The following is a 57,671-nucleotide window of genomic DNA, read 5'->3' as shown; positions in this document are numbered from 1 at the left end:
GCAGGCGAACTCATTTGGCGAAGCGCCCGTGTGCTTCCTACCACGGGGCCGGACTGGCGATCGGCCGGTCATCGAAGGAGCCTTGCGGGATGCGCCGTTCTGTCACGAAGTTATTGGCCGTGGGGCTGTGGGCGCTGGCGGCGCTGCCGGCTGCGTCCGCGCATTCCCCGCTCGATCCGCCCGAGGTGCAGGGCCATGTCGATGCCGCGACGCGCCTTGCCGCCCGCGACCTTGCCCAGTCGCTGTTCTTCTGCGAGGCCGATCCCCGCGCCGTGGTGTTCCGCCAGCTCAAGCGCATCGACGAATGGTTCGCGCCGACGCGGATCTTCGACGACCTGTCGTTCATCGGCAACCAGTTCGTCGGCGTCTATGTGCTGCAGACCAGCGACGGGCTGATCCTGTTCGATTCGGGCACCTCGATGGAAGAGGCCGAACACCACATCGCGCCGGGACTGCGCGCGTTGGGGCTGAATGCGAAGGACATCCGCACCATCGTCGTCACCCACGGGCACTGGGATCATTTCGGCGGGGCGCTGTGGTTCCAGCAGACCTATGGCACGCCGGTGGGGCTGAGCGCCAACGACTGGAAGCTGATCGAGGCGCAAGCGGGCACGCCGGTGCTCAATGGCCGGCCGATCCCCCGGCACGATCGCGACATCACCGACGGGCAGGTGCTGACGATCGGCAAGACCCGCGTGTCGCTCTACATCACGCCCGGGCACACCCCGGGCACGGTCTCTGCAATCTTCCCGGTGCGGCAGGGGGGCAGGCGCCACGTCGTCTCGCTGCTCGGCAGCACGGCGCTGCCCGATGCGGTGGAGCCGACCGCGATCACCGGCGGGCTCGAACGCTATCGCGATTCGGTGGACCGGTTCGCACGGCTGAGCCGCGCCGCCGGCGCCGACATCCTGCTCAATACCCACCTGTTCGCCTTCGGCGGGGCCGAACGGCTTGCAGCGGCGCAGCGCGCGCCAAGCGCCGCCGTTCGCGGCAGCCGCTTCGTGATCGGACCCCGGCGCGTGGCGGCGTTTTATGGCCTGATGGACCAGTGCATGCAGGCCGCCGAAGCGCGCATCCGCCTGCGCCCGCCCGCTCCGCGCTGAACCCCTGCGCCTCCTCCCCGCATCGAAGCGGGGGCCGCCTTCGGCCTTGCGCGCCGCTATAGCCGGGTCTTGACCCCGATGCGCAGCGTGCGCGGTTCGACCACCCGGCTCAGCCGCCCTTCGACGGGCGCCGCATCGAATGCGGGCACGTAGGATTCGTAGTAGTAGGCGATATCCTTATCGCGGCTGTCGAACAGGTTGAGCAGGTCGGCATAGAGCTCGACCCCGCCGAACTTGCGCGCCGCGCGCAAGTTGAACACGGTGCTGCCCCTGTCGCGCACCGAGTTGTCCTCGACCAGTGGCGACGGGCCGAGGTGGCGCACGCGCAGCGCCGCTTCCCACGGGCCCCGGATCAGCGAGAACCCGGCCGAGCCCGCATTTTCGAAGGCGTTGGGGATCCGATCGTCGTTATCGTAGCGCGAATGGCTGAGCGTGAAGTTCGCATCGATCGCCAGCCATGCCGCCGGGCGCCAGAAGCCGACCAGCTCGATCCCGTGGCGGCGGCTGGCGCCCGATGGTTCGACCGCGTTTGAATCGCCGACGAAGCGCAGTTCGCTGGCGACATCGAGCGCCCACCAGGTGGCGGTGAAGCTGGCCGTGCCGCGCTGCAGGCGAAGACCCAGTTCGCGCCCCCGCCCGCGCACCAGCAAGGGCACCCGCGCCGCAGCGCTGACCGCACCGCGCACGTCGTTGGAATGGAAGCCTTCGCCCCAGTTGGCATAGAGTTCGGCCCAGGGCGCGGGGCTCCAGGCAAGCGAGAGCTTGGGGCTGGCGATGGCATCGGCCACGCTGCCCTGCCCCAGCGCCACAGCACTCGCATCGCGGGCATGGACGCTGGCATGGTACCAATCGCCGCGCAGCCCCGCGGTCAGGCGCAGTCCGGCAAGCGGCCGCAGCGTCGCCGCCCCCCACACCGCCGCCGACGCCTCGCCCAGCCGGTAGAAGCCGAGCGAGCGGACGAAGCGGCCGGCATCGGCCTGCGCCACGCCGACATTGCCGACCGCGTCATATCGGTTCTCGGTGCCGAGCGCGAAGTCGAGCGCGGGCGAGACTGTCCACGTCCGCTCTCCCTTCAAGCCGTAGACCTGGCGGCGGTCGAATTGCCAGATCTGCGCGCTGGCGCCGCTTGCATCGGCATAGGTCGGGTTCGACAGCATCGACCAGTCGTAGTGCTGGGCATAGGCGTTGATCCGCCAGCCCGGCGCGGTCAGCGCGGCATTGACCACCAGCCGCGTCGTCTGGCCGCGCGCGGTGGGATCGGGCGAGCAGAACACATCGGCGCAGACCGGGGAGCCGACGATCCGTTCGGGGATCTGTTCGGTCGGCCGCCACGTGGCGCGATAGGCATGCGCCGTGACCGCAAGCTGCGCTGCGCCCACCGGCGCGGTCCACTTGGCGAAGCCCGCGTAGTGGCGCAGGTGTTCGCTCTGCTGCCACGGCCCGTCATAGGCCTTGGCCTGGGCGACGATCGTCAGCCGCCCGGGGCCGGCCGCGAACGAGCCCCCGCTCGCCAGCCGGCGCCAGCCATAGGAGCCGGCCTCGACGCTGGCCCAGGGCGCATCGAACCCGGCGATGGTCTGGAAATAGGCCGCGCCCGCCAACGCGAAGTCGCCGCCATCGGCGCGATAGGGCCCCTTGCGGAAGGTTTCGCGCTCGATCACCTCGGGGATCAGCCCGTTGAGATCGAGATAGCCCTGGCCGTGCCCGTGCGAGCGCAGATTCATCTGCACGTCGTCGACGTAGGTGGTGAAATCGGTGCCGTGATCCAGGTTGAAGCCGCGCAGGAAATATTGGTTGGCCTTGCCGCTGCCCGAATGCTGCGCCGCGACCATGCCGGGGATCGCCTCGAGCAGTTCGGACACCTTGACCAGCGGCCGCACCAGCAGGTCCGCCCCGGCAACGCTGCCCTCGCTCGCCGCCGCCGCGCTGCCGATCCGCGCCTCGCCCCGGCCGAACACCACGATCTGCGACTGCGGCACGGGGGCCGGCGCCTCTTCGGCCCTTGCCGTGGCGGGCAGGGAAATCGCGCCCAGCATGGCGGGGGCGGCAAGGCGGAAAGGGCAGGCGCGGCGCTGGGTCATCACTTCGTCCCGTGCCGGAACCCGCCCGCCGCCACCATCGAGATCGCCCGGGGTGGCGGTTAAGCATTGCTCATAGCACCGCCGCCGAAATGGCCGCCGAACTCGTTTGCCGGCCACCGGGCGGGTCCGATAGCGCTGCTGTGGGAAGGTTCGCCAAGGGAAAGAAGCACGCCGGCATGCGCATTCGTGACGCGATAGACGAACCGGCGGCCTCGCGCGCAGGCGGGCATGGCGCTGCCCCTGCCAGCCAGTTCCTGTGGTACATCCCCAACCAGATCGACGGGGGCCACCGGGGCGATACGCCGTCACCCGATCTCGCCACGTTCGACCTGCTGACCGCGCACGCCCGCGCGGTCGAGGACGGCGGCTGGCAGGGCGCGCTGATCGGCACGAGCTGGGGCCGCTTCGATGCCTGGACGCTCGCCAGCGCGCTGACCGCCGCGACGCGCCGGTTCGAGCCGCTGGTGGCGATCCGCCCGGGCTACTGGCAGGCGGCGCAGTTCGCCGCCGCCGCCGCGACGCTCGACCACCTGAGCGGCGGGCGGCTGCGGGTCAACATCGTGTCGGGGCGCGACGAACTGGGCGCCTATGGCGATGGCGAGGATGCCTCGGCCCGGCGCTATGACCGCACGCGCGAATTCATGGTGCTGGTCCGCCGCCTCTGGTCGGGCGAGACGGTGAACTTTGCCGGCGCGTTCTATCAGGTGGCGGACGCCCGGCTGGCGCCCCCGGTGGCGCGCAGGCCCGGGCGGGCGCATCCGCCGCTCTATTTCGGCGGCGCATCGCCCGCGGCCGAGGCGGTCGCCGCCGGCCATGCCGACGTGCAGCTGTTCTGGGGCGAGCCGCTGGACGGCATCGCCGAACGGATCTCACGGCTGCGCGCGCTGAGCCGCACGCTCGACCGCGACCTGCCGCCGCTCGAATTCGGGCTCAGGATCACGACCGTGGTGCGCGAAACGAGCGAGGCGGCCTGGGCCGCCGCCCACGCCAAGCTCGCCGCGATGGCGCAGGGCTGGAGCGAGGCGTCATGGGTGCACCAGAGCGCCGCCGCGTTCGGGCAGGCGCGGCTCAACGCGCTGCATGCGAGCGGCGACGTGCTCGACGACAACCTGTTCACCGCGCCCGCCCGGCTGGGCGCGGGCGGCGCGGCGAGCACCTGGCTAGTCGGCTCGGCCGCCGAAGTCGCCGCCGCGCTGGCGCGTTACCGCGCGCTCGGCATCAGCCATTTCGTGCTGTCGGACACGCCTTATCGCGAAGAGGCCGACCGCCAGGGACGGCTGCTGCTGCCGCTGCTGCGCGAGGCGGCGCTCAGCGCAGGGCAAACCCCAGCGCGCGCAACGCGGCCTTGAGCCGGTCGCGCCCGTTGAGCGAGGCCGCCGAACGCCCACGGGCGAGCAGCAACGCGCGCCAGCCGACCACGTCCTGCCCCTGCGACTGCTGGAAGGCGCGCGCGACATCATCGTAGCGGGCGATCGCGTCGCGCTGCGCTTCGAGCGCATAGGTTTCGTGGTGGAGCACCGCGGCTTGCGGCAGCCGGGGCTTGATCGCCGCCGGGTGCGCGGGATCGGGCAAGCCGACGACGAGGCCGAAGGCGACCGCGGCGCGTTCCGGCAGGCCGGCGATTGCGGCGACCTCTTCCGGCCGATTGCGCAGCGCGCCGATGTATACGGTGCCAAGGCCCAGCGATTCGGCGGCGATGACCGCGTTCTGCGCGGCAAGCGCGGCGTCGATTGCGGCGACGGTGAAGCTTTCGAGGTATTCGAACCCTTCGGCCGGCTGCTGCGCATCGTCGGCGACCAGCTTGGCGCGGGCAAGGTCGGCAATCCACAACAGGATCAGCGGCGCCTGCTCGATATGCTTCTGCCCTCCGGCCAGCGCGGCAAGCTGCCGGCGCTTGTCCGGATCGGCGATCGCCACCACGCTCCACAGCTGCAGGTTCGAGGAGCTGGCCGCAGACTGCGCCGCCGCCACCAGCGTTTCGACCGTGCCCGGCGGCAGCGCATCGGGCCGGTAGGCGCGCACCGAGCGGTGCGCCAGCAAGGCGGCGATGGTATCGTTCCAGAGCAACGCAGGCGCGCTGTCATCGCCATAGCGCGCATGAAGCGCACGGCCCTGCGCGGACTGGACGGGATCTTCGAGTGCCACGGCGGTATCTCCTTGCGAACGGCATTGCCTTGCCCCGCTTGTAGCCCGGCCCCGCCGCGACGGCGCAATCAATCCTGCAAAAGACTGCGTGAGAATTGCTGCAGGTTCGAAGAGGGCCGCGCGCGATTGGCAAGCGCGTCTCCCGCACCCACGCCCCCATATCCGGCGGCGAGCCCGGACGATAACGCCGTTTGGAAAGCGGTACGGACCTGCGCGACCGGCGCGGGCGCCATGCGTGGCGCTTGCGCGTGGAGGGCAAGAGGAACGCTGTGGCGAGTGGCCGGCGGGGCGTTGGCTATCCCGGATCGGCTCAGCCTTTATTCGGACGGGGGCTCGAAACCCGGGCGGCGGCTCGCAAGGCGGCCCGGTCCGTAGCGATAAGTCCCACGAGGATAAGTTCCGGGATTAGTCGCGGCCGCATGAAGGGGCCGGACCGGACTGGAACCGGACTCGCAAGGGAGCGCTGCCACGCGGTTGAACCACCGCACCACATCCGCCCGTCCGTTGCAGTGGCGTTGGGTGTGCCCTGAGGGACTTGGGGCTTAACGCCCTCGCTGACCGCTTCCGAGGAAGCGGCCTCCCGCAGCGCCGACCCGCGCCGGTCGCGTCGGGCCTTTCCCAGCGTGGAGATTGGCCCGAAGGAGCGAAGAGCAAGCCGGCCATGCCGCTCCCGGTCCGTGGTGGGGCGTATAACCTATATGGTACGTTTTGTCAAGGTTGAGTTAGAACAAGGATGGATGCGAGGGGGTGACCCCCTCGCGCTCCCAGGACGTCTTCCGGCGCTGGCCAAGCGCTGTAGCGTGGGTGTTGCGTGCTGTCTGGCGGTTGCGCCTGGGAGAACAAGGGCAGCCCTTCGACAGGCTCAGGGCAGGCGGTTTGGGGGGCGTGGGGTGTTCGTTCCTCAGACGTCATGCCAGCGTAGGCTGGCATCGCTCACGGTTTGCGGAACGGTTGGCGCGCTTGGCGGCGAGCGATCCCGGCCTTCGCTGGGATGACGTTGGGGGGCATCCTCACCCCGTCCATCCCGAGCTTGTCGAAGGACTGTTCTTGCCTTCTGCCCCCGCTCCATCGCGGGGTTGAGGTATGGGGTCCAAGCCGAAGTCGCCCGGCCCGAGGTGCAACACGCCCAGCGAACGCACCGTGCTCGCTGTTCTCCATACGGCCGGCGGCTTCAGTCCCGGGCCGGAAGCACCATCGTCACCTCGAAGCCGTGCGGTTCGCGATTGCGGCCGGCCACCGTGCCGCCATGCGCCGCGATCGCGCGCGATGCGATGGCAAGGCCAAGGCCCAGCCCCCCACCCACGCCGTGGACGAACGGTTCGAAGATCGTGTCGATCGCATCATCCGCCACGCCGGGGCCGCTGTCGCGCACCACGATCGTGAAGGCGCCGTTGCGGCTGCTCCAGCGCGCTTCGACCTCGATCACGTCGCCCCCGGCCGAAAAGCGCAGTGCATTGCGCAGGATGTTCTCGACCGCGCGGCGCACAAGTTCCGAGCTGCCCCGGATCGGCGGCAGATCCTCGTCCGCGCCGTTCGATACGCGCAGGGCCACGGTCACATCGGTGGGCGCGGCTTCGTAGCGCACATCCTCCACGACGCTTTCGAGGATGCCGAACAGGTCGAAGTATTCATCGACGCCGACGGTCCCGCCCTCGGCACGCGACAGGGTGAGCAGTTCGCCGATCAGTTCGTTCATCCGTTCGACTTCGCGCTCCATGCGATCCATCGAGGCCTGCTGCCGCTCGCCGCCCTGCCGTGCGAGGGCGAGCGCCACCTGCAGCCGCGCGAGCGGCGAGCGCAATTCGTGCGAAACGTCGTGGAGCAGCTGCGTGCGCCGGCTGACCAGCTGCTTGAGCCGGGCCGCCATCTGGTCGAAATCGAGGGCAAGGTCGGCGATCTCGTCGCGCCGCCGCCCCATGGCGGACCCGACGCGCACGTCCAGTTCCCCGCGCGCCAGCCGGGCAAACCCGTTGCGCAGGTGGCCGATCGGCCGCAGCAGGTATGTCGCCAGAAGTGCGCTGAACACCATCCCCGCGACAAACCCGATCACCAGCAGTTCGGGCGGAATGTTGAGCCGCCAGCCTTTATCCAGGCTGCGGTCGAAGTGCACGTTGTAGGCCTTGCCGCCCGGTGCCTTCACCGGCCGCACCAGCTGGGTCTGAGTCGACACCGGCGGCACGGGCCCTTCCTGCGAGGCCGGCACCAGCCGCAGGCGATGGCGCTGTTCGGGCGAGAGGTTCTTTTCCAGCGCCGCGAAACCCGCCACCCCGTTCGTTTCGACCGCGCGGCCGGCCATGTTGACCAGCGTCGGTCCGATCATCACGGCCACCGCCGATTCCGGCGGCGACTTGCGGTCGCGCAGCGAGAACAGCGCCCAGACACCCTGGGTGATAAGCAGGAACGTGCACAGGAACCCCAGCAGGATCTTGGCGAACAGCCGCCGCCCGGTCATGCCGGCAGCAGCCTGTACCCGACCCCGCGCACCGTCTCGATCGAAAGCCGCCGGGCCGACGCGGCCTCCAGCTTGATCCGCAGGTTGCTGATGTGGACATCGACGCTGCGATCGTAGCTCTGGCGCGCGCGGCCGAGCCCGCGCAGCGAGAGGTCCTCCTTGGTCGAGACCGTTTCGCCCGCCCGCGCGAGGATGGCGAGGAAGTTGAACTCGGTTGCGGTCAGTTCGAGCGCGCTGCCGTTCCAGGAGGCGCGGCGCGGCCCCGGCTCGACGACGAGATCGCCGAGCGCGACCGCGTTGTGGCGGGCCGGTCGCTCCTGCGGGCCGGTGCGGCGGCGCAAGTGGGCGCGCAGCCGGGCGACCAGTTCGCGCGGGTAGCAGGGCTTGGCGACGTAGTCGTCGGCGCCCAGTTCCAGCCCGACGACCTTGTCGATTTCGTCCCCGCGCGCCGACAGCATGATCACCAGCACGTCGCTCGTTTCGCGCAGCTGGCGCAGGACCTCGAGCCCGCTGAACCCCGGCAGCATCAGATCGAGCACCACCGCATCGTGATCGCCCGACAGCGCGCGGGCGAGACCATCCTGCCCGGTTTCCGCCACCTCCACCTCGAAGCCATCGCCTTCAAGATATTCGGCCAGCATCACGGCGAGTTCGCGATCGTCGTCCACCAGGAGGATGCGCTTGAGCTCCATCTGCACGCGACGGTGATGGCGCAACGGCGACGCCATGTCAGCAGCCGCACGGCGGTCTTGGCGGAATCTTTACGCTGCACTTGCGAAGACTTGACCGCCGTACCGCGCGAGCAGGGCGCATAACGGCGGACATGTTCACCTCTCGTCGACTCGTGATCGCCGGTGTCGTTGCCGGCATCGTTCTTGCCATCCTTGCCGCCTGGCTCACCTTCGGGCGCGGCGAGTCGCAGGCGCAGTACGTCACGGCCAAGGTGACCCGCGGATCGGTGGAAAAGACCGTCGAGGCGAGCGGCACGCTCGAACCGCGCGAGCTGGTGGGCGTGGGCGCGCAGGTATCGGGCCGGGTCGAGACGCTGCACGTCGCCATCGGCGATACCGTGCGCAAGGGCGACCTGATCGCGCAGATCGATTCGCAGACGCAGAACAACAGTCTCGATACGGCGCGCGCGCAGCTCGCCAATGTCCAGGCTCAGCTGGCCGGCGCCGAAGCGAGCCTGATCAAGGCGCGGCTCGCCTTCCAGCGCCAGCAGGCCCTGGGTTCGGGCCAGGCGACCTCGCGCGCGGACTACGAAGCGGCGCAGGCCGAGCTGCGCTCGGCGCAGGCTTCGCGCGATGCGATCGTCGCCCAGATCCGCTCGGCGCAAGTCAGCGTCAACAGCGCGCAGGTCCAGCTGGGCTTCACCCGCATCACCGCGCCGATGGACGGCGTCGTCGTCGCGATCGTGACCAAGCAGGGCCAGACCGTTAACGCGAACCAGTCCGCGCCCACGATCGTGGTTCTCGCCAAGCTCGACGAGATGACGATCAAGGCCGAGGTATCGGAAGCCGACGTGATCAACGTGCGCGCCGGGATGCCCGCGCACTTCACCATCCTGGGAGACCCGGACAAGCGCTACAGCGCCACGTTGCGCCTGGTCGAGCCCGCACCCGAATCGATCGTCAACGAAGTGAATTCGTCGACCAGTTCGTCGAGCACATCGAGCACGTCGAGCAGCGCGATCTACTACAACGCGCTGTTCGAGGTGCCGAACGCCGACGGGCGGCTGCGCGCGTTGATGACCGCCAAGGTCACCATCGACCTCGACCGCAGGAGCAACGTGCTGACGATCCCGGCCACCGCGCTCGGCACGCGCGCCGCCGATGGCAGCTATGCCGTCCGCGTGGTCGACGAGGACGACAAGGTTTCCACCCGCCGGGTCAGGATCGGACTCAACAACAACGTCATCGTCGAGGTCGTGTCCGGCCTCAAGCAAGGCGAAAGCGTCATCGTCGGAACGGCCTCTGCGAAAAGCGAAAGCAAATCGCGGATGGGCCCGCCGATGATGTGAGCGCAGACATGACCAGCACCCCCCTGCTCAAGCTGTCCGCCGTCCGCCGCGAATATTCCGCCGGCGACACCGTGTTCGCCGCGCTGAAGAGCATCGACCTGACCATCGAGGCCGGCGAGATGGTCGCCATCGTCGGGCAATCGGGTTCGGGCAAATCGACCCTGATGAACATCCTGGGCTGCCTGGACCAGGCGACGTCGGGATCGTACCAGATCAACGGCCGCGACGTGAAGGATCTCGCCCCCGACGATCTTGCCGCGCTGCGCCGCGAACACTTCGGCTTCATCTTCCAGCGCTACCACCTGCTGGGCGATCTTTCCGCGCTCGGCAATGTCGAGGTGCCGGCCGTCTATGCCGGGGCGACCCGGGCCGAGCGCGATGCGCGGGCCCGCAGCCTGCTCGAACGGCTGGGCCTTGGCGATCGCACGCGCAACCGCGCCGGCCAGCTTTCGGGCGGCCAGCAGCAGCGCGTCTCGATCGCGCGGGCGCTGATGAACGGGGGCGAGGTGATCTTCGCCGACGAACCGACCGGCGCGCTCGATTCGGCGAGCGGCAAGGAAGTCATGGCGATCCTGGGCGAACTCCACGCCGAAGGCCACACCGTCATCCTCGTCACCCACGATCATGCCGTGGCCGAGCACGCTGACCGCGTCATCGAGATCCGCGACGGCGAGATCGTCTCCGACCGCCGGGTGCGCGAATACAACGCAAGGCCCATGGCCGATCGCCCGGCGCGCACGCAGAGCAGGTTCGCGGCCGTGGTCGATCGCGCGCGCGAGGCGTTCCGCATGGCGGTGCTGGCCATGGCCGCGCACAAGCTGCGCACGTTCCTGACGATGCTGGGCATCATCATCGGCATCGCCTCGGTGGTGTCGGTCGTGGCGCTGGGCAAGGGTTCGCAGCAGAAGATCCTGTCCGACATTTCCAGCCTTGGCACCAACACGCTGACCGTGTTTCCGGGCAAGAGCTTCGGCGACATGCGCTCGGCCAAGATCGAGACGCTCAAGGCCTCCGATGCCGAGGCGCTGGCCCAGCTACCCTATGTCGACAGCGCCACGCCCAGCGTTTCGACCAGCAACACCGCGCGGTACCGCAACGTTTCCGCCACGGCGCAGGTCAGCGGCGTTGGCGGCAGCTATTTCCGCGTGCGCGGGCTGGAGGTGACGTCGGGCGGGGTGTTCGGCGAAACCGAGGTCCGCGACATCGAACAGGTCGCCGTGATCGACGAGAACACGGCCAAGACGCTGTTCGTCAACGGCGAGGATCCGATCGGGCAGGTGGTGGTGGTCGGCAAGGTGCCGCTGCGGATCATCGGCGTGGTTGGCACGCAGCAGCAAGGTTTCGGCGGCAGCGATTCGCTGACCGTCTATGCGCCCTACACCACGGTGATGAGCCGCATGCTGGGGCAGGCGTTCGTCAGCAACATCTCGGTGCGGATCAGCGACGGGGTGCCCACCGATGCGGCCCAGTCCGCCGTTTCCGACCTCCTCGCGCGGCGCCACGGGACGACCGACTTCTTCATCAACAACTCCGACGACTTCCTCAAGACGATCACCAGCGCGACCCGGACGATGACGCTGCTCGTCGCCGCGATCGCGGTGATCTCGCTGATCGTCGGCGGCATCGGGGTGATGAACATCATGCTGGTGTCGGTGACCGAGCGGACCAGCGAGATCGGCGTGCGCATGGCGGTGGGGGCGCGGCAATCGGACATCCTGCAGCAGTTCCTGATCGAAGCGGTGCTCGTCTGCCTGATCGGCGGCGTGCTGGGCATCGCGCTGTCGTTCTCGGTCGGGCTGCTGATCTCGCTGCTCGGGTCGACCTTCTCGATGGTCTATTCCACCACCTCGATCGGCGCGGCCTTCGGCTGTTCCACCCTGATCGGCATCGCCTTCGGCTTCCTTCCGGCGCGCCGCGCCGCCGCGCTGGCGCCGGTTGACGCCCTGTCGAGAGATTGACGATGAACCTTCCCACCACGCTCCGCCGCAAGGCGACCGTCGCCGGAATGCTGGCCCTGCTGCTAGCCACCACCGGCTGCGCTGCAGTCACCCGCAGCACCTACAAGGCGCCGGCAACGCCGGTGGGCCAGGCTTTCGACCTGACGTTGTCGGGCAGCGCCGCCACCGGCACGGCGCCGTGGTGGAACAACTTCGACGACCGGCAGCTTTCGGCCGTGGTCGACGAAGTCCTCGCCGCCAACCCGAACCTCGCCGCCGCCGGGCTCACGCTGCGGCAGGCGCGGCTGTCGAGCCGGCTGTCGCGGCAGAACCTGTTCCCCAGCGGGTCGGCCAGCGCATCGGCCGGTGCCAGCAAGCCGCTCGACGGCAATGGCGCCGGGTGGAACAGGTCGTCTTCGGCCGCGCTCGATGCCTCGTGGGAGATCGACCTGTTCGGCCGGCTAGACGCCGCGGCCGATGCCGCGCGCTGGGAAGCCGAGGCGACGCAGAGCGACCTTGCCTCGACCCGCCTTTCGCTGATCGGCACCACGGTGACGACGTGGTGGCAGCTGGCCTATGCCAACCAGACCATCGCGCTGGGCGAAATTGGCATCGAGCGGTCGCGCAAATCGCTGCAGCTGGTGCGGCGCTCGTACGATGCCGGCGCGGTTTCGGCGCTTTCCCCGCGGGAGGCGGAGCAGGATCTCGCCTCGCTCGAAGCGCAGCAGACCCAGCTTGTCCAGGCCCGCGTCCAGGCGCTCAAGACGCTCGCCGCGCTGATGGGCCGGCAGGGCTACGACGGGCCGCAGCCCACCGCGCTGCCCGATGGCGAACTGCCGACGATCCCGGCCGGCGTGCCCGCGCAGCTGCTTGCCCGCCGGCCCGACCTTGCCGCCGCCGAACAGCGCCTGCGCGGCGCGCTGGCGACCAGCGATGCGAACGTCGCCAGCTACTATCCGCGGTTCAGCCTGACCGGCTCGCTGGGAGGCAGCAGCACGTCGCTGACCGGGTTCCTGTCCAACCCGATCGCCTCGATCGGCGCGCTGTTCTCGCTGCCCGAGCTGAACCCAGAAAAGATCCGCCTGGGCACGGCTGTCGCCCGCACCACGTACCGCATCGCCGCCGAGCAGTTCCGCACGACGTTCTACAACGCGCTGCGCGATACCCAGATCGCGCTGTCCGCGCGCGAACAATACGTGCAGCAGGCAGGCGCGCTGCAGGCGGCGCTCGTTGCCGCCAAAGCGGCAGAGCAGCTCTACCAGCGGCAGTACGATGTCGGGCTGATCCCGCTGCGCACGCTGATCGATGCGCGCGAGCGCACCCGCACCGCGCGCACCAGCGTGATCCAGAACCGCTTCAACGCCATCGACGCGCAGATCCAGGTCTACCAGGCGCTGGGCGGGGATGCGCTCGCCGGCTGAGGCCGCCCCATCCCGTTGCATCGATAGGCGGCGCTCTGACCGACCCATCTGCGAAATGGATAGTGTGGGTCCGGAAACTTGCGTTTCCGGACCCAACGCCGGTTGGGCATGACAGCGCCCTGATCAGATCCTGGGAGTTGTCATGCCTCTTTCGTCTTCCACCGCGGTTCTTGGCGTCGAAAGCGTCGTGTTCGGCGTTGCCGACCTTGCCGAACACACGCGTTTCTGGACCGATTTCGGCCTTCCGCTGGAAAGCACGACGGAAACCGAAAGCGTCTTTCGCCTGCAGTCGGGCAGCCGGGTGATCATCCTGGCCCATGGCGATGCCCGCCTGCCTTCGCCCGATCCGTTCGACGGCGATGGGCTGAAGGAAACCGTGTGGGGCATCGACACGGCCGAAAACCTCGAACGGATCACCGCCAGCCTGGCCAGCGAAGTCGCCGTCACGCGCGATGCCGATGGCACCGTCCATTGCGTCTGCCCCGATGGCCAGCCGATCGCCCTGCGCGTCTGGAACAAGCGCCAGGTCATCTCGCACACCAGCCCGGTCAACACCCCGGCGCACTGGCCGCGCTTCAACGAGCACCGCATCTGGCGCAAGCGCGCCATTCCCAAGACGATCAACCACGTGGTGTTCTTCAGCCCCGACTATGTCGGCAGCTTCGAATTCTACGAGCGCCACCTTGGCTTCCGCTATATCGATCACTCGAAGGGCACCGGCATCTTCGCGCGGGCCGGCGGCACGTTCGAACACCATTCGATCTTCTGGGTGAACTGCGACCTGCCGATCGCGCCCGATCACTTCAAGTTCATGCACATCGCCTTTGGCTGCGACGACATCGACGAAGTCATGCTCGGCGCCAACATCATGGATAACAAGGGGTGGAAGAACACCACGATGAACACGAGTGGCGGCATCTCGCGCCACCGCATCTCGTCGGCGATCTACTACTATTGCGAGATCCCCGGCCACGCCGGTGAGGCCGAATACCACGCCGATACCGACTACCTCGACGATGGCTGGGTGCCGCGCGCCTGGGACTTCAAGTTCGGCTCGCTGCTGTGGTCGCACAACGCACCCGCGATTTTCCGCGGCGATGACATCCCATGGGACATGGCGTTCGATTCGGACCGCAAGAGCTTCGATCCCTACCGCCGTGCCAAGCCCGGCAAGCAGGCCATCTCGGGCGACCTCGCGAACCTGACCGCAGACGACGAACACGCGATCTGAACGAGCCCGCAAAGCGGGCCGCAGGAACAAAAAAGTGCCTTCTTCCCCGGCATCCACCGCCGGTTCAAGGGTCCGGGGAAGAGGATGACAGGGAGAGGTATCGCATGAGCGCAGACGCGATCAGGCTTGATGGCAAGGTGGCGATCGTCACCGGCGGGGCTGGCGGCATCGGAGCCGCGACGGCCCGTCTGATGACGGCGCGCGGCGCGCATGTCGCCATTGCCGACATCAATGGCGAAGCTGCCAACGCACTGGCCGGCGAACTTCCCGGCGCCATCGCCATCGAAATGAACCTGGAGGACGAGAGCGCGGTTGTCGACATGATCGCGCGCACCGTCAGCCATTATGGGCGGCTCGACGTGCTGCACAACAATGCCGCGCTGCTGGGGCCCGACGTGGCGCGCGCCGATGGCGATGTCGAAACCATGGACACCGCGCTGTGGGACCGCACCTATGCCGTCAACGTGCGCGGCACGATGATCGCCTGCCGCGCCGCCCTGCCGCACCTTCGCGCCACGCGTGGCAATATCGTCAACACCGTCAGCAACCTGGCGTTGCAGGGGCACATCATCCAGGCCGCCTATTCCTCGTCGAAGGCGGCGGTCATCCAGCTTACCCGGGCCATCGCGGCAAGCCACGGCAAGGCCGGCGTGCGCTGCAACGCCGTCGCCCCGGGCATGACGCTGACCCCGGCGCTCAAGGAAGCGTTCCCGCCGCTGCTGTGCCAGACCGTGGAAGGCGAAACGCTGCGCGACCAGCTGGGCGAACCCGACGACATCGCCCAGGCGGTCGCCTTCCTGGCGTCGGATGCCGCGCGCAACGTGACCGGCCACGTGCTGGTCGCCGACGGCGGTGGTGCCAGCCACGTGCCCGGCCTTCCCGGATTCCGCGCATTCCTTTCGGGAGACCACGCATGAGCCAGCATGACATCGTCGTGATGGGCGCCGGCCACAACGGGCTGGTCGCCGCCGCCTACATGGCCAAGGCCGGCAAGAAGGTGCTCGTGCTCGAACGCAAGCCCCACTACGGCGGCGGCGTTTCCACGCGCGAGCTGCTCAAGCCCGGGTTCTGGCATGACGAGCACTCGAACGTGCACATCATGATCCAGGGCAACCCGATGCTGCGCGAGGACGAGCTCGGCCTGCTCTCCAAGTTCGGCCTCGAATACATCTATCCCGACCTGATCCACGTCTCGATCTGGGAAGACGGCACGGTCATCCGGTCTTACAAGGATCTGGACCGCACCTGCGAGGAGCTCACCCGCGTCGCCGGCGCGCGCGATGCCGAAGCCTATCGCAAGTTTGTGAAGATGAGCCAGACGGCGCTGCCCATGCTGATGAGCGGCATGTATGCGCCGCCCTTCCCGCTCGGCGCCTTCGTGGCGATGATGGACCAGTCGGACGAAGGCCGCTTCCTGCTCGACCTGATGCAGCGCAGCGCGCTCGACATCGTCGATGCCTATTTCGAAAGCGACCTGCTCAAGCTGCACATCGTGCGCATGGTCACCGAAAACCTGCAGATGCCCGACGAGCTGGGCACCGGCATGGGCGCCTTCGTCATGCCCGGGATCGTCCACACCTTCGGCTGCTCGATGCCCAAGGGCGGATCGGGCCAGCTGAGCCACGCCTTGGTCCGCGCCATCGAACATTTCGGGGGCGAGGTGCGCTGCAATGCCGAAGTGAAGCGGGTGATCGTCTCGGGCGGCCGCGCCACCGGGCTCGAACTGGTCGATGGCGAAACCTTCATGGCGCGCGACGGCGTGATCGGCGCCATCCATCCGCACGTGCTGCGCAAGTTCGTCGCCGAAACGCCCGAGCCGGTGCTCGAGCGCGCCGAGCGCGTCTCGCAGTCGACCTTCTCGATCAACCTTACCCACCTGACGCTGAAGGAGCGTCTGCGGCTCAAGGTCGGCAACGACTGCAACGCCATGATGACCGAGCTGATGGACTTCTACACCGTGCGCGACATGTGCATCGAGTATGACAAGCTCAAGCACGGCGAGGTCAGCCCCCGCCTGATCGCGGGCGGCGACAACACCATCTTCGATCCATCGCGCGCGCCCGCAGGGGCCGGCGTGTTCTATGGCGTGAACTTCGCGCCCTACAACCTCTACCCGCATGGCCCGGGTTCGTGGGACGAGCGCAAGGAGGAAGTCGCGGACAACGCGCTCGCCCAGTACCGCAAGTTCTACGAAAACCTGGGCGACGACAACATCACCGGCCGCCTGGTCCGCTCGCCGATCGATCACGAACGCGACAGCCCGGCGAGCTTCGTGCGCGGCGACATCCACGGCTGCGGTCCGTTCTTCTACCAGTCGGCAGGGCACCGCCCGACGCCGGATCTCGGCTCGCTGCGGGTGCCGGGGGTGGAAAACCTCTACCTCGTCGGCCCCTTCATGCACCCGGGCGGCGGCGTGTTCGGCGCGGGCCGCGCCACCGCGATCCAGATGATGGACGACATGGGGCTGGATTACGACAAGGTCTGCGGAGGGCCGGTGTGATGACCAATGAACGCAAGATTGTCCCCGTCGCCAAGATCCTTGACGCGAACGACAAGGAACTGATGGCGATCCGCAAGCTGGAGCGGGACGGCAGCACGCTGGTGATCCGCGGCAAGATCTTCGGCGCCATGCCGATGGTCGCGAAGCTGACCCCCAGCCAGGCCCGCGCCGCGCTCAAGCTGCTCGACTTCAAGACCATCGTGTTCCTGCTGACAATTCTCTTCCGCAAGGACTGAGCCCTTCGCGGGTCGCACCATCACGCCAAAGAGCGTGCAACGTTGAACGATCAGTCTGCGTCCGCCTCGGCCAGGTCGAAGCGGACACGGGCCTTGCGTATTTCCTGCTGGTGGGCATTGACCCAGCCGATCAGCCCCGTCGCATGGTCGCGCAGTTCGGCGCCAAGGTCGGTCAGCGCATAGCTCACCCTTGGCGGCACCGTCGGCACCACGTGGCGCACGACATAGCCGTCGCGCTCCATCGCCCGCAGCTTGAGCGTCAGCACGCGCTGCGAGATCTTTTCCTCGGCCCCCAGCCGCCCCAGCACGCGGCGCAGCTCTGCATGGCGCCACGTGCCGAAGCCCAGCACCAGCAGGATCAGCGTGGACCACCGGTCTCCCAGCATGGCGAACGTCGTGCGCACCGGCTCGTCGCGGCGCACGCCATGCGCGCTCATGTCGCGCGCGAGCAGGTCGACCTGCTGGTGAAAGGCAGGATCGATGCCCGACAGGTCGATAGCGCCTTTCATCCCGGTCTCCATCTTCCCGGAGGCCGATTCTAGATCAATGCCCCCCGCGATCAAGTGACCGAGCGGGACACGGGCGGTGTCAGAACGGCGCGTTCAGGCAATCCAGCGCGGATTCGAGCACCTTGGTCACTTCTTCGGTCGCAGCGTGATCGAGCTGCAGCTGCCCCATCCGCACGCTGCTTTCGATCACGTAGCGGCAGCGCTCGAAGCGGCGATCCTGGTAGCCCCGGAGCCCTGCGGTCACGTCGTCCGCCCTGGCCAGTTCCTCGGCCAGCACGATGCCGCTTTCCACCGCCATCCCTGCGCCCGAGGCCAGGTGCGGGGTCGTGGCGTGGACGGCATCGCCCAGCAGCACGATCCGGCCGTTGAACCACGGCCCGGGCTGCATCGCGGCCACCAGTGGGCGATAGTTGATCCAGTCATCGCGCGTCATGTTGTCGCGGATCCAGCCGGGGCTGCCGCCGAAATCCTTGAGCAGGTCCTTCAGGGTGACGAACAGTTCCTCCTCGTCCATGAAGGTTTCGCGCTCTTCGTGCCGCGTCAGCATCCACATGTAGATGCTGTCGGGCGAACAGGCGGTAATCCCGGCGGGGTTGTCGTGGCCGAAATAGAATTCGCCGCCCTTCAGCTCGGGCGGCTTGCGCATCGATATGCGCCAGCAGCCCTGCCCGGTCGGCTGCGCGGGCGCCATGTGCGGGAAGGCGATCTCGCGCACGCGTGAAAACACGCTGTCCGCGCCGACCACCAGATCGTAGCGACCGGTCGTGCCGTCGGAGAAAACCACGTCGACCCCGCCGTCGCGGTTGTCCAGCGCCGTCACGGTCACCCCCAGGCGCACCGGGATGTCGAGCGAGCGCACCTTGCCCTGCATGATCCGGTGCAGCACCGGGCGCATGATCCCGCCGGTGGCGGGCAGACCTTCCTCGATGATCGGCTCTTCCAGATCGTGGACGAGCGTGCCGTCATAGCGGAACACCCGGCTGCAGTTGGTGATCGCCCCTTCCGCCTTGATCTGGTCGAGCAGGCCGAGCCGGCGATATGCGCGCAGCGTCGGCCCGGTGATCGTGATCCCCGCCCCATAGACGCGCCATTGCGGGTCGAGATCGATGAGCTCGACGCTCACGCCCCGTTCGGCGAGGCTTGCCGCCGCCGCCATTCCGCCAATGCCCCCGCCGACGACAAGCGCCGTTTCGATGCTCGTGATCCTGTCCATGCCCATGGCCTTCTTCCTGCTGGCGCAGCGCGTCCAAGACAAACCCGAAGCATGGATGACCAGCTATCGATCGGGTGAAGGTGAGGCCCGGAAAAGTGCGGTTTTCAGGCCTGCGGAGGGCACAAAAAAGTACCTTCTTGGAGCCGGTCGGCTATAGGCCTAGCGGGATCGGATTTACGCGCGCACGCACGATCGTGGCGCGCTCAAGACAGTGGGAGAACGGGATGAAGATCGTGGTCACCGGTGCAGCCGGCTTTGTCGGCCGTGCGATCGTCGAGCGCCTGGTGGCGCAGGGCGACAGCGTCACCGCGATCGACATTGCCACCCACGGCCTGCCCGATGGCGTGCGCACGCTGGCCGGCGATCTTGGCGATGCGGACGTGCGGGCAGACGCCCTGGCCGAAGGCTGCGATGCGGTCATCCACCTCGCCACCGTTCCCGGCGGTGCCGCCGAGCAGGACCCGGTCGCCTCGCGCCGGATCAACATCGATGCAGGCTATGACCTGATCCTCGAAGCTGCCGCCGGCGGCCGGCGCCCGCGCTTCATCTACGCAAGCTCGATCGCGGTGTTCGGCGATCCGCTGCCCGAAAGCGTCGACGATGCCACGCCGCTTTCGCCCAAGCTGATCTACGGCGGGCACAAGGCCATGCTGGAACATGCCGTGGCGATGTTCTCCAACCGCGGCACGATCGATGGCGTCACCGTCCGCCTGCCGGGCATCCTGGCCCGGCCCAAGGGTCCGTCGGGCATGAAGTCCGCATTCATGAGCGACCTGTTCCACGCGCTGAAAGCGGGCGAGGCATTCACGTGCCCGGTTTCCGCCGATGGCATGATCTGGGCGCAATCGGTCGCCCGCTGCGCGGACAACTTCCTCCACGCGCTTTCGCTCGACACCGCGCTGCTGCCGCCGACGCGCGCGGTGACGCTGCCGGCGCTGCGCATCCGCATGGGCGACCTCGCCGCAGAGATCGCGCGCCAGTGCGGCGTTTCGGACAGCCTCGTCACCTATCAGCCCGATGCCGCGCTGGAACAGGCCTTTGCCGCGCAGCCGCCGCTGGCGACGCCGGCCGCGGAACGCGCCGGGTTCCGCCACGATGGCGATCTTGGCGAACTTGTCAGATCGGCGCTGACGCTGATCTGAAAAAACCAAAAAATCGGGAGAGAAGACGATGCGGTTCGGAAAGCTGGATCTCAACCTGCTCGTGGCGCTCGATGCGCTGCTGACCGAAAAGAGCGTGAGCCTTGCGGCCTACCGGCTGTGCCTGTCGCAATCGGCCACGTCGTCCGCGCTCGGCCGATTGCGCGAATACTTCGGCGACGACCTGCTGGTGGTGAAGGGTCGGCAGATGACCCTCACCACGCGCGCCGAGGAACTGATCGAACCGGTCCGCAGCGTGCTCGAACAGATCCGCACCACGGTTGCGGTGGCGCCGCCGTTCGAGCCGGCCACCGCCGACCGCCAGATCCGGATCATGGCTTCGGACTATTCCACCGAGGTGCTGCTTACCCGCGCCATCGCCGCGATCGCGCTGGAAGCCCCGAACATCCGCTTCGAGATCCAGCCGATGCACGACGCCCCGATCGAGGCGCTGGAACGCGGCTACATCGACCTGCTGCTGACGATCCACTTCGCCACTTCGACCGACCATCCCAGCCGGGACATCTTCGAGGACACCTACGTGGTGGTCGGCTGGGACGGCAATCCGGCGATGGCGCAGCCGATGACGCGCGATGCCTACTTCGCGCTCGGCCACGTCACCGCGCGCTTCGGCAAGCTGCGCGTGCCCGCGTTCGAGGACTGGTTCATGCGCCGCCAGAAGCAGCAGCGCCGCGTCGAGGTGGTCGCGCCATCGTTCCTTTCGCTGCCGGGCCTGCTAATCAACACCAACCGCATCGCCACCATGCACCGGCGCATGGCGGAGATCGTCACGCAGAACGGCCCGCTGGTCATGCATGACCTGCCGTTCGACATCCCGCCGATCCGCGAAACGCTGCAGTGGCACATTTCCAACAACAACGATGCGCTGTTGCGCTGGGTGGTGGAAAAGCTCGCGCAGGCGGCCGACAGCAAGGGCGCCGGCCCGGCCGACGGGCGCGGCGAAGCGATCGACCCGCTCGAAATCGAATACCGGATGAACCGGCCCCGATCAGCCTGAGCCGGCGGGGCGGCCGCAACCGCTGCCGACCGGTCAGACCACCGTTTCGACGTGGACCACCGACGGCGGCGCCACGAAGAACGGGCCGGCCAGCCCGCGCCAGTGCTGGAAGCCTTCGGATTCGCGGAAGTCGACCATGTGCGCCTCGACCGTTTCCCAGCCGACGAGCAGGCGGTAGGCGCCCGGTTCCTCGATCACGCGCTGCAGCGCGAACGAGACGAAGCCGCGCGCGGCCTCGAAATGTGGCTTGGCCTGCGCCACGGCCGCTTCGAATTCCGCCGCGCGCGCAGGATCGATGACAAGGCTGGCAACTTCGAAGATCACGACACCGGCTCCTCGACGAATTCGATCAGGTTTCCCGCACAGTCGCGCAGGAAGCAACCCCGGCCGAACTTTTCGCGCACGACGAACGCCACGTCCGCCCCCTTCTCTTCCATCTCGGTGAGGAAATCGTCGAGGCTGTCGACGCGGAACGCCACGTGCTTGTTGCCATGCGTCTTCACGTCGGTGGGCGGCATGCGCCGTTCCTCGGGCAACGGCGCCGCACCCTCCACCTCGAAGATCTCGAAGCGCAGCGGCCCTTTGCGGACCATCGCGGTGTGGCTGCGCGCGGCTTCGATGTAGAAGCGCTTTTCCAGCTCGAAGCCGAGCACGCGCCCGTACCAGTCGATCGCCTCGTCAAGGCTGGGGACCGAAACGCCGCCGTGGTGAAAGGTGAACTCGGCCATCGTTCAACCCAGCTCGGCGAAGGTCTGCGCACACCAGTCGGCGATGTAGTCGCGCATGCCGGTGCCGTTGTCCGCGCCGCAATGTTCCACCTCGAAGTCCTTCCTGGTGAAGATGCGCAGCGCGCGCTTGGGGCTGTTGACCGCCTGATCATAGCTCATCTGTGCGTTGTACGCCGGGATCTGGCGGTCGTTTTCGCCGTGGGTGATCAGGAACGGTACGCGGATCTTTTCGACCTGGCCGTCCAGCGTGATCTGGTCGGCATAGGTCAGGAAATCTTCGCGGTTGTCGATGCCGAAGACCCACATCACGTGGTCCCAGTAATGCGGCACCGGGTTTTCGCCTTCGTTGGCGACGCGTTCGCGCTGGCGCTGGCCCCAGACGTGGTTGGCGCCCATCACCGCGCAAAGCGCATAGCGCGGATCGTTCGCGGCGATGCGCGGGGCGTGATAGCCGCCGAACGAAAGGCCGAAGATGCCGATCTTCGAATGGAGCACGTCCGATCGCGTCAGCAGATAGTCAAACGCCGGGCTGCCCCAGCGCTCGGCGTCGTAGACCGCAGGCAGGTTGCGCTTGCGGATCGCCTCGCCCGTGCCGGGCTGGTCAAGGAACAGGGTGTTCATGCCCCGCGCCAGGTTGACCGAGCCGTGGCCCGCCATGTTGACCTGTTCCTTCATCGAATCCAGGCCGTTGACGGAAACCAGCGTCGGCCGCGGCGTGCCGCTGCCATCGTGGACGAAGATCGCGGGATAGCTCGACCCTTCGTAGGGGATCTCGACCTTGTCGACGTGGAGGCCGCTCAGCGCGCTGCCCTTGTGGTAAAGCTCCAGCCCCTTGTCATAGGCAATCCAGCGCGGGGCGTAGTCGCGGCTCTGCAGGCGCTCGGCCCCCAGGTAGTAGCCCGAAGCGCGCAGGTACTTCGCGCCGGCGGACAGCAGGAAGCCCTCGCTTTCGTCGCGCTCGGCATTGCGGGCGACCTGGTCGGCCACCGCGATCCAGCTGTCGAACAGCTGCGCCGAACCAGCGTCGGCGCCCGCCTTGGCCGCCTCGCGCACGGGGCGGCAGGCCTCGTCCAGCTCGCCGTGGTTGCCGCCGGCGATCAGCGCCAGGTTGATGCCGAGATTCCACACGTAGTTTCCGGGAAACGGTTCGAACATTTCAGGGACTTTCTATTCTGCGGTCCAGCCGCCATCGACGACAAGGCTGGTTCCGGTCATCAGCGCCGAGGCTTCGGAGGCGAGGAACACGACGGCGCCCATCAGGTCTTCGGGCTGGCCGATGCGGCCGAGCTTGATCTTGGCAAGGACGCTCGCCTTGAACTCGGGATCCTCGAAGAACGGGCGCGTCAGCGGCGTTTCGATGAACGTGGGCGCGATCGTGTTCGAACGGATGCCGTGCCGGGCAAGGTCGAGCGCGAAGCTCTTGTTCATGCCCTCGAGCGCCCACTTGCTCGCGCAATAGAGGCTGCGATTGGGCCCGCCGACATGGCCCATCTGCGAGCCCATGTGGATCAGCGATCCCGCCGTACCGGTCTCGATCATCCGCCGCGCGCAGCCCTGCGCGACGAAGTAGGCCGCCTTGACGTTGAGCCCCAGGACGGCGTCGAAGTCGTCCTCGGTCACGTCCCACATCGGCTTGGGCCGATTGGTGCCGGCATTGTTGACGAGAACGTGGAACGGCTCGCGCTCGGCAAAGAACGCGGCCACCGCGCCCATGTCCGAGACATCGAGCGTGGCGGCCTGGGCGCCGTTGCCGATCTCGGCCGCACCCGCCTCGATCTCGCCCGCCGAACGGGCGACGAGGGTGACCGCGGCGCCGGCCTCGGCCAGCGCCGCGGCGGCGGCGAGGCCGATCCCGCGACCCGCCCCCGTCACGATCGCGCGCTTGCCGTCAAGCCTGAACGCAGGCGTGCGCGGCAAGCCCATCAGGCGACCGTCAGCTCGCTCGGCGTCGCCTGGCCCGCATAGGGCACGTCGCGGTGACCAAAGCGACGGACGCGGATGTTGGCCTGTTCGCCATGGCCGGCAAAGCCTTCCAGCGCGCACAGGCGGCTGCAATATTCGCCGACCAGCGCCGAAGCCTCGTCGGTCAGCACCTTCTGGTAGGTGCAGGTCTTGAGGAACTTGCCGACCCACAGACCGCCGGTGTAGCGCGCCGCCTTCTTCGTCGGCAGGGTGTGGTTGGTGCCGATCACCTTGTCGCCGAAGCTGACGTTGGTGCGCTGGCCCAGGAACAGGGCGCCATAGTTGGTCATGTTCTTGAGGAAGTAGTCCGGGTCGGCGGTCATCACCTGGACGTGCTCGCTGGCGATGTCGTCGGCAACCCTGACCATCTCCTCGTAGCTGTCAGCCACGATGACTTCGCCGAAGGTTTCCCACGCCTTGCGCGCGTGATCGGCGGTCGGCAGGATCTGCAGCAGGCGCTCGATCTCGGCGATCGTCTCGCGCGCGAACTTCTCGCTGTTGGTCAGCAGCACGCCCGGGCTGTCAGGGCCATGCTCGACCTGGCCGAGGATGTCGGTCGCGGCCATTTCCGGATCGCAGCCGATCTCGTCGGCGATGATCAGCGTTTCGGTCGGGCCTGCGAACAGGTCGATGCCGACGCGGCCGAACAGCTGGCGCTTGGCTTCGGCGACGAAGGCGTTGCCCGGGCCGACAAGGATGTCGACCGGCGAGATGCTTTGTGTGCCGATCGCCATCGCGCCGATCGCCTGGATGCCGCCGAGCGCATAGATCGCATCGGCGCCGGCCATCGCCTGGGCGGCGACGATCGCGCGGGCGGGCTTGCCCTGGAACGGCGGAGCGCAAGTGATGACGCGCGGCACGCCGGCCACCTTGGCGGTGATCACCGACATGTGCGCCGAAGCCAGCAGCGGATACTTGCCGCCGGGGACATAGCAGCCGGCATTCTGGATCGGCAGGTTCTTGTGGCCAAGGACGACGCCGGGCAGCGTCTCGACCTCGACGTCCTTCATGCTGTCGCGCTGGATCTGGGCAAAGTTGCGCACCTGGGCCTGCGCGAACTCGATGTCCTTGCGCTCCTGCGGGCTCAGGCTGTCGACCGCCGCATCGATCTCGGCCTGGCTCAGCCGGTAGTCTTCCCGGTCCCAGCCGTCGAACTTGATCGACATGTCGCGCACTGCGGCATCGCCGCGCTGTTCGATGTCGGCCAGGGCCGCCTCGACGATATCGCGGACCTTCCGGTCCGTTTCTGCCTTAACCTCTGCAGCCGCGCCGCGCTTGAGCCACTGGGCCATAATACTCCCCGCAAGGTCTGGATGATTGTCGGCAGCTCCCTTGCATCACCGTGGCAGAGCCCACCATCGCATAGAATCAATGCCATTCTATCGACCAAATTCCTTTGAAGGCCGGCTTGGGCTGGGGCTACGCGGCACTTACGAATAATAACGGGAGAACTGCCGGCATGCGCCTGGCCACGCTTCAAGATGGAACGAAGGACGGCCGCCTCGTGGTGGTCTCCCCCGACGGGACGCGCTATGCACCGGCCCCTGTCGCCACCCTGCTCGATCTGCTCGACAACTGGACCGCGCAAGCCGGCGCGCTTGCCGCGATCGACCGCTTCGAACACGATCTCGATCCCGCCGCGCTGCTGGCCCCGTTGCCGCGCGCGTGGCAGTGGCTCGATGGCTCGGTCTATCCCAGCCATGGCGAACTGATGGACAAGGCCCTGGCGATCGAGCCGTTCAAGCCCGACTGGCCACCGATGTACCAGGGCGTGTCCGACACCTTCTATGGTCCCAATGCCGACGTGCCGATGGCATCGGAAGATCTCGGCATCGATTTCGAGGGCGAATTCGGCATCATCGTCGATGAAGTGCCGATGGGCACCAGCGCGGACGAAGCGCACGCCTACATCCGCCTTGTCGTGCAGATCAACGACTGGTCGCTGCGCAAGCTGGCGGGCCCCGAAATGCGCTCGGGCTTCGGCTGGCTCCAGGCCAAGCCCCCCTGCGGCATGGCGCCCTTTGCCGTCACGCCCGACGAACTAGGGGATGCCTGGCGCAACGGCCGCCCGGCGATGCACCTGCGGGTGGACTGGAACGACCGGCAATTCGGCAACGCCTATGGCGAACCGATGGCCTATGGCTTCCACGAACTGATCGCCCACGCCGCGCGCACCCGTCGCCTTGCCGCCGGCACGGTGATCGGCTCGGGCACGGTGTCGAACCCCGAATATCGCGAAGTCGGCTCCTCCTGCATCGCCGAGCGGCGCGGGATCGAGATCGTCGATACCGGCGCGCCGATCACCGATTTCATGAAGTACGGCGATACCGTGCAGATGGAGGCGCGGACCGCAGATGGCCGTTCGCCGTTCGGCGTGCTCAAGCAGAAGGTGGTGCAACCGTGAGTGAGATTCTTTCCGATTCCGGCCTGCCGGCCGTCCAGCGCGTCGTCACCGGCCATGACGAGAACGGCCGCGCCGTGTTCAAGTCCGAGGACTTCAGCCCCACGCGGATGATTCCCACCGGCGACGCCTCGTTCCTCACGATCTGGAGCACCGCCACCGTCCCGGCCGACAACAACGACGAAACCGACGGGCGCGACCGCAAGACCGGCCTGACGCTCGAAGGCGGGTCGGTCATCCGCATCACCGACATGCTGCCGGGCAAGGAAAGCCCGATGCACCGGACCAACTCGATCGACTACGGCATCGTGCTGCAAGGCGAGATCGAGCTGGAGCTGGAAGACGGGCGCAAGAAGACGATCCGCCAGGGCGGCATCATCATCCAGCGCGGCACCAACCACCTGTGGCGCAACACCACCGACAAGGTCTGCCGCATCGCCTTCATCCTGATCGAAGCGCCGGCCTACCTGCACAACGGCGTTCCGCTCGATGAAGCCAAGCCCGAACAGGTGACGGGCCACGAAGTGGGCTCGCACTGATCGTGTTCGATCTTTCAGGAAAGGGCGCGATCGTCACCGGCTCCACGCGGGGAATCGGTCGCGCCATCGCCGAAGGATTGATCGCGGCGGGCGCGCGGGTTGTCATCTCCAGCGAAGATGCCGATGACACCGCGCGCGTCGCCGCCGAACTTGGCATGCCGGGCCTGCCCTGCGACGTCAGCAGCGATGATGATCTGGCCGCACTGGTCGAATTCGCGCTTGCCGCCCTCGGCCGGCTCGACGTGCCCGTCTGCAATGCCGGGATCACCGGCCGCGCCGGTCCCTTCGCAACGATCGACATGGACGATTATGCGCGGGTGATGGCGATCAACCTGCGCAGCCAGGTCGTCCTGTGCAACCTTGCCCTGCCGCACATCGCGGCCGCGGGCGGTGGCGCGGCGATCCTGATTGCCAGCCTTTCGGCGCTGCGCGGCAACGGGCGCATCAATGCCTATGCCTTGGCGAAGGCCGGGGTCGCCCAGCTTGCCCGCAACCTTGCGGTCGAATGGGGGCCGCAGGCGGTGCGGGTCAATGCCATCTCGCCCGGCTTCATCGCCACCGAACTGTCGCAACCGCTGATCGACGATGCGGCGTTCATGGCCCGCCGCATGGCGATGACGCCGCTGCGCCGCCCCGGCACGCCGCAGGAGATCGGTGGTACCGCGGTCTACCTCGCTTCGGCCGCAGGCGCCTTCGTCACCGGCCACAACCTTGTCGTCGATGGCGGCACGCTGATCACCGACGGCAGCTGAGCCGCGCCCGCATCGCGCGGCGGCCAGCTCGACCCAAGGTATCAGCCGGCGGCGTCCGCCAACAGCGCCGCATCCACCGCCGCCTTATGCGCGCGGCCGTTCTCCACATAGTGCGCCACGCCCGCGCGCATTCCCGCGATCGCCTCGTCGGTCAGATCGCGCATGTAGGCCGCCGGGCGACCACCCCACAGCTGGCGTGCGCCGATCCGCTTGTTGGGTGTCAGCAGCGCACCCGCCGCCAGCATGCCGTCGCTTTCGATCACGCAGCCGTTCATCACCGTGGTCGACAGCCCGACGAAGCCGCGATCCTCGATCGTGCAGCCGTGGATCATCGCTATGTGGCCCACCAGCACGTCTTCGCCGATGATCGTCGGAAATCCGTTCGGGTGGCGCGGCTCGGGGCTGTCGCAGTGGATCACGGTGCCGTCCTGGATATTGCTGCGCGCGCCGATCACCACGCGGTTGACGTCGGCGCGTATCACGCAGTTGTACCAGATGGACACGTCCGGCCCGATCTCCACATCGCCGATGATCCGGCAGCCCGGCGCGATGAACGCGCTGTCGTGGATGCGCGGGGCTTTGCCGTGGATGGCGATGATGGTGGTGTCGGGCCGGTTGATCATTTCTTCTCGTCTCCTCAGCCCAGCACGAAGCTGTTGCGCTTCTCGTCCGGCGTCACCGTCACCTTCTTGCCCAGCGGATCGCTTTCGATCATCGCGGCGATGGTCGCGGCATCGCGACTTTCTGCAATGAACCGCCCCCCGCTGTCGAGGTCGCCGATCACGATCGCCTGCACCGGATCGGCCTTGGCATAGACGATCGTATAAGTGCCCACCGTGCCTGCGCCCGCTGGCTTTTCTGCCAGCACCGCCTTGGGTACGGCGTCGAGCTTGTCCTGCACCGTCTTCGTTTCGCAGCCCGGCCATTCGCGCGGGGTGGTCGACAGGATCGCCGCGCCATACTTCGACTGGAAGCCGCCGTTCAGCCCGACGAAGCCGAAGCTGCCGGGTTTTTCGCGCAAGGTTTCGGTCATGCTGGCAAAGGCATGCATCGAATAGTTGTTGCCCGCCCCGCCGAAGTAGGGAAGCCCGCCGGTGACGGTCAGCCCGCGCGGATCCTGCGGCGAAAGGCCCAGATAGCGCACCGCCGCGTTGAACACCGGGATCGGGAAGCAGGAATAGAAATCGAACGCGGCCATGTCGTCGGCGCTCTTGCCCGCTGTCGCAAAGGCGGCGTCGATCGCGCCCTTGGCCGCCGGATAGGCGTCGATCTCGGGCCGGTCGAGGATCTCGCGCTCGGTGCCGAGCGCCGCGCCGTGGAGGTAGACCCACTTGTCCTCCGGCACGCCCGCTTCGCGCGCGGCCTTGACCGACATCAGCACCACGGCCGCCGCCTGGTTCACCTGGTCGCGCGATACCATCTTGAGCGGGTATGGATCGGCGATCATGCGGTTGCGCTCGCCCACGGTGGCGATCTCTTCCGCGCTCATCGGCTTGACCGCGGCCGAGCTGTAGGGGTTGGTCGCGGCGACTTCGGTGAACGGGGCGAACAGCTTGCCCATTTCGAGCGCATAGTCGGCGCGCGACAGGCCCAGCTTGGCCCGGCGCGCATTCTCGCACAGCGCATAGGCGACGACCGGGGCACGGATGCCGTGGGCGATGCTGGTGGCCGAAAGCGTGCCTTCGAAGCCCATCCCCATGTCGATCATCTCGCCATCGTCATGTTCGGCCCAGTCGCGCGTCTCGCCCTTGGTGGTCAGGTGGCGCACGGTGGAGATCGCCTCGCTGCCGAAGGCGAGCGCAGCCTCGACTTCGCCGCGCGCGATCTTGTCGCCCAGGTCCGCGATCAGCGCGAGCGGCGACTGGCCGCCGACCTTGTGCAGGATGGCAACGTCCGGCTTCAGCCCCAGCCGGCGCGCCACGGCCAGCGGCATCTTTTCCGCGCGACCGAAGGGCACCTGCATCGCGCCCGATTCCTCGAACGTGCGCACCGACCCCACCGCCTTGATGCGCCCGGAAATGTCTGCGCCAGAATCGCCTTTGGCATCAGCGATCGCGGCGGCGGCGGCGCGTTCGGAAAGGTCGGCGAACGAAAGCCCGGCATAGTCGGGGGCATCGATCCGTTCGACGAACTGGCCGACGCCGACGATGACGGGGGTGGTATCGCTGACTGTCACGTTCGGGCACCTCTTGCAGGGCGGCGGTGCGGGTGGCGCTTGCTTGCCAACGCGCACTTGTGCCGGTTGATTCGTTGCGCCATCAGTGTTCTTAACTGCGCGATTAATCAACCGCCCTCGCACGAGGCGATTGTCGGGAAGAGGCGGAATTGGGCGAAGACGGCGTCAGGCTGGAAGGCGATTGGGACTACATCGTGGTCGGCGCAGGCTCCGCCGGATGCGTCGTCGCCAACCGCCTCTCCGTCGATCCTGGCACGCGCGTCCTGCTGCTCGAAGCGGGCGGGCGGGACAACTGGATCTGGTTCCACATTCCCGTCGGCTACCTGTTCGCCATCGGCAATCCGCGTGCCGACTGGATGTTCGAAACCGAAGCCGAACCCGGCCTCAACGGCCGCGCGCTCAAGTATCCGCGTGGCAAGGTGATCGGCGGCAGCTCGGCGATCAACGCGATGATCTCGATGCGCGGGCAGGCGGCCGACTACGACCACTGGCGGCAGCTGGGCCTCGAAGGCTGGAGCTGGGCCGACGTCGCGCCGGTGTTCCGCCGCCTCGACGATCACTTCCTGGGCGATGGAGAACATCACACAACCGGCGGCGAATGGCGGGTCGAACCGCCGCGCGTGCGCTGGCCCGTGCTCGATGCCGTGGCCCGCGCCGCGAACGAGATGGGCGTCGCCTCGGTGCCCGATTTCAACACCGGCGACAACGAAGGCGTCGGCTATTTCCATGTGAACCAGAAGCGCGGGGTGCGCTGGTCGGCGGCGAGGGCGTTCCTCAAGCCGGTGCTGGGGCGCCCCAACCTGCGGCTCGAAACCGGGGTGCTGGTCGACCGCGTGGTGATCGAACAGGGCCGCGCCGCCGGCATCCGCTTCCGCCGCGGCGGCGAGGTGGTGGAGGCGCGGTGCCGGGGCGAAGTGATCCTGTGTGCAGGTGCGGTGGCGAGCCCGCTGATCCTGCAGCGCTCCGGCATCGGCCCGGCGGCGGAGCTGGCGCGCCATGGCATCGCCCGCCTGCTCGACCGGCCGGGTGTCGGCGGCAACCTGCAGGACCATCTGCAGCAGCGCGCGATCTACACCGTGGCGGGGGTGCGCACGCTCAACGAAACGTACTGGAACCTGGCGCGCCGGGCGTGGATGGGGGTGGAATACGCGCTGTTCCGCAACGGACCGCTGACGATGGCGCCTTCGCAGCTCGGCCTGTTCACCCGCTCCTCGCCCGATCACGAGCGCGCCAACATCCAGTTCCACGTCCAGCCGCTGTCGCTAGACAAGTTCGGCGATCCGCTGCACCGCTTCCCGGCGATCACCGTGTCGGCCTGCAACCTCAGGCCCACATCGCGCGGGGCCGTGCGGCTGCGCTCGGCCGATCCGGCGGACAAGCCGGTGATCGCGCCCAATTACCTGGCGACCGACGAGGACCGCCGTGTCGCCGCCGATGCCATCCGGGTTACCCGCCGGCTGATGGGGCAAGGCGCGCTCGCCCCCTACCAGCCCGCCGAATGGCTGCCCGGCCCCGGCGTGGGCGACGACGAAGCCGCGCTGGCCAAGGCGGCGGGCGACATCGGCACGACGATCTTCCACCCCGTCGGCACGGCGAAGATGGGCCGAACCGACGATCCGGCCGCCGTGGTCGATGCCCGGCTGCGCGTGATCGGCATCGAAGGCTTGCGCGTGATCGATGCCTCGGTGATGCCGACGATCACATCGGGGAACACCAACACGCCAACCGTGATGATCGGGGCTAAAGGCGCCGCCATGGTGCTTGCCGACAACCAGAAAGGACTGCGACGATGAAGGCGATCGTGATCGAAAAGGGCGAAGGCGGGCAGACCGTCGCGCTGAAGGACTTTCCCGAGGCCGACCTGATGGACGGCGACGTGACCGTCCGGATCAGCCATTCGACGATCAACTACAAGGACGGCCTGGCGCTGACCGGCGCGGCACCGATCGTCCGCCGCTTTCCGATGATCCCCGGCATCGACTTTGCCGGCGTGGTCGAAAGTTCGAGCAGCCCCGACTACAAGCCCGGCGACAAGGTTCTCCTGAATGGCTGGGGGACGAGCGAGACCCACCTTGGCGGATATGCGCAGAAGAGCCGGGTGCCCGCGAGCATGCTGGTGCCGCTGCCCGAAGGGCTGACGGCGCGGCAGGCGATGGCGATCGGCACGGCGGGGTACACCGCGATGCTCTCGGTCATGGCGATCGATGCCGTGGGCGTGACGCCCGACCATGGCCCGGCGATCGTGACGGGGGCGGCCGGCGGGGTCGGCTCGGTGGCGACGACGCTGCTCGCCCGGGCCGGCTGGCATGTCATCGCCTCGACCGGGCGGACCGAGGAGGCCGAATACCTGAAGGGGCTGGGCGCAGCCGAAGTGATCCACCGCGACGAGCTGTCCGGCACGCCCAAGCCGATTGCCGGCGAGCGCTGGGCGGCGGGCGTGGATTCGGTCGGCTCCAACACGCTCGCCAATGTCCTTGCCCAGACAAAGTACGACGGCGCAGTGACGTCGTGCGGGCTGGCGCAGGGCATGGACCTGCCGGCATCGGTGGCGCCGTTCATCCTGCGCGGGATCAAGCTGTTGGGCATCGATTCCGTGCACTGCCCCCGCCCGCGCCGGTTCGAGGCGTGGCAGCGGCTGGCCAGCGAACTGGATCTCGACAGGCTGGAAGCAATGATCACCACCGTACCGCTGGAGGACGTGATCGCACTCGGCCCGCAGATCCTGGCTGGCAAGGTGCGCGGGCGGATCGTGGTGGAGATCGGCTGATCGGCCGTACGGATGAGGCCGGTCCGCGCCGGATCGGCCCATCCTAAATCGGCCAAGTTGACAAAGTTGACAGAATTCAGGGGATAAACTTCCAGCAACTCCCGACCGGCAGTCCAAGGCTGCCGACGGCGGAGCCGTGGACAGCGGAAATGGCAGGATTGCGGGGTGTTCGGGCGGTGCATGGCGCCCGGTATACAGGCGATCAGGGGTGTAGGACATCGCCGCCGCGATGTTGGACACCTGTTGTGGTTACACCATGCATATGCAATTCATAGCCTGACACGCCGATGGCCATCTGGCTCGGCGCGCCGCGATTGCCCTTTGGTGCATATCGGAGTGCGATGTGGACCACAGGGTTGCGAGGCCGGGGCCTGTCGCCGAGGGAAGAGGCATGGACCGGGCCGCACAGGAACTTCGCGATGCACTGGCCCTGCCGATCGCGGCGGGGACGATCGGGCTGTACCGGTCCAGCGAGGACATCGGCCGGCGGCTGGAGCAGTCCTTTCCCTTTGCCGGGGCGAAGATCGACTGGAGCTTGACCAGAGGCCACCTTGCCGTCAGCGCCGGCGCGCGCAGCCTGGTGGGCTTTTCGGCCTTCTTCGAGGACCGGCGAACCGCGCTGGGCAACGACCAGCCCGCATTCTACCTGAGCGAAGGGCCGATCGACTTTGCCCTGCGCGCATCGCTGATCACGTTCCAGCGCCACCTGCGATCGATCGTCTCGGTCCCCGCGCACCACTACTTCGTGGCCGAGGATTTCAGCTGGTGCATCGTCTATTCGATGGAAGGCGACATCGATTTCGGCTGGTCGCCCGTCCATCGCTGACGCGCGAGACCGGGGACCCGCAGATAAAATACTTATGGCGATTACTGCCATCGCTGAACACATCATCTGTAGTCGGCCCGAGTTCATTTCAATCTCGGGAACTCGTATCCAATGCGTCCATGGAACCTCCTGCTGTCGACCGCCCTTTTTGTCGGGACGGCTTCGACCGCCTTCGCCGAACGTGATGCGGCGGCGGATAAGGCCGACAAGGCCAAGACTTCAGCGCAGGTGGCCCCGGCCAAGACATTCAGCACCGGCGTCGCCAAGGGTCGCGACCTGCTCGACACCGCGATTTCGGCGAGCACGCTCGACGAGACCGACCTGCCCAAGCTGGGCGTGCCGTCGGTTGCCGGCATCGTCGCCAACCTTCCCGGCATTCGCGCCGAAACTTCGGGCGTCGATGGCTTTTCCGCGCTGACCGTGCGCGGACTGCCGCTGTCGGCCGATGGCACCCGCTATGTCCAGATCCAGGAGGACGGCCTGCCTGTCCTGGAATTCGGGGACATTCACTTGGCCGGCGTGGACACTTTCGTGCGCGCTGATATCGGCCTGTCGCAGATCCAGTCGATCCGTGGCGGTTCGGCATCGACCTTCGCCTCCAACTCACCGGGTGGCGTGATCAACCTGATCTCCAAGACGGGCGAGACCGAGGGCGGCACGCTGCTGGTATCATCAGGCCTTGGCTATGACCTGCATCGCGCCGATTTCGAATACGGCGCGCCGCTTGGCGAAGGCTGGCGCTTTCACATCGGCGGCTTCTTCCATGAAGGCGAAGGCCCGCGTGAAGTAGGCTACACCGGTACGCGCGGGGGCCAGATCAAGGTCAACCTGACCCACACCTTTGCCGGCGGCTATTTCCGCTTCTACGGCAAGTACCTCGACGATCGCCAGGCGCTCTATTCGCTGTTCCCGCTGCAGATCAGCGGCACCAATGACTCGCCCAAGTTCAGCAACCTGCCGGGCACGGACATCAAGCGCGACACGCTCAATTCGAAGTATGTGTCGAGCCTTACCGGCGTGGATGACCAGAACAATCCGACCCGTGTCGACCTGCACGACGGCATCCGCGGCGTGAGCAAGGCGGTCGGACTGGAAGCGCAGTTCGAGATCGGCGACTGGACCGTCACCGACAAGTTCCGCTTCGCTTCGAACAGCGGCGCGTACAACGAGAACATTTCGCTGCTGACGCTTCCCGCCGCCGCATTGGTCGCCACGTTCGGAGGACCTGGCGCGGTGCTTAGCTATGTCGGCGGCCCGAACAACGGCAAGCCGGTGACCGACCTGGCCGGGCTGAACGGCAACGGCCTGCTTTCGGTGCCGATCTACGTTCATGCCGATCTCAACAACCTCGACAACGTGACCAACGACCTGCGGGCCAGCCGCACGTTCGCGATGGGCGAGGGCAAGCTGACGACCACGGCGGGCGTCTATTATTCTTCGCAGAACGTGGACATGTACTGGTCGCTGACCAACGGGCTGGAAGGATATGCCGCGCATGGCAAAGGCACGCGTTTCGATCTGACCGCAGCGGACGGCACGCACATTACCGATACCGGCATCCTGGCTTATGGCTTCATCAGCGGCGCCCCGTTGTTCACCTACCATCGCCGGTATGACGTGAACTACCGCGTGCTGGCCCCTTATGCTTCGGCCAACTACCAGATCGGCAAGCTGTCGATCGGCGGCAGCTTGCGGCTGGACACCGGCAAGGTGAGCGGCAGCCTGTACGGCGCCGATCTGGGCGGCGGGCGCAATGGCGCCAGCGCGATCGACGTCAATGGCGATGGCGTGATCTCGCTGCCCGAAACGCAGGTTTCGGTCCTGCCGCTCTCGCGTCCGGGCAATGTCGGCTACAACTATCACTATGTGTCGTATTCGGCCGGCGTGAACTATCGCGTGGCCGAGCCGCTTTCGGTGTTCGCGCGCTACAGCCGGGGCGGCCGGGCGGGCGCCGAGCGCCTGCTGTTCACGCCGCAGCAGGATCCGGACACCGGCAAGCTGACCGACAGTTCGGCGGCCTATGGCATCGTCAAGCAGGCCGAAGCCGGCGTGAAGCTGCGCAAGGACGGCGTGAGCCTGTTCCTGACCGGCTTCTGGGCTTCGACCGGCGAATCCGGGTTCCAGATCGGCGCCGATGCCGACGGCAACGCCAAGGTGATCTCGTACAGCCGATCCTACAGCGCCAAGGGCCTGGAGCTTGAAGGCGAAGTGCAGCGCGGGCCTTTCAGCCTTGCGCTGGGGGCCACTTACGCCAAGTCGAAGATTGATCGCGACACCACCAACCCCGCGATCGAAGGCAACCGGCCGCGCCACCAGCCTTCGCTGTTCTTCTCTGCCCGGCCGCAGTTCCAGCAGGGAATGGTCACCTTTGGCGCAACGGTGAACGGTACGACCAGCAGCTATGCACAGGATACCAACGTGCTCAAGCAGCCGGGCTACGTGATCGTCAGCCCCTACCTGTTCGTCCGCCCTGTCGACCGGCTGGAACTGGGCCTGACCGCGTTCAACGCCTTCGACAAGCTGGCCTTCGTCAACCTGTCGGCCGCGGCCATTCCGGCGCTGGGCGTGGTCAATGCGCAGACGCTGAACGGCAGGACGGTGACCGGATCGGTGCGCCTGTCGTTCTGATCCCCACCGGCGTGGCGGGGGGACAGCGTCCTCGCCACGCCCGCGGGGCATCAGACTTCCTCGTGCGCCCGGACGCGCGCCAGCAGCATGGCTGGGACGGCGGGATCGTCGATCGTGGGGGGTGTTGGCGCATCCTCGCCATTGACGATCTTGCGCAGCAGGTTGCGCAGCGTCTTGCCTGAACGGGTCTTGGGCAGCGCGGGGACGACGTAGGCGGTCTTGAGCGCGGCGACGGCGCCGAGTTCGCTGCGGACGGCCTTGATCACCGCGTCATGCAGCGCCTGTTCGCTTCCCGCGCCGGCGCGGGGCACGACGAAGGCGACCGGAATCATCCCCTTGATCGCATCGTCGGCGCCGATCACCGCGCATTCGGCAACGCCATCGACGGCTGCGACGATCTGCTCCATCTGCCCGGTCGACAAGCGGTGCCCGGCAACGTTGATGATGTCGTCGGTGCGGCCCATGATGTGGACGAAGCCGTCCTCGTCGATGAAGCCGGCATCGCCGGTTTCGTACCAGCCGGGGAAAGTGGCGAAGTTCTTCGCATAGCCTGCATGGTTGTTCCACAGCGTGCGGAACACGCCGGGCGGCAGGGGACTGCGCAAGGCCACCGCGCCGCTCTGCCCGGTCGGCACTTGGTGGCCGCTTTCATCTAGGATCGCGAATTCGTAGCCCGGCACGGGGAAGCCGGCGCTGCCGCGCTTGCGGCGCAGATCGCCCAGCGCCGCGCAACTGGCGAGCGCGGGCCAGCCGAGCTCGGTCTGCCACCAGTGGTCGATGACCGGCAGGCCCGACTTGTCCTCCAGCCAGCCGATGGTGTCCGGATCGGCGCGCTCGCCGGCAAGGAAGATCGCCTGGCACTGGCCGGTGCCGATCTGGTTGAGGAAGGTCGCTTCAGGATCTTCCTTGCGCACCGCGCGGATCGCGGTCGGCGCGGTGAAGAAGGTCTTCACGCCGTGGCGCGCGATGGTGCGCCAGAAGGTGCCCGGATCGGGCGTGCCGACCGGCTTGCCTTCGAACAGAACGGTGGCCGCGCCGACCAGCAGCGGCGCGTAGACGATGTAGCTGTGGCCGACGACCCAGCCGACGTCGCTCGCGGCCCAGAACACATCGCCCGCGCCGATGCCGTAGATGTTGGCCATCGACCAGGCGAGCGCGACGGCATGGCCGCCGTTGTCGCGCACCACGCCCTTGGGCGTGCCTGTGGTGCCCGAGGTGTAGAGCACGTAGAGCGGATCGGCGGAGGCAACCTCGACCGGGGCCGGCGCGGGATCGCCGGCAGTGGCGGCGCGCAGGGTGTCCCAATCGAGATCGCGGGGGGAGGAAAGTTCGGCCACGGGGCCGGTATCGCGCTGATGGAGCACGACGTGGTCGACCGCGTGGGCGGCGAGGCGCAGGGCTTCGTCGACCAGCGGCTTGTAGGCGATCGTCCGCGCGCCCTCGATCCCGCAGCTGGCGGTAAGGACGAGGCGGGGCGCGGCATCGTCGATGCGCTTGGCGAGTTCCAGGGGCGCGAAGCCGCCGAAAACCACCGAATGGAGCGCGCCGAGACGCGCGCAGGCGAGCATGGCGAAGACCGTCTGCGGGATCATCGGCATGTAGAGCACGACGCGATCGCCCTTGGCCAGCCCAAGCGACGCCAGCATCGCGGCGACGCGGCCGACTTCGTCGAGCAGTTCGGCATAGCTGTAGGCGCGGACGGTGCCGGTGACGGGGCTGTCGTAGATCAGCGCGGTTGCATCGCCCCGCCCCGCCGCCACGTGGCGGTCGACGCAGTTGGCGCAGGTGTTGAGCGAGGCGCCGGGATACCAGCCCTGCGCTTCATCAAAGCAGCGCGCAGGCGGAGAGATCCACTCCACGCTGCGCGCCGCCTGCGACCAGAAGTGCTCCGGCTGGTCGATGCTGTCGCGCCAGGCCTGTTCGTAGGCTTCGCTCATGTCCTGTCCCTGCATTATGTGCTGGCGCCCGGTGTGCCGCTTCTGCGGGCCGGGCGCCAGTTCGACTTTGGTCGTCAGTTGTCGATGCTGCGCTTGTAGGTTTCGGGCAGCACGATCAGGCCGATCACCACCGTCGCCGCTGCGACGACTACGGGGTACCAGAAGCCGTGGTAGATATCGCCGTTGGCCGCGACCATGGCAAAGCCGATGGCGGGCAGCAGGCCGCCGAGCCAGCCGTTGCCGATGTGGTAGGGCAGCGACATCGACGAGTAGCGGATGCGGCTGGGGAACAGTTCGACCAGCATCGCCGCGATCGGGCCGTAGACCATGGTCACCAGCAGCACGAGATAGAACAGCAGCGCGACGACCAGCGGCTTGTTCATCTGCGCCGGGTCGGCCTTGGCGGGATAGCCGACCTTGGCGAGTTCACCGACCACGGCGGGCTTGGCTTCGACCGCGGGCTTGCCCGCGCTGGCAGGCGCGGCCTTCACTTCGGGTGCGCCGACCACATGCGCGGTGAAGGCAGAGATGGCCTTCTTGCGCTCGTCGCCCGAAACCTTGGCCGGATCGGGAGCGACGATGGTGGTGCCGCCGATGGTCACCGAAGCGATGGTGCCGGCGGGCGCGGCGACGTTTTCGTAGTTCACCGCCGCCTTGGCGAGGGCATTCTTGACGATATCGCAGCTGGTGCTGTCGAACTTGTTGGCGCCGACGGGATCGAACTGCGAGGAGCATTCGCCAGCGTAGGCGGTGACCTTGACCGGGGCATTGGCCTGCGCATGGGCGAGCGCGGGGTTGGCCGCTTCGGTCAGCGCGTGGAACACCGGGAACATCGTTGCCGCCGCGAGCGCCGCGCCGCCGAGGATGATCGGCTTGCGCCCGACCTTGTCGGACAGCCAGCCGAAGAACAGGAAGAACGGCGTGGCCATGACGAGTGCGATGATGGTCAGCGTGTTGGCCTGGATGCCATCGACCTTGAGCATCTTTTCCAGGAAATACATCGCGTAGAGCTGGCCGGTGTACCACACCACGGCCTGGCCCATGATCGCGCCGAAGAAGGCGATGAGCACGATCTTCAGGTTCTTCCACTCGCCGAAGGCTTCGGTCAGTGGCGCCTTGGAAGCGGTGCCTTCGGTCTTCATCTTCTGGAAGACGGGGCTTTCGTGGAGCTTGAGGCGCAGCCACAGGCCGACGCACAGGAATACGCCCGACAGCAGGTAGGGCACGCGCCAGCCCCAGGCCTTGAACGCATCTTCGCCCACGCCCGTCACCGGCGAGCGCACGGTGATGACGATCAGCAGCGCCATGGCAAGGCCGGCGGTGGCGGTGATCTGGATCCAGCTGGTGTAGAGCCCGCGCTTGTTGTCGGGCGCGTGTTCGGCGACGTAGGTGGCGGCGCCGCCGTATTCACCGCCCAGCGCCAGTCCCTGGAACATGCGCAGCACGACGAGCATGATGGGGGCGGCCACCCCGACCGTTTCGTAAGTCGGCAGGCAGCCGACGAGGAAGGTCGAGAGGCCCATGACCAGCAGGGTGATGATGAAGGTGTAGCGGCGGCCGAACGTGTCGCCGATCTTGCCGAACACCAGCGCGCCGAAGGGGCGGACGATGAAGCCCGCCGCGAACACCAGCAGCGCCATGATGAACGAGGTGGTGGGGTTGAGCCCGGTGAGGAACTTGGCCGCGATGATCGAGGTCAGCAGGCCGTAGAGGTAGAAATCGTACCATTCGAACACCGTGCCGAGCGAGGACGCGGTGATGATCAGCTTTTCGCTGTGGGTGGCCTGGTGATGTCTTGGCAGGGCGCTGAAATCGTCAGCTATGTCGATTTGCGACATGGGTTGGTCCTCTCCGTCGTTTGTCTTGTCTTTATCAGAAGCCGTACTTGGCGGCGAATTCGACCCGGTCGAGCTTGCCGCTGCCGCCGTTCACCAGCTTGCGCTGACCGTGGCGCAGTTCGATGCCGAGGTCGATGTTCCTGACCGGCGACCAGAACAGGTTGCCGGCAACGCTCCATGCCTCGCGATTGTAGGTGGCGATGCTGGCGGCCGCGATGTCGTCGGCGTAGCGGACGTGCTGGTAGCTGCCCATCAGGTTGGCGCGCAGGCCGGACGCGATGCCGAGCCGCAGCGCCGCCATCGCGGCGAACGTCGAAACGCCATGCAATTGTCCGCTGGCGGGATCGAGCACGGCATCGGGCGCAAAGTTGACGCCGATGTAGCGGCCGGCACCGTTGCCGTAAGTCGCCATGAAGCGCAGGTCGCTCACCCTATCGGTGCTCAGGTAGAGCTTGCCCGCGGCGCTGAGGCCCCAGCCGAAACGGGTGTCCGAAAGCGCGCCGTTCTGGACGCGCAGCTGGCGGGCAAGGCCGGCCAGCGAAAGTTCGCCGATCTTGCCCGCATAGGCGAGGCGCGCGGTCGCATCGGGCAGGTGATCGTCGCCATTTTCGGTCAGCGCCGGGGCGCCGAGGCTGGCCGAAGCGGTTTCCGGATTTTCCGCCGCGACGTGCAGCGTCAGTTCCTTCGACAGGGCTTGCGAATAGCGCACCAGCGGCTGGCGGACGAAGACGGTGCCTTCGGTGGTGCCGACGTAATCGGTGCTTTCGGGCAGCGCGCCGGTGTACTGGAACGTGGTCCAGTCCTGGCCGAAGGTCCACTTGTCCACCTGCATCCACGCGCGGCGCAGCGCGAGGGTGTAGCCGTTGGTGGTGCGCTGGTTGCCCCCGCCGGTGACGCTGGCCGAGGTGTTGGGCGTGGTTTCGAAGTCGGTTTCGACGTAGCCCTTCACCGCGTGCCCTGCGATGTCCGAAGCGAAGTTCAGCCACAGCCGGGTCTGGCGCGCGCTGAAATCCTGATCGCGCGATGCGGGCCCCTTCCCCACCGGGATCGACTGCGGCAGCCAGAAATCGCGGCCTTGCGTGTTGTTGGCCATCTCGCCGCCTGAAAAGCGGCTGTTGGTGGCAACGAGCTTGAGATAGCCGCCGAGCCGGACGGTGGTGTTGCCATCGCGGAACCCTTCGGCAGGCGGCGTGGGCCGGGCTTCGAGCGAGGCGACGCGCTTCTCCACGGCCTCGGCCTTTGCCGCGGCGGCGGCGATGCCGGTTGCCTGCGCCTGTGCCAGGCTGGCAGCCTGCGCTGTTTCGGCCTGCTGCTGGCGCGCGGCCTGGAGATCGGCCTTGAGCGCGATCATTTCGCCTTCGAGCTTTTCGAGCCGCGCTTCGAGCTCGGCTTCGTGGGCGGCGCGCGCTTGTGCCAGCGAAGGCAGCGCGAGCGCACCGGTCAGCAGCAGCGCCCGCAGCGCTTGTCTGGTATGGTTCATTGACCCTCTCCTCAGGTGTCCATCTTTCGGGACACTTCCGTTCGATCCGTGACGAGTTTCGGACCGACGGGCCTTGGCAACCAGAGCGAGGATGGTCTTATATCTACGACCAAGGTCTATGCGCGCAGCGACGCGAGCCTGCGGTATCTGCAGCGCAAACACGAGAACGAGAGGAGTCCGGTGAAAATGGGCGAAGCCGTCTACCCCGTGCCCGAGAACTGGGCCGCCAACGCACTGGTCGACGAAGCGCGGTATTTCGAGATGTACCGCCAGTCGATCGAGGATCCGGACGCCTTCTGGGCCGAGCACGGCAAGCGAATCGACTGGATCAAGCCGTTCACCAAGGTGAAGAACACATCGTACCACGAAGCCGATTTCGGCATCCGCTGGTTCGAGGACGGATCGCTGAACCTTTCGGCCAACTGCCTTGACCGCCACCTGGCGACGCGCGGCGACGACATCGCCATCCTGTGGGAGCCGGACAGCCCCACCGAGCCCGAGCGGCGCATCACCTATCGCCAGTTGCACGAACAGGTGTGCCGCTTTGCCAACCTGCTCAAGAGCCGGGGCGTGAAGAAGGGCGAGCGGGTGACGATCTATCTGCCGATGGTGCCCGAAGCCGCCGTTGCGATGCTGGCCTGCGCGCGGATCGGCGCAATCCATTCGATCGTGTTTGCAGGGTTCAGCCCCGATGCGCTGGCCGGCCGCATCATCGATTGCGACAGCCGCATCGTGCTGACCGCCGACGAAGGCCTGCGCGGCGGCAAGAAGGTTCCGCTGAAGGCCAACGTCGACGAAGCGCTCAAGCAGTGCCCCGATGTCGATACCGTGGTGCTGCTGCGCCGCACCGGGGCCGACGTTGCCTTCGTCGAAGGCCGTGACATCGAGTGGGCGAGCGCTGTGGCCAGGCAGAGCGCCGACTGCGCGCCCGAGGAAATGAGCGCGGAGGACCCGCTGTTCATCCTCTATACCTCTGGTTCCACCGGCAAGCCCAAGGGCGTGCTGCACACCACCGGCGGCTATGCCGTGTGGGCATCGATGACGCACGAGTACGTGTTCGACTATCGTCCGGGGCAGATCTACTGGTGCGCCGCCGATATAGGCTGGGTCACGGGCCATTCCTACGTCGTCTACGGCCCGCTGATGAACGGGGCGACCACGGTGATGTTCGAAGGCGTGCCCAACTTCCCCGATCCCAGCCGGTTCTGGCAGGTGGTCGACAAGTTCGGCGTCGAGATCTTCTACGGCGCCCCGACCGCGCTGCGCGCACTGATGCGCGAGGGCGACGAATGGGTGAAGAAGACCAGCCGCCAGTCGCTGCGGCTGCTGGGTTCGGTGGGCGAGCCGATCAATCCCGAAGCGTGGGAATGGTATCACAAGGTGGTGGGCGATGCCCGCTGCCCGATCGTCGATACCTGGTGGCAGACCGAAACCGGCGGTGCGATGATCACCCCGCTGCCCGGTGCCACGCCGCTGAAGCCCGGCTCGGCCAGCCGCCCGTTCTTCGGGGTGAAGCCCGCGCTGGTCGACAACGACGGCAACTTCCTCGACGGGGCGACCGACGGCTGCCTGGTCGTGACCGACAGCTGGCCCGGGCAGATGCGCACCGTGTGGGGTGACCACGAGCGCTTCTTCCAGACCTATTTCAGCACGTTCAAGGGCCTGTACTTCACCGGCGACGGCTGCCGCCGCGACGAGGACGGATACTACTGGATCACCGGCCGCATCGACGACGTGATCAACGTGTCTGGCCACCGCATGGGCACCGCGGAGATCGAAAGCGCGCTGGTGGCGCATCCCAAGGTGGCCGAGGCCGCGGTGGTGGGCATGCCGCACGACATCAAGGGCCAGGGCATCTATGCCTTCGTCACCTGCAATGCCGAGATCGAGCCCGACGAGGCGCTGCGCAAGGAGCTGGTCGCGTGGGTCCGCCACGAGATTGGTCCGATTGCGACGCCGGACGTGATCCAGTTCGCACCGGGCCTGCCCAAGACCCGTTCGGGCAAGATCATGCGCCGCATCCTGCGCAAGATCGGAGAAAACGACGTTTCAAATCTGGGTGATACGTCGACGCTTGCCGATCCGTCGGTGGTTGACAACCTGCTCGCCAACCGGCCGCAACTGGCCAATGCCTGATGTTTTGAAGGAGCCGCCGCCCCGCCCGGCAGCGGCTCTTTCGAGCACTCGATCCGATTTCGAATGATCTTGGATATATTTCGTCCGGCGTGCGCATAAAATCACATTCCAATCGAGGGGTCGCGATTGGGAGCGGGGCCAAATGAAGTTGCAGAGCGGCCCGGGCGACCTGTTCGACCTTGCCGGAGAGACCGGCTTGTCCCCTGAACTTCTGCGCCTATGGCAGGTGCACGCGGGGTTTCCGGCCGCCGAACACACCGAACATGGCCGCATGTTCTACCCCGAGTGGCAGGTGCGCCGGCTCAAGCTCATCCGCCGGCTGATCGCACTGGGCGAACCGCCCTCGCGGCTTTATGAGCTGGAGGAGGAAGAGCTTGCGGTGCTGCTCGACTACCGCACGCGCATCCACAATCAGCCGCCGGCCGGGCTGCCCACGACGCGGATCGAAGACTATGTCCGCATGCTGTCCCTCAACGCCTTCGCCGATGCGGAATCGGCGATGCAAAGCCATGTGATCGAACAGGGGCTCGAGGATTTCGTGCTGAGCATCGCGGCGCCGCTCTGCAGCGCAGTGGGCATTGCCTGGGAAAAGGGCACGATCTCGATCGCGCAGGAGCACATCTTTTCCGACATGATGGTGCGCACGCTGCGCGCGTGTTCGAGCACGCTGTTCCAGCCGCAGGGCCACGTCAACACCGCCCGCCCACTGGTGCTGCTGGGCACGCCGCCGGGCGAAGTCCACGTGCTGGGGCTCGCCATGGTGGAAACGCTGCTGCTGTTGCAGGACTGCCGCCCGTTGCACATCGGTTGCGGGTTACCCGAAATGGAGATCGTGCGCATCGCCAGTGAAGTGGGTGCGGACATCGTCGCCATGTCGTTTTCCGCCGCGCACCATCCGATGCGCACGGTGGACGTGCTGGAGCAGATCGACCGGCACTTGCCGCCGCAGATCCATATCTGGGCCGGCGGGGCCAATAGCGGACTGTACCAAACCCTGCCGACGCGCGTCCGCGTGTTCCGATCGCTCGGCTCGGTGGCCAGCGCGGTCGATGGCTGGCGACGTTCGGTCGAAGGGCTCGCGCGCAGCCATTAGGCCTTTGCGGCATCCCCTGCCGGCGATAAGCTGGCGCGCGCGGACCGAACGCCGGCCGCGCATGGGGGAGAGAACGGCGCCTTGAGCGGGACCATCCTGATTGCCGACGATCATCCGCTGTTCCGACAGGCGCTGGCGCTCGCCGTGGCGGCGGTCGCGCCCGGTGCGCGCGTGGTCGAGGCGGGAACGCTTGCCGCCGCGGCGAAGGCGGTATCCGAAGCCGATGACCTGCGGCTGGTGACGCTCGACCTCAAGATGCCGGGTGCCATCGGCTATTCGGGCATCGCACTGCTGCACGCCGAAAGACCGCATGTGCCGATCCTGGTGGTTTCGGGCGCGGAGGGCGCCAACGCGGCCGAGGAAGCGCGCGCATTCGGCGCGGTGGGCTTCCTGCGCAAGGATGCGGACCTGTCCCGGATCGAGCAGGCGATTGCCGCCGCGCTGGGCGGCACGCCGGTCGCGCCCAGGAAGGCCGACGCGGTGGAGCAGGTGCGCAACGAGGTTGCCGGCCTTACGCCGACGCAGCTCAAGGTGCTGCTGGCCGTGCTCGACGGCAAGCTCAACAAGCAGATCGCGCACGAGCTGGGGATGAGCGAGGCGACGGTGAAGGCGCACATGACCGCGATCATGCGCAAGCTGGACGTGCGCAACCGCACGCAGGCCGCGCTGGTGGCGCGATCGCTGGGACTGGACCTGAGCCGGTAGGCGCACGACGTGGCGGAGCGCACCGTCTATTTCCACGGCATTCCCGGCAGTGGCGGGGAACTGGCCCTGTTCGGCGCCGAGATTGCCGCAAAGGCCGCCGGGTTCATCGTGCCCGACCGGACGCAGGCGGGACCTGCGGAAGCGACGGCGCGGTTCAGCGCACTGGCCGCCGCGATCCGCACGCAGGCGGAAGGAGCGCCGCTGCGGCTGGTGGGGTTCTCGCTGGGTGCGGCGGCGGCGCTGCGCGTGGCGCCGCATCTTGGCACACAAGTCGTCGGCATTGACCTCGTGTCCGCAGCCGCGCCGCTATCGACCGGAGACTATCTGGGCGCCATGGCCGGCGCGCCGGTGTTCAGGGCTGCGCGGACCAGCCCGCTGCTGCTGGCCGCGATGGTGGGCGCGCAAGGCCTGTTCGCCCGGCTGGCACCGGGGAAGCTCTACGCCGCGCTGTTCGCTTCGGCGCAAGGAGCGGACCTGGCGCTGCGCGACGACTTGCAATTCCGCGCAGGCATGGTGCGGGTGCTGTCCCACGGTTTGGGACGCGGTGCGCCCGGCTATCGCCGCGAAATCCTCCACTATGTCGGCGACTGGGCGGCCGAGCTGGCGCACGTGTCTCAGCCGGTGCGGCTGTGGCACGGGCGCGCAGACAACTGGTCGCCGGTCAGCATGGCCGAAGCGCTGGCAACGCACCTGCCACGATGCGAGCCGCCGCGACTGTTCGACGGGCTTTCGCATTACTCTACCCTGCGGCGCTATCTCTCCGAGCGCTAGGCGGCGTGGACAAATTCCACAGCGCCACGGCTGGAGGCAAAAGACGCCAGCGCGAGGAGGCGAGGTGACGCAATATCGGGAATATTGTGAGCCGAGCCGACACTGCGATGGCGTCTTTTGGTCCAGCCCCTTTCGGGGTTGCCCTGGTGAAGGCCCCGGCGGCGTCGCGCGGCCTTGATGGAGGCCCACTCCACCTGCGGCCTCACTCCTTGCCGGGGCCTTCACCAGGGTAACCGTGGCGTTGCGGAATTCGTCCACGCCGCCTAAACCGAGGCGAGAAAGCCTTCGAGCGCCGCCGGATCGACCGGCTTGGCAAAGAACGCGATGCTGCGCCGCTCGGCCTTGCGGCGCAGCGCGGGGTCGCTTTCGGCGGTGACCAGCGCCACCGGAAGGCTTGGGTGGCGGCGGCGCAACCGGGTAATCAGTGCCAGGCCATCCTCTCCATGATCGAGGCTGTAGTCGATCAGCGCGGCGTCGACCTCGCCCGCCAGCGCGAGCGCTTCGGCGATGTTCGAGGCGGCCACCACGCGATGGCCGCTGCTTGAGAGCAGTGCGGTGGTCGCCTCGACGATGGCGGGATCGTTGTCGACGACGAGCACCCGGAGCGGGTCGGCGTGATGGGCCGGAAGGGCGGGTCCATCCCCGGGCGGGAGCGCTGCCATTTCCGAGGTAGGCGCAAGCGCTGGCAGGCTGACGCTGAAGCGGCTGCCGCGGCCGGGGTGCGAGGCGAGATCGAGATCGAGCCCGAGCAGGCGCGCGATCCGTTCGACGATGGCAAGGCCCAGGCCCAATCCCTCGGCCTCGACCGCGCCGAGCCGGGTGAATTCGGAAAAGATCGCCTGCTGCTGTTCGGTCGGGATGCCGACGCCGCTGTCGACGACATCGATCCGCCAGCGCGGACCGCGCCGACGCACCCCGACGACGATGCCGCCCGACGCGGTGTAGCGCACCGCATTCGACAGCAGGTTCTGCAGCACCGAGCGGAGCAGGCCCGGATCGGTCATCGCCCAGCCTTGCGCGCTGGCGAGGGTGAGCGAGAGGCCCTTCTCCTCTGCCAGCGGGCGCATCCCTTCGGCAATGTCGCGCAGCAGCGGGCCGAGCGCGACCGGTTCGGGGCTGGGCGTGATGCCGCCGGCATCGAGCTTGGAAATGTCGAGCAGGGCGCGCAGCAGATCCTCTGCCGCGACAATCGATCGGTCGACGCGGGCCACCAGGGGGCGCTGCGCTTCGCCCACCTGCCGTTGCAGCGCGGTTGCAAAGAGGCGGGCGGCATGAAGCGGCTGGAGCAGGTCGTGGCTGGCGGCAGCGAGGAAGCGGGTCTTTTCACGCGTAGCTTCGGCCAGGCGGCGGTTCGCCTGTGACAAGGCCTCGGTACGTTCGGCGACGCGCCCTTCCATGTCATCCAGGGTGCGGCGCAGTTCGGCCCGGGTGGCGGCTTCCTCGGTCACGTCGGTGAACGAGGTGAGATAGCCGCCGCCGGGCATCGGGCCGCCGACCGACTTGATCACCCGCCCATCCTGTCGGATCCGTTCCGAGATATAGGGTTGGCGTGCGCGCAGGCGTTCGAGCCGGCGTTCGACCTGCGCTTCGACATCGCCGGGAAAGCCGCCACGCCGCACGTTGTGACGGATGAGATCGGCCACCGGCACGCCGACGCGGACGAGGCCGGGCGGGTAGCCGAACATCGCCACGTAGCGTTCGTTCCAAGCAACCAGCGCAAGATCGGCGTCGATCACGCTGATCCCGGACGGCAGGTTCTCGAAGCTGGCGGCCAGCAGCTGGCGCGAGAAACGCAGCGACTGGCCGCCTTCGTCGAGCAGGCGGGTAACATCTTCGATGCCGAGCTGGCCGCCCACCAGCGCCGAGGCGACGAGTGCGCGCGCGGACGAGGCACCGACCACGGCGGCGATGAGGTCCTGCGCATGGCGGGCGGCCGAGCGATCGACCGGATCGGCACCAACCGCCGGCGGGAAAGCGGCCACGGCAGCCTCCTCGCCGATGAAGCGGGCGGCGAGCGCGCGCAGTTCACCGACGTTGCGCACCGGGCGCTGCCCCCGCGCCAGGCGGGGCGCGACGAAGCTGCCCCGGCGGCGGGCCGACAGCGCGGACAGCAGCGCGAGATTGGCGGCAAGGCTCCAGACCACGCCGTGGACCAGCGGTGTCGCATGGCCGATCCCGAACAGCCGCAGCGGATCGAGCACGGTGCCTTCCAGCGCGGCGAGCCAGGCGGGCGGAAGGATCGGCGGCAGCGCCAGCGTCCACAGCCAGAGCGCGAAGCCGGCGGCCAGACTGACGCGGCCCGCGACCGGATCGCGCCCGTTGCGCAAGGTGCCGAGCACGAGGTGCGGGGTGAACTGCGCCATCGCGGCAAATGCGACGAGCCCGATCGAGGCGAGCGAATTGCGCGCCGGCAGCAGCAACGCCCAGGCGAGCGACAGGCCGACGATGCCGAGGATCGCGAGGCGGCGGACCAGCAGCATTCGGCGTCCGAGGGCCCCTGCCCGGCCGGCGTCTTCGCCATCGCCTTCGCTGCGCAGCACGGCGGGAAAGATGAGGTCGTTCGACACCATCGTCGCCAGCGCGGTCGCATCGACGATCACCATCGCAGCGGCCGAGCTGAGCCCGCCGAGCAGGGCGGCGACGGTGATCCAGTGGGTACCGACGGCTTCGGGCAGTTCGAGCACGAAAAGATCGGGCGACGCACTGTTGGGCAGCGCGACGAGCCCGGCGGCCGCGATCGGCACGATCAGCGCGGCCATGATCGCGACGTAGGCGGCAAGGCCGAAGCGCGCGCGCGGCAGGTCGGACGGCTGCTGCGCCTCGGCCAGCGCCATGAAGAACTGGCGCGGCAGGACCAGCACCGCCAGCGCCGAGATCAGGCCGATGACCGCAAATTCAAGACTGAGGTGTTCGGGCGCGAAGCGGGTGGCAAGCACGTCGAACGCGGCCGTCCGCTGCAGCGGGCCCGCATCGCGCAGCACGGCGAAGGCGGCGATGCCGACCAGCACCAGCGCGACGAGCTTGATCGCCGATTCGATCGCGATCGAGAACAGCAGCCCTTCGTTGCGGCCGGCGACTTCATAGCGGCGAGTGCCGAACAGGATGGCGAAGAGGGCGAGCACCAGCGAGGCCGCGACCATCACCGGCAGGGCGGCGTCCTGCCCGGTGACCACGACGAAGGCGCTGCCGATCGAGCGCAGCTGCAGCGCGCCATAGGGGACGATGCCGCACAGCGCGATGACGGTGACCAACCGGGCGATGCCGGGATCGTGGCCGAAGCGGGCGGCGATGAAATCGGAAATGGTCGTCGCGCGCTCTGCATGGACGGCATCGGCAAGCCGGCGCAGGAAAGCGGGCGAAAGCAGCATGACCAAACAGGGCGCGATGTAGATCGGCAGGTAGTTCCAGCCTTCGCGCACCGCGCTGCCGACCGCGCCATAGAAGGTCCAGCTGGAGCAGTAGACGCCCAGCCCCAGCGTGTAGGCCGCGTGGCGCAGGCGGGGGCGCGCACGCATCTGCGGCGCAAAGGTTTCGACGCCCGCCGCCACGGCGAACAGCACCGCGATGAGCAACAGCGCAAGCAGTGCGGCAAGCGTTGCGCTCATCCGGCCATGCGCCCGTCGGCACGATCATGCAGCGCTGGTTTCGGTGGCCCCATGCTGCGCATCCTTGCGGCGCACGCGCGGGCTTTCAAGCCGGATCGATGCGACCGTGCCTGCAGCGTGCGATTCGGATTGGGGAAGAAGACGTAACACCCGGCGCGGTGCGATTTTTTCGCATCCTCTCCCAAGACCGCGCCGGGCGAACGTCTTTGACGGTGGCGCAACACTATCGCGATTTGGCGTATTGACCAGCAAAAATGTCAGGTGCGTAAATTTCCGCAGCGGTTGGTGCGTTGCCGCCACACCGCCTTTCCAAGATTTTGACACTCCAAGAAACTTTAGCCCTGTTGCGCATGCGTTTGGCGTCGTGCGCCGCTGCAGTTGTTGCGCATTCGCGAACCGGCCCGGCGAATCGCGCCAGCGTCATCCCCGAAGCATGAGGTAAATGACGCCCGCCCCCGAGGCGGCGAGCGCGGCAAGGAGCGGGGTTGCAGCACGCACGCCAGCTCGACCGGGGGCGATTCCCATGGCCATGACCGCCTTGACCAGCGTATTCGCCAGCACCGGCCCTGCCAGCAACAGCCCGGCGCGGTCGTCTCCAAGCGTTCCGGGAGCAAGTCCTGCCAGCGTCATCACCGCAGCATCGACGTCCATCATGCCGGTGAGCGCAAGCACCGCGCCCATTCCGGTGCTGCCGTATCGGGCGAGCGCCCAGCGCGCGATCAGCGAAAACAGCGCGACCATTGCGGCAAGAACCAGCGCCGGCCGGAAATCGAGCGGGTTGCCGAGCTTGACCTCGCCACCGGCCGTGGCCGCCTGATGGCGCCAGGCGGAAAGAGCGAACCCTGCCGCGACGAGCGTGGCGGGCGCAAGTGCGAGCGCAAGCGCCGGCAGCACGCGCGGCACCAGCACCAGGGTCAGCACCTGCACGCGCAGGAACATGACGATCGAGGCGATGGCGATGCCTGCGACCAGCGCGCCCTGCGCCTCGGGTTCCGACCGGAGGCGGCGGGCGTAGTCGGCGGTGACCGCGGTCGAGGACACGATCGCGCCGGTGGCCGCAACCAGCAGCAGTCCCCGCCGCGTGCCCCAGCGCCGCGCCGCGGCATAGCCGGCGAACGAAAGCCCGGCGACGATCACCACTACCAGCCAGATCCGGTGCGGGTTCCACGCATCGAACGGACCATAGGCGCGGTCCGGCAGAAGCGGCAGCGCCAGCAGTGCGATCAGGAGGAAGCGCGCCGCGGCCTCGATCTCGATGGCGGACAGGCCGACAAGCGCGCGATGCAGCACCGGGCGCGAAGCCAGCAATGCGAAGACGGCGGCCGCTCCGCCCAGCGCCAGCGTCGGCCCCACACGCACCGCCACCATGCCGAGCGCGAGCGTAAGAACCCCGGCGACCGCCGTCGTGGCCGACCGGCCCGGCGCATCGGCTTCACTGCGATAACCGACGACGAGGAGCAAGCCCGCCCCCAGCACGAGCGCCGCAGCGACGCCATCGGGCAGGCAACCGGCAAGCCCGCCGACGAAGCCGAGCAGGCCGAAAGTGCGCACGCCCGCGACGCGCGTGCCGGCGGGGCGCAACCGCTGGCTCCACCCGCGCTCCACGCCCACGATCAAGCCCGCCAGCGTTGCCGCGGCGAGCGCCGGCCATAGCTGAGCCTCTGTTCCGGTCACGTCCTTCCCCTCCTGCGCCCCCTTATCACCGTCGCGCAATTTCGACGCGTTGAAAGCGCGAGAAGCTGCTTTGCGATGCCATCGCGCCGGGTAAGACTGCACCAAACGGCGCAGCGACGCCCTGAAGAGCGGGAAGAGGACAGACGTGGCCAGCAAGGTTCTGATCGCCAATCGTGGCGAGATCGCCATCCGCATCGCGCGGACCGCCGCCGAACGCGGGATCGCAACGGTGATGGTCCACCCGGCGGACGATGCCGCTTCCGCTCACGTCACGGCGGGAGATTTGGCGCGCGAGCTGCCGGGCCAGGGCGTTGCCGCCTATCGCGACCAGGCAGCGCTGATTGCGATTGCGGTGAGCGAAGGCTGCGACCTTGTCCATCCCGGATATGGCTTCCTCAGCGAAAACGCAGCGTTTGCGCGGGCCTGCGCCGAGGCCGGACTCGTGTTCGTGGGCCCGTCCCCTGAAACGCTCGACCTGTTCGGAGACAAGGCGGCGGCCCGTGCGCTGGCCGCACGCTGCGGCGTGCCGACGCTGCCGGGTTCTCAAGAAGCGGTTACGCTGGACGAGGCCCGGGTGTTTCTCGCCACGCATGGTGCGGTAATGCTCAAGGCGCTGGCCGGCGGCGGCGGACGCGGGATGCGCGCGGTCGAGCGGGCTGAGGACCTGGACGAAGCCTTCGCCCGTGCCAGCTCCGAGGCACAGGCCGCGTTCGGTGACGGTCGGCTCTATGTCGAAGTGCTGATGGCGCGGGCGCGGCATGTCGAAGTGCAGGTGGTGGGCGATGGCAGCGGCGCCGTGCACCACTTGTGGGACCGCGAATGCAGCCTGCAGCGCCAGCGCCAGAAGCTGGTCGAAATCGCGCCGGCGATCGGCATTGGCGCGGACGTCCGTGCCGCGATCCTCGACGCGGCGCTCGCGCTGGCACGCGCGGCCCGATACCGCGGCATCGGCACATTCGAATTTCTCGTCGACGCGGATGGCGGGACGGCCCTGCCCTTCGTGTTCATCGAGGCCAATCCGCGCATCCAGGTGGAACACACGGTAACCGAGGAGGTGACAGGCCTCGACCTCGTCGCCACCCAGTTCGCGCTGGCGCAAGGCGCAAGCCTCGACGCGCTTGGACTTCAGGCGGTGGCGGACCGGGCGCCCGACGGGGTGGCGATCCAGCTGCGGATCAACATGGAGACGATCGACGCGCAAGGCCAGGCCCGGCCCACCGGCGGAACGATCGCACGCTACGAAATGCCGACGGGGCGCGGCGTACGCGTCGACGATTATGGTCGCAGTGGCTACGCGCCGAGCCCGCGCTACGATTCGCTGCTGGCCAAGCTGATCGTGCGCGCGCCCGACTTCGCCGCCGCGGTCGCCAAGGCGGGGCGAGCGCTGGACGGCTGCAGGATCGAAGGGCTCGGCACCAATCTCGAACTGCTGAAGGCACTGATCGCGCGCCCGGAGGTGGCGGAAGGCGCCTTCGACACGCGGTTTGTCGAACGCCATGTTGCGGAACTGGTGGCGACTGCAGGGCAATACGCACCGGCGGCAGGTAGCGCCCCGGATCCGCTTGCCGTGCTTTCGGCGCGCGCCGCCCAGGCAAGACCGGTTACGACCATGGCTTCGCCGGTGCCTGAAGGCCATGCCGCGGTGCGGGCGCCGATGGTCGGCACGCTGGTCTCGGTCCTCGTCGAGGTGGGCGATGTCGTGCGCAAGGGCCAGACGCTGGCGGTGATCGAGGCGCTGAAGATGGAGCACGCGATCACCGCTCCAGTTGCCGGGGCGGTGGCAGCGGTGTTGCACGCCGGCGGCGATGTGGTGACGGAAGACGCGCTGCTGGCAACGCTGCTGCCGGACGAAGACGCGCATGAGGATGAGGACGTGCCGGTCGACATCGACACGCACGCGCCCCGCGCCGATCTTGATCGGGTTCGGGCGATGCATGCGCATGTCTCGGACGCCGGGCGAGCGGAGATCGTCGCCAAACGCCATGCCAAGGGCAAGCGCACCGCGCGTGAGAACATCGCGGACTTGTGCGATCCCGGCTCGTTCCTGGAGTATGGGCCGCTGGTGACGGCGGGACGACGCTACGAAGACACCCCCGATGACATCGACCGTCGGCTGATCAAGACAGCGTCGGACGGGCTGGTGATGGGCATCGGGCGCGTCAATGGCGATGCCTTCGGGCCCGAGCGTTCGCGCTGCGTGGCGATGAGCTACGACTACACCGTGCTCGCCGGAACGCAGGGGCACAAGAACCACGTCAAGACCGACCGAATGCTTGAAGTCGCGCGCAACGCCCGATTGCCGGTGGTGTTCTACACCGAAGGCGGCGGTGGCCGCAGCGGCGGTGCGTCACCCGGCGATCCCACCCCGCCCCCGACCACGGTGGGGGGGCTCAAGTACCGAACCTGGGCGCACATGGGCAAGCTTTCGGGTCTCGTGCCGCTGGTCGGGATCGCCAGCGGCTTCTGCTTTGCCGGCAATGCCGTGTTGCTGGCGATGTGCGACGTGATCATCGCGACGCGCGATTCCAGTCTCGGCATCGGCGGCCCCGCGATGATCGAAGGGGGCGGCCTGGGCGTGTTCGCGCCAGAGGAGGTAGGCCCCGTATCGGTCCAGGCCCCCAACGGTGTCATCGACATCGTGGTGGAGGATGAAGCCGAGGCGACCGCCATGGCGCGCAAGTATCTGTCGTACTTCCAGGGCCGGATCGAAAGCTGGCAGGACGCCGACCAGAGCCCGCTGCGCCACGCCATCCCCGAGAACCGCCGCGCCGCCTATGACGTGCGCCGCATCATCGAAACACTGGCCGATGTTGGCTCGGTGCTGGAACTCCGCCGCGATTTCGCACGATCGATGGTCACCGCGCTGGCGCGCATCGAAGGGCGCCCGGTGGGGGTGATCGCCAACAATTGCGCGTCACCCACCGGCGGCGCCGTCGACAGCGATGGCGCGGACAAGGCTGCACGCTTCATGCAATTGTGTAATGCTTTCGATATCCCCGTGATCACCTTGATCGACGTGCCAGGGAACATGGTCGGGCCCGAAGCCGAACGCACGGCGACGATTCGCCATTGCGGCAGGCTCTATGTGATCGGGGCGAACCTCCAGGTGCCGATGTTCTCGGTGGTGCTGCGCAAGGCCTATGGCCTGGGCGCAATGGCGATGAGCGCAGGGTCGCTGGATAGTCCGCTGTTCACGGTGGCCTGGCCAACGGGCGAATTCGCCGGGATGGGGATCGAGGGGGAGATCAAGCTCGGTCGGCGTGCTGAGCTGGCGGCCATAGCCGATCTCGACCAGCGCCGGGCGCGTTACGAGGAACTGCTCGCCGGAGCCTATGCGTGGTCGAGCGCCGCCAATGGCGCGACGGTATTCGAATTCGATGATGTGATCGATCCGGCGGATACGCGCCACTGGCTGGCGATGGGACTCGAAGCGGTCGCCGGACGACCGGCGCGCACGGGCAAAGTGCAACCGTGGATCGATACGTGGTGATTTGTGAATCTGGTTGCGGGGGCAGGATTTGAACCTGCGACCTTCAGGTTATGAGCCTGACGAGCTACCGGGCTGCTCCACCCCGCGACACCATGTTTGGGCTGGGTGTGCCAGCCCTGTGGCAGTTTTGTTTTCTGGATCGGCGAGCGATCCAGCGGCGGGCTGCTTCTCCCCGCGCCACTGATGTGTGCGTCGATGGTGACGCAAAAAGGGGCCTTGGAGGGCCCCTTTTGGAGGGCACGAAGGCCCTTGAGATTGTGAATGGGTTTTCTTTGCGTCGGCTTTAATGCCTGGCGACGCCCTACTCTTCCAACGCTTGAGCGTTAGTACCATTGGCGCAGACTGGTTTCACGGCCGAGTTCGAGATGGGATCGGGTGGGTCACAGACGCTATGGTCACCAAGCAATAGAGCCGGCGCAAAGATTTTAATCGATGATACAGATGAGGTTTTGTCCTGGCTGGATACCGCCCATCTGGCAGCCGCAAGGCTGTCATTGATGGTGGGATTCTCAAGCATGAACAGAGTTATTAGGACCGGTTAGCTTCATGCGTTACCGCACTTCCACACCCGGCCTATCAACGTGGTGGTCTACCACGACTCGATGATACCTTATCTTGAGGGAGGCTTCCCGCTTAGATGCTTTCAGCGGTTATCCCGTCCATGCATAGCTACCCTGCTGCACTCCTGGCGGAATGACAGGTACACCAGAGGCATGTTCACCCCGGTCCTCTCGTACTAGGGGCAACTCCTCTCAAGTATCGACGCCCACGGCAGATAGGGACCAAACTGTCTCGCGACGTTCTGAACCCAGCTCACGTACCACTTTAATTGGCGAACAGCCAAACCCTTGGGACCTGCTCCAGCCCCAGGATGTGATGAGCCGACATCGAGGTGCCAAACGATTCCGTCGATATGAGCTCTTGGGAATCATCAGCCTGTTATCCCCGGCGTACCTTTTATCCGTTGAGCGATGGCCCTTCCACGAGGGACCACCGGATCACTATGACCGACTTTCGTCTCTGCTCGATTCGTCAATCTCGCAGTCAGGCAGGCTTATGCCATTGCACTCTAACAGCCGGTTTCCAACCGGCCTGAGCCTACCATCGCGCGCCTCCGTTACTCTTTAGGAGGCGACCGCCCCAGTCAAACTACCCGCCACAGAGGGTCCCCGAACCGGCTAACGGTCCTGGGTTAGACATCAGAAAACAACAGGGTGGTATTTCACCTATGGCTCCACACCAGCTGGCGCCGGTGCTTCAAAGCCTCCCACCTATGCTACACAATTCTTTCCTAATGCCACTCTGAAGCTGCAGTAAAGGTGCACGGGGTCTTTCCGTCTAACCGCGGGTACTCCGCATCTTCACGGAGAATTCAATTTCGCTGAGCATATCCTGGAGACAGTGGGGAAGTCGTTACGCCATTCGTGCAGGTCGGAACTTACCCGACAAGGAATTTCGCTACCTTAGGACCGTTATAGTTACGGCCGCCGTTTACTCGGGCTTCAATTCGGAGCTTGCACTCCTCCTCTTAACCTTCGAGCACCGGGCAGGCGTCACACCCTATACGTCGTCTTGAAGCCGACTTAGCAGAGTGCTGTGTTTTTGCTAAACAGTCGCTACCCCCTGGCCTGTGCCCCCCACAAGTGCTTGCGCATATATGGGGCCTCCTTCTTCCGAAGGTACGGAGGCAATTTGCCGAGTTCCTTCAGGATACTTCTCTCAAGCGCCTTGGTATACTCTACCAGACCACCTGTGTCGGTTTCGGGTACGGTCTATACGGTGGGGCTATTTCCTGGAACCATTTCGAAGCCACTCCAATCCAATAAGGAGTGACAACACACATGATCCGTCACACACCACCAGGCCCACGAATATTAACGTGGTTCCCATCGACTACCCCCTTCGGGCTCGTCTTAGGGGCCGGCTCACCCTGCTCAGATTAGCTTTAAGCAGGAACCCTTGGTCTTTCGGCGAGAGGGCATCTCACCCTCTTTGTCGCTACTCATGTCAGCATTCGCACTTCCGATACCTCCACGACCCATTACCAGATCGCTTCATCAGCCTACGGAACGCTCCGCTACCGCTCGGACCGAAGTCCGAACCCTAAGCTTCGGTGCACGTCTTGAGCCCCGATACATCTTCGCCGCAGGAACCCTTGTTTAGACCAGTGAGCTGTTACGCTTTCTTTAAAGGATGGCTGCTTCTAAGCCAACCTCCTGGTTGTTTTGGGATTCCCACATGCTTTCCCACTTAGACGTGACTTGGGGACCTTAGCTGTAGGTTAGGGCTGTTTCCCTTTTGACGACGGACCTTAGCACCCGCCGTCTGTCTGCCGGATAAATCTCGTTGGTATTCGGAGTTTGGTTAGAATTGGTAGATCTCGCGACCCCCGCATCCATCCAGTGCTCTACCCCCAACGGTATACGTCCGACGCTCTACCTCAATAGATTTCGCGGAGAACCAGCTATTTCCCGGTTTGATTGGCCTTTCACCCCTAAACACAACTCATCCGAGAATTTTTCAACATTCAACGGTTCGGTCCTCCAGTGCGTGTTACCGCACCTTCAACCTGGTCATGCCTAGATCACCGGGTTTCGGGTCTAATTCATCGAACTCTGTCGCCCTATTCAGACTCGCTTTCGCTGCGCCTACACCTAACGGCTTAAGCTTGCTCGATAAACTAAGTCACTGACCCATTATGCAAGAGGTACGCAGTCACGGCCTATGCCGCTCCTACTGCTTGTAAGCATTCGGTTTCAGGTACTGTTTCACTCCCCTCATCGGGGTGCTTTTCACCTTTCCCTCACGGTACTGTGTTCGCTATCGGTCATGTACGAGTATTTAGGCTTGGAGGGTGGTCCCCCCATGTTCAGACAGGATTACACGTGTCCCGCCCTACTCGAGTCCTTCTCCATCACTTTCGCATACGGGGCTGTCACCCGCTATGGCCACTCTTTCCAAAGTGTTCTGCTAGTTGAAGAGAAGGCACTGGCCTGGTCCGCGTTCGCTCGCCACTACTAACGGAATCTCGGTTGATGTCTTTTCCTCCAGGTACTGAGATGTTTCAGTTCCCCGGGTTCGCTTCACCAAGCCTATTTTATTCAGCTCGGTGATACCTTATCCACCTCACTCGAACCCCGGTTACCCGCAGATCGAGA

The 57,671-nt window shown here is 66.9% G+C and carries 41 protein-coding genes, 1 tRNA gene and 2 rRNA genes (1 of these 44 cut by a window edge); 23 read left to right on the top strand and 21 right to left on the bottom strand.

Annotation, left to right across the window (positions count from 1 at the left end):
- Nucleotides 1-89: 89 nt before the first annotated feature.
- A complete protein-coding gene (locus HHL27_RS00855) occupies nt 90-1,103 on the top strand; it encodes an MBL fold metallo-hydrolase (RefSeq protein WP_169491492.1) in 1,014 nt (337 codons plus the stop codon).
- Nucleotides 1,104-1,159: 56 nt separating this feature from the next.
- Here HHL27_RS00855 and HHL27_RS00850 read toward each other — a convergent pair whose 3' ends face one another.
- Nucleotides 1,160-3,184: a TonB-dependent receptor gene (locus HHL27_RS00850; RefSeq protein ID WP_169491491.1), complete on the bottom strand. Its 2,025-nt coding sequence runs from the start codon at nt 3,182-3,184 to the stop codon at nt 1,160-1,162.
- Between the two features lie 176 nt (nt 3,185-3,360).
- On the opposite strand from HHL27_RS00850, the gene HHL27_RS00845 reads away from it, so the two are divergent.
- Nucleotides 3,361-4,533 carry an LLM class flavin-dependent oxidoreductase gene (locus HHL27_RS00845; protein ID WP_169491490.1) on the top strand — a complete coding sequence of 391 codons (1,173 nt, stop codon included), beginning with the start codon at nt 3,361-3,363 and terminating at the stop codon, nt 4,531-4,533.
- Here the strand turns inward: HHL27_RS00845 and HHL27_RS00840 are convergent.
- The 3 genes from HHL27_RS00840 to HHL27_RS00830 form a co-directional block, all read right to left on the bottom strand.
- Nucleotides 4,493-5,329 (bottom strand): nitroreductase family protein, encoded by an 837-nt coding sequence (locus tag HHL27_RS00840; RefSeq protein ID WP_169491489.1) that lies wholly within the window; start codon nt 5,327-5,329, stop codon nt 4,493-4,495. The two genes, HHL27_RS00845 and HHL27_RS00840, sit on opposite strands and share 41 nt — an antisense overlap.
- Nucleotides 5,330-6,500: 1,171 nt before the next feature.
- Nucleotides 6,501-7,781 (bottom strand): HAMP domain-containing sensor histidine kinase, encoded by a 1,281-nt coding sequence (locus HHL27_RS00835; protein WP_169491488.1) that lies wholly within the window; start codon nt 7,779-7,781, stop codon nt 6,501-6,503.
- Nucleotides 7,778-8,509: a response regulator transcription factor gene (locus HHL27_RS00830; RefSeq protein WP_240959228.1), complete on the bottom strand. Its 732-nt coding sequence runs from the start codon at nt 8,507-8,509 to the stop codon at nt 7,778-7,780. The genes HHL27_RS00835 and HHL27_RS00830 overlap by 4 nt, the downstream gene beginning before the upstream one ends.
- A 95-nt stretch (nt 8,510-8,604) precedes the next feature.
- On the opposite strand from HHL27_RS00830, the gene HHL27_RS00825 reads away from it, so the two are divergent.
- From HHL27_RS00825 to HHL27_RS00795, 7 genes are all read left to right on the top strand, one after another.
- Nucleotides 8,605-9,801, top strand: coding sequence for an efflux RND transporter periplasmic adaptor subunit (locus HHL27_RS00825; RefSeq protein WP_169491487.1), 1,197 nt, complete (start codon nt 8,605-8,607; stop codon nt 9,799-9,801).
- A gap of 8 nt (nt 9,802-9,809) precedes the next feature.
- Nucleotides 9,810-11,759 (top strand): MacB family efflux pump subunit, encoded by a 1,950-nt coding sequence (locus HHL27_RS00820; RefSeq protein WP_169491486.1) that lies wholly within the window; start codon nt 9,810-9,812, stop codon nt 11,757-11,759.
- A 2-nt stretch (nt 11,760-11,761) separates the two neighbouring features.
- Complete coding sequence (locus HHL27_RS00815) at nt 11,762-13,159, top strand: efflux transporter outer membrane subunit (RefSeq protein WP_240959225.1); 1,398 nt, start codon at nt 11,762-11,764, stop codon at nt 13,157-13,159.
- Between the two features lie 142 nt (nt 13,160-13,301).
- Nucleotides 13,302-14,390, top strand: a complete 1,089-nt coding sequence (locus HHL27_RS00810; protein WP_169491485.1) for a VOC family protein — start codon at nt 13,302-13,304, stop codon at nt 14,388-14,390.
- Between the two features lie 104 nt (nt 14,391-14,494).
- Nucleotides 14,495-15,307, top strand: a complete 813-nt coding sequence (locus HHL27_RS00805) for an SDR family NAD(P)-dependent oxidoreductase (protein ID WP_169491484.1) — start codon at nt 14,495-14,497, stop codon at nt 15,305-15,307.
- Entirely contained in the window at nt 15,304-16,890 is a 1,587-nt protein-coding gene (locus tag HHL27_RS00800) for a phytoene desaturase family protein (RefSeq protein WP_169491483.1), read from the top strand. Before HHL27_RS00805 ends, HHL27_RS00800 begins: the two co-directional genes overlap by 4 nt.
- Nucleotides 16,890-17,126 carry a hypothetical protein gene (locus HHL27_RS00795; RefSeq protein ID WP_169491482.1) on the top strand — a complete coding sequence of 79 codons (237 nt, stop codon included), beginning with the start codon at nt 16,890-16,892 and terminating at the stop codon, nt 17,124-17,126. Before HHL27_RS00800 ends, HHL27_RS00795 begins: the two co-directional genes overlap by 1 nt.
- Nucleotides 17,127-17,176: 50 nt before the next feature.
- Here HHL27_RS00795 and HHL27_RS00790 read toward each other — a convergent pair whose 3' ends face one another.
- On the bottom strand, nt 17,177-17,635 hold the full coding sequence (locus tag HHL27_RS00790) for a winged helix-turn-helix transcriptional regulator (protein ID WP_169491481.1): 459 nt from the start codon (nt 17,633-17,635) through the stop codon (nt 17,177-17,179).
- Nucleotides 17,636-17,714: 79 nt separating this feature from the next.
- Nucleotides 17,715-18,848 (bottom strand): FAD-dependent monooxygenase, encoded by a 1,134-nt coding sequence (locus HHL27_RS00785; RefSeq protein ID WP_169491480.1) that lies wholly within the window; start codon nt 18,846-18,848, stop codon nt 17,715-17,717.
- 224 nt (nt 18,849-19,072) lie between these two features.
- On the opposite strand from HHL27_RS00785, the gene HHL27_RS00780 reads away from it, so the two are divergent.
- A complete protein-coding gene (locus HHL27_RS00780; RefSeq protein WP_169491479.1) occupies nt 19,073-19,990 on the top strand; it encodes an NAD-dependent epimerase/dehydratase family protein in 918 nt (305 codons plus the stop codon).
- 28 nt (nt 19,991-20,018) lie between these two features.
- Entirely contained in the window at nt 20,019-21,005 is a 987-nt protein-coding gene (locus HHL27_RS00775) for a LysR family transcriptional regulator (protein ID WP_169491478.1), read from the top strand.
- A gap of 33 nt (nt 21,006-21,038) precedes the next feature.
- Here the strand turns inward: HHL27_RS00775 and HHL27_RS00770 are convergent, their stop codons facing one another.
- From HHL27_RS00770 to hisD, 5 genes are read right to left on the bottom strand one after another with little or no spacing between them, the layout of a single operon-like run.
- Nucleotides 21,039-21,329, bottom strand: coding sequence for an antibiotic biosynthesis monooxygenase (locus HHL27_RS00770; RefSeq protein WP_169491477.1), 291 nt, complete (start codon nt 21,327-21,329; stop codon nt 21,039-21,041).
- Complete coding sequence (locus HHL27_RS00765; protein WP_169491476.1) at nt 21,326-21,733, bottom strand: VOC family protein; 408 nt, start codon at nt 21,731-21,733, stop codon at nt 21,326-21,328. Before HHL27_RS00765 ends, HHL27_RS00770 begins: the two co-directional genes overlap by 4 nt.
- Before the next feature lie 3 nt (nt 21,734-21,736).
- A complete protein-coding gene (locus HHL27_RS00760) occupies nt 21,737-22,888 on the bottom strand; it encodes an alpha/beta hydrolase (RefSeq protein WP_169491475.1) in 1,152 nt (383 codons plus the stop codon).
- Between the two features lie 12 nt (nt 22,889-22,900).
- Nucleotides 22,901-23,656, bottom strand: a complete 756-nt coding sequence (locus tag HHL27_RS00755; protein WP_169491474.1) for an SDR family NAD(P)-dependent oxidoreductase — start codon at nt 23,654-23,656, stop codon at nt 22,901-22,903.
- Nucleotides 23,656-24,987, bottom strand: coding sequence for a histidinol dehydrogenase (gene hisD, locus HHL27_RS00750; protein ID WP_169491473.1), 1,332 nt, complete (start codon nt 24,985-24,987; stop codon nt 23,656-23,658). Before hisD ends, HHL27_RS00755 begins: the two co-directional genes overlap by 1 nt.
- A gap of 167 nt (nt 24,988-25,154) precedes the next feature.
- On the opposite strand from hisD, the gene HHL27_RS00745 reads away from it, so the two are divergent.
- Genes HHL27_RS00745 through HHL27_RS00735 form a run of 3 tightly spaced genes read left to right on the top strand, consistent with a single transcriptional unit; the run spans nt 25,155 to nt 27,387 of the window.
- The gene (locus HHL27_RS00745) at nt 25,155-26,099 is read left to right on the top strand and encodes a fumarylacetoacetate hydrolase family protein (RefSeq protein WP_169491472.1); all 945 of its coding nucleotides are present in this window, start codon (nt 25,155-25,157) and stop codon (nt 26,097-26,099) included.
- Nucleotides 26,096-26,635: a cupin domain-containing protein gene (locus tag HHL27_RS00740; RefSeq protein WP_169491471.1), complete on the top strand. Its 540-nt coding sequence runs from the start codon at nt 26,096-26,098 to the stop codon at nt 26,633-26,635. Before HHL27_RS00745 ends, HHL27_RS00740 begins: the two co-directional genes overlap by 4 nt.
- A 2-nt stretch (nt 26,636-26,637) precedes the next feature.
- A complete protein-coding gene (locus HHL27_RS00735) occupies nt 26,638-27,387 on the top strand; it encodes an SDR family NAD(P)-dependent oxidoreductase (protein WP_338114787.1) in 750 nt (249 codons plus the stop codon).
- Nucleotides 27,388-27,428: 41 nt separating this feature from the next.
- On the opposite strand, the gene HHL27_RS00730 is transcribed toward HHL27_RS00735, so the two are convergent.
- Together HHL27_RS00730 and HHL27_RS00725 are read right to left on the bottom strand one after the other, a co-directional pair.
- On the bottom strand, nt 27,429-28,010 hold the full coding sequence (locus tag HHL27_RS00730; protein ID WP_169491470.1) for a gamma carbonic anhydrase family protein: 582 nt from the start codon (nt 28,008-28,010) through the stop codon (nt 27,429-27,431).
- 14 nt (nt 28,011-28,024) lie between these two features.
- Nucleotides 28,025-29,563, bottom strand: a complete 1,539-nt coding sequence (locus HHL27_RS00725) for an acetyl-CoA acetyltransferase (RefSeq protein WP_169491469.1) — start codon at nt 29,561-29,563, stop codon at nt 28,025-28,027.
- Nucleotides 29,564-29,712: 149 nt separating this feature from the next.
- On the opposite strand from HHL27_RS00725, the gene HHL27_RS00720 reads away from it, so the two are divergent.
- The 4 genes from HHL27_RS00720 to HHL27_RS00705 all read left to right on the top strand — a co-directional run bounded on the left by HHL27_RS00720 (nt 29,713) and on the right by HHL27_RS00705 (nt 35,784).
- A complete protein-coding gene (locus HHL27_RS00720; protein ID WP_169491468.1) occupies nt 29,713-31,356 on the top strand; it encodes a GMC family oxidoreductase in 1,644 nt (547 codons plus the stop codon).
- On the top strand, nt 31,353-32,330 hold the full coding sequence (gene acuI, locus HHL27_RS00715; RefSeq protein WP_169491467.1) for an acrylyl-CoA reductase (NADPH): 978 nt from the start codon (nt 31,353-31,355) through the stop codon (nt 32,328-32,330). Before HHL27_RS00720 ends, acuI begins: the two co-directional genes overlap by 4 nt.
- Nucleotides 32,331-32,721: 391 nt before the next feature.
- Nucleotides 32,722-33,156 (top strand): hypothetical protein, encoded by a 435-nt coding sequence (locus tag HHL27_RS00710; RefSeq protein WP_169491466.1) that lies wholly within the window; start codon nt 32,722-32,724, stop codon nt 33,154-33,156.
- A gap of 111 nt (nt 33,157-33,267) precedes the next feature.
- Nucleotides 33,268-35,784, top strand: a complete 2,517-nt coding sequence (locus tag HHL27_RS00705) for a TonB-dependent receptor domain-containing protein (RefSeq protein ID WP_169491465.1) — start codon at nt 33,268-33,270, stop codon at nt 35,782-35,784.
- A gap of 50 nt (nt 35,785-35,834) precedes the next feature.
- Here HHL27_RS00705 and HHL27_RS00700 read toward each other — a convergent pair whose 3' ends face one another.
- From HHL27_RS00700 to HHL27_RS00690, 3 genes are all read right to left on the bottom strand, one after another.
- Nucleotides 35,835-37,721, bottom strand: a complete 1,887-nt coding sequence (locus HHL27_RS00700) for an AMP-binding protein (protein ID WP_169491464.1) — start codon at nt 37,719-37,721, stop codon at nt 35,835-35,837.
- Between the two features lie 74 nt (nt 37,722-37,795).
- Complete coding sequence (locus HHL27_RS00695; RefSeq protein WP_169491463.1) at nt 37,796-39,559, bottom strand: MFS transporter; 1,764 nt, start codon at nt 39,557-39,559, stop codon at nt 37,796-37,798.
- Between the two features lie 34 nt (nt 39,560-39,593).
- On the bottom strand, nt 39,594-41,039 hold the full coding sequence (locus HHL27_RS00690) for a DcaP family trimeric outer membrane transporter (protein WP_169491462.1): 1,446 nt from the start codon (nt 41,037-41,039) through the stop codon (nt 39,594-39,596).
- Nucleotides 41,040-41,225: 186 nt separating this feature from the next.
- On the opposite strand from HHL27_RS00690, the gene acs reads away from it, so the two are divergent.
- From acs to HHL27_RS00670, 4 genes are all read left to right on the top strand, one after another.
- Complete coding sequence (gene acs / locus HHL27_RS00685) at nt 41,226-43,175, top strand: acetate--CoA ligase (RefSeq protein WP_169491461.1); 1,950 nt, start codon at nt 41,226-41,228, stop codon at nt 43,173-43,175.
- A gap of 142 nt (nt 43,176-43,317) precedes the next feature.
- Nucleotides 43,318-44,268, top strand: a complete 951-nt coding sequence (locus tag HHL27_RS00680; RefSeq protein WP_169491460.1) for a MerR family transcriptional regulator — start codon at nt 43,318-43,320, stop codon at nt 44,266-44,268.
- A gap of 81 nt (nt 44,269-44,349) precedes the next feature.
- Nucleotides 44,350-44,973: a LuxR C-terminal-related transcriptional regulator gene (locus HHL27_RS00675; protein WP_169491459.1), complete on the top strand. Its 624-nt coding sequence runs from the start codon at nt 44,350-44,352 to the stop codon at nt 44,971-44,973.
- A gap of 9 nt (nt 44,974-44,982) precedes the next feature.
- Entirely contained in the window at nt 44,983-45,744 is a 762-nt protein-coding gene (locus HHL27_RS00670) for an alpha/beta fold hydrolase (RefSeq protein ID WP_169491458.1), read from the top strand.
- 263 nt (nt 45,745-46,007) lie between these two features.
- On the opposite strand, the gene HHL27_RS00665 is transcribed toward HHL27_RS00670, so the two are convergent.
- Both HHL27_RS00665 and HHL27_RS00660 read right to left on the bottom strand, forming a co-directional pair.
- Nucleotides 46,008-49,349 (bottom strand): hybrid sensor histidine kinase/response regulator, encoded by a 3,342-nt coding sequence (locus tag HHL27_RS00665; RefSeq protein WP_169491457.1) that lies wholly within the window; start codon nt 49,347-49,349, stop codon nt 46,008-46,010.
- 420 nt (nt 49,350-49,769) lie between these two features.
- Nucleotides 49,770-51,023 (bottom strand): MgtC/SapB family protein, encoded by a 1,254-nt coding sequence (locus tag HHL27_RS00660; RefSeq protein WP_338114786.1) that lies wholly within the window; start codon nt 51,021-51,023, stop codon nt 49,770-49,772.
- Nucleotides 51,024-51,168: 145 nt separating this feature from the next.
- Here HHL27_RS00660 and HHL27_RS00655 point away from each other — a divergent pair, with 145 nt between their 5' ends.
- Complete coding sequence (locus HHL27_RS00655) at nt 51,169-54,513, top strand: carboxyl transferase domain-containing protein (RefSeq protein WP_169491456.1); 3,345 nt, start codon at nt 51,169-51,171, stop codon at nt 54,511-54,513.
- Between the two features lie 10 nt (nt 54,514-54,523).
- Here the strand turns inward: HHL27_RS00655 and HHL27_RS00650 are convergent.
- The 3 genes from HHL27_RS00650 to HHL27_RS00640 all read right to left on the bottom strand — a co-directional run.
- Nucleotides 54,524-54,600, bottom strand: a tRNA-Met gene (locus tag HHL27_RS00650).
- Nucleotides 54,601-54,801: 201 nt separating this feature from the next.
- Nucleotides 54,802-54,916 (bottom strand): 5S ribosomal RNA (gene rrf, locus HHL27_RS00645).
- A 105-nt stretch (nt 54,917-55,021) separates the two neighbouring features.
- Nucleotides 55,022-57,671: ribosomal RNA gene (locus HHL27_RS00640) — 23S ribosomal RNA — on the bottom strand; it runs 143 nt beyond the window's last position.

The sequence above is a fragment of the Novosphingobium olei genome, assembly GCF_012927405.1.
Taxonomy (GTDB): domain Bacteria; phylum Pseudomonadota; class Alphaproteobacteria; order Sphingomonadales; family Sphingomonadaceae; genus Novosphingobium; species Novosphingobium olei.
The sequence above is the reverse complement of the archived record's forward strand: the minus strand, read 5'-3'. Positions and strand labels throughout refer to the sequence as shown.

Excerpts from the sequence above, each read along its gene's own strand:
- HHL27_RS00855 (WP_169491492.1), top strand. The coding sequence starts at position 90 with ATGCGCCGTTCTGTCACGAAGTTATTGGCCGTGGGGCTGTGGGCGCTG.
- HHL27_RS00850 (WP_169491491.1), bottom strand. The coding sequence starts at position 3,184 with ATGACCCAGCGCCGCGCCTGCCCTTTCCGCCTTGCCGCCCCCGCCATG.
- HHL27_RS00845 (WP_169491490.1), top strand. The coding sequence starts at position 3,361 with ATGCGCATTCGTGACGCGATAGACGAACCGGCGGCCTCGCGCGCAGGC.
- HHL27_RS00835 (WP_169491488.1), bottom strand. The coding sequence starts at position 7,781 with ATGACCGGGCGGCGGCTGTTCGCCAAGATCCTGCTGGGGTTCCTGTGC.
- HHL27_RS00830 (WP_240959228.1), bottom strand. The coding sequence starts at position 8,509 with ATGGCGTCGCCGTTGCGCCATCACCGTCGCGTGCAGATGGAGCTCAAG.
- HHL27_RS00825 (WP_169491487.1), top strand. The coding sequence starts at position 8,605 with ATGTTCACCTCTCGTCGACTCGTGATCGCCGGTGTCGTTGCCGGCATC.
- HHL27_RS00820 (WP_169491486.1), top strand. The coding sequence starts at position 9,810 with ATGACCAGCACCCCCCTGCTCAAGCTGTCCGCCGTCCGCCGCGAATAT.
- HHL27_RS00815 (WP_240959225.1), top strand. The coding sequence starts at position 11,762 with ATGAACCTTCCCACCACGCTCCGCCGCAAGGCGACCGTCGCCGGAATG.
- HHL27_RS00810 (WP_169491485.1), top strand. The coding sequence starts at position 13,302 with ATGCCTCTTTCGTCTTCCACCGCGGTTCTTGGCGTCGAAAGCGTCGTG.
- HHL27_RS00805 (WP_169491484.1), top strand. The coding sequence starts at position 14,495 with ATGAGCGCAGACGCGATCAGGCTTGATGGCAAGGTGGCGATCGTCACC.
- HHL27_RS00800 (WP_169491483.1), top strand. The coding sequence starts at position 15,304 with ATGAGCCAGCATGACATCGTCGTGATGGGCGCCGGCCACAACGGGCTG.
- HHL27_RS00795 (WP_169491482.1), top strand. The coding sequence starts at position 16,890 with ATGACCAATGAACGCAAGATTGTCCCCGTCGCCAAGATCCTTGACGCG.
- HHL27_RS00790 (WP_169491481.1), bottom strand. The coding sequence starts at position 17,635 with ATGAAAGGCGCTATCGACCTGTCGGGCATCGATCCTGCCTTTCACCAG.
- HHL27_RS00785 (WP_169491480.1), bottom strand. The coding sequence starts at position 18,848 with ATGGACAGGATCACGAGCATCGAAACGGCGCTTGTCGTCGGCGGGGGC.
- HHL27_RS00780 (WP_169491479.1), top strand. The coding sequence starts at position 19,073 with ATGAAGATCGTGGTCACCGGTGCAGCCGGCTTTGTCGGCCGTGCGATC.
- HHL27_RS00775 (WP_169491478.1), top strand. The coding sequence starts at position 20,019 with ATGCGGTTCGGAAAGCTGGATCTCAACCTGCTCGTGGCGCTCGATGCG.
- HHL27_RS00765 (WP_169491476.1), bottom strand. The coding sequence starts at position 21,733 with ATGGCCGAGTTCACCTTTCACCACGGCGGCGTTTCGGTCCCCAGCCTT.
- HHL27_RS00760 (WP_169491475.1), bottom strand. The coding sequence starts at position 22,888 with ATGTTCGAACCGTTTCCCGGAAACTACGTGTGGAATCTCGGCATCAAC.
- HHL27_RS00755 (WP_169491474.1), bottom strand. The coding sequence starts at position 23,656 with ATGGGCTTGCCGCGCACGCCTGCGTTCAGGCTTGACGGCAAGCGCGCG.
- hisD (WP_169491473.1), bottom strand. The coding sequence starts at position 24,987 with ATGGCCCAGTGGCTCAAGCGCGGCGCGGCTGCAGAGGTTAAGGCAGAA.
- HHL27_RS00745 (WP_169491472.1), top strand. The coding sequence starts at position 25,155 with ATGCGCCTGGCCACGCTTCAAGATGGAACGAAGGACGGCCGCCTCGTG.
- HHL27_RS00730 (WP_169491470.1), bottom strand. The coding sequence starts at position 28,010 with ATGATCAACCGGCCCGACACCACCATCATCGCCATCCACGGCAAAGCC.
- acuI (WP_169491467.1), top strand. The coding sequence starts at position 31,353 with ATGAAGGCGATCGTGATCGAAAAGGGCGAAGGCGGGCAGACCGTCGCG.
- HHL27_RS00710 (WP_169491466.1), top strand. The coding sequence starts at position 32,722 with ATGGACCGGGCCGCACAGGAACTTCGCGATGCACTGGCCCTGCCGATC.
- HHL27_RS00705 (WP_169491465.1), top strand. The coding sequence starts at position 33,268 with ATGCGTCCATGGAACCTCCTGCTGTCGACCGCCCTTTTTGTCGGGACG.
- HHL27_RS00700 (WP_169491464.1), bottom strand. The coding sequence starts at position 37,721 with ATGAGCGAAGCCTACGAACAGGCCTGGCGCGACAGCATCGACCAGCCG.
- HHL27_RS00695 (WP_169491463.1), bottom strand. The coding sequence starts at position 39,559 with ATGTCGCAAATCGACATAGCTGACGATTTCAGCGCCCTGCCAAGACAT.
- HHL27_RS00690 (WP_169491462.1), bottom strand. The coding sequence starts at position 41,039 with ATGAACCATACCAGACAAGCGCTGCGGGCGCTGCTGCTGACCGGTGCG.
- acs (WP_169491461.1), top strand. The coding sequence starts at position 41,226 with ATGGGCGAAGCCGTCTACCCCGTGCCCGAGAACTGGGCCGCCAACGCA.
- HHL27_RS00680 (WP_169491460.1), top strand. The coding sequence starts at position 43,318 with ATGAAGTTGCAGAGCGGCCCGGGCGACCTGTTCGACCTTGCCGGAGAG.
- HHL27_RS00665 (WP_169491457.1), bottom strand. The coding sequence starts at position 49,349 with ATGAGCGCAACGCTTGCCGCACTGCTTGCGCTGTTGCTCATCGCGGTG.